Genomic DNA, 57,671 nt, shown 5'->3' with positions numbered 1-57,671 from the left:
CGTGATGCACTCCAATGGCGGCGCAGCCCTGCTGGCCCTGGCCGAGAAGATCAATGCCGCCGTGGTCACCACCATCACCGGCCAGGGTGCCGTGCCCGACGACCATCCGCTGGCGCTGGGCGTGATTGGCGACAATGGTTTCCATCCCCATGCGGCGCGTGCCGTGGAGGAGAGTGACCTGCTGGTCTACCTGGGCTGCAAGATGGGCTCCGTGGTCACCATCGGCTGGACCTTCCCCAGCAACAAGCAGACGCGCAAGCGCGTGCAGGTGGACATCGACCCGGCCGTCCTGGGCAACACCGGCCGCAATGATCTGAACATCGCCGGAGATGTGCGCTCGGTATTGCAGGACTTGCTGCCGCTGGTACTGGATCACGAACCGCGTGCCTGGAATGGTGAACTCAACAGCCTGCGCCGGCAGTTCTGGGAACAGGCCCAGGCCGATCTGCACAGCGATGCCCTGCCGCTGAAGCCCCAGCGCGTGGTGCAGGAACTGAACCGGCGGTTGCCGCCGCGTGCGGTCATGGTCTCCGACGCCGGCACGCCCACCCCGCACATGACGCGCTACCTGCGCCTGCCGGGCGACGGTTCGCGGCTGGTGATCCCGCGTGCCTTCGGCGGCCTGGGCTATGCGATTCCGGCCGTGGTCGGCGCCTGGCTGGCACGGCCGGACGTGCGACCCATCGGCCTGTTCGGTGATGGTTCTTTCTCGATGTCCTGTGGCGAACTGGAAACGCTGACGCGCCTGCAAGTGCCGGCGGTGCTGCTGCATTTCAACAATGGCTGTTTCGGCTGGATCAAGGCACTGCAAAAGCTGCACAACGATGCGCAATACCTGTCGGTCGATTTCACCCGGCTGGACGTGGCGCGCATCGCGCAAGGCTTTGGCCTGAAGGGCTTGCGCGCTGCCAATGCCGACGAGCTGGTGGCCGCACTCGATGAAGCCTTTGCCAGCGACGGACCGGTGCTCATCGATATCGTCTCCGAGTCCATCGTCGATGAATGTCCGCCGGTGTATTCCTGGATCAAGGCCATGGGCAAGGATCCGCTGGCCGTGGGCTAAGCCTGCCGCAGCAGATTGCCCGGCATTGGTTAGAATGCCGGGCATCCCATCTCACTTTTCAGAGGCTCGCATGCTTGGCATCGTCATGCTCGATACCGTTTTCCCACGTCCCCTGGGCGATATCGGGAATCCGGCGACCTTTCCGTTCCCGACCCGCCTGCGCAAGGTCAGCCGGGCGTCGCCGCAGAAGGTGATCTTCGAGCGCGCCAGCGGCATGGTGGACGATTTCGTGGAGGCCGCGCAGTCCCTGCAGCAGGAGGGCTGCCAGGCCATCGTGACCAGTTGCGGGTTCCTGGCGCTGCATCAGCAGACCATCGCGGCCACGCTCGACGTGCCCTTTGCCAGTTCCAGCCTGTGCTGGCTGCCCACGCTCTATCACGCCTTCGGTGGTGCGCGCCACGTGGGTATCCTGACCGCTTCCGCCGCCAGTCTCGGCCAGGCGCATCTGGCCGCGCTGGGGGGCAGCATGGAGTCGCCCATTCTCGGCATGCCGATGGAGTCGGAATTTGCCCGCGTGATCGTCGGTAACCAGCCGCAGGGCGACATGGAACGCATTCATGCCGAGATGGTGGCGGCCGCCGATCAACTGGTGGCTACCCAGCCACAAGTGCGCACGATCTTGCTGGAATGTACCAACATGCCGCCCGTCGCTGGCACCATCGCGCAGCGGACCGGGCGTCCGGTATTCGACCTGGTGGGACTGGCCAGGCAGATGATGGGCGTGGCCCTCTGATCTCAGGCCCCTTGAGGCGCGGTCCTTGGTTCAGGGCTTGCCCTTGGCCGGCTTCGGATACACCTTCAGCACGTCGATGGGCTGGGCATAAACCGAACTCCAGGTCTGTTCGTGCAAGGCCGCCACGCGTTGCGCCATGGCGGCGTCGTGCAGCACCACTTCCAGATTGCGCGAATTGTCCAGATAACCGCCGGCCCAGTTGCTGGTGCCGATCCAGGCCACCTGGCCATCGATGCTCATGGCCTTGGTGTGGATCACCCGCGCAAAGGGGATGAAGCCGGTAGACGCCTGCGGCAGCGTGACGATGCGGATCTCCACATTGGGCAGCAGCGCCAGGCTTTGCAGATAGCGGATCGCCGGGGCTTCGGTATTCCAGTTCGACACCATCAGCTTGATCTTCACGCCACGCGTGGCGGCCGCGCGCAGGGCATCATCGATCACGGCGTAATAGGGCCGGGTATGGTTGGGGCCGTAGGACAGCGGGGCATAGTCCAGCAACTGCACCCGCACCTCTTGCTGCGCCTGCCCGATCAGGCGCACCAGTTCGCTTTGCGAGTCGCCCACCCCGGGCGGGTTGAAGGCGTTCGGGCTGGCCACCAGGTAGTTGCCGCGCGCCACGTCGGCCGGCACCACGGCGTGATTGGACACGGCCGGCGGTTGCCCGGCGGCGATGGCGGCTTGCGCGGCCCAGTCGATCTCGAAGATGGCCTGCACCTGCGCGGCCACGGTCGGGTCGGTGATCTTCAGTCCGGTCTCGTGGATGTGCGAGAAGGAGCGCCAGTCGAAGTTCTGGCTGCCCACATAGGCGCTGCGGCCATCGACCACGAAGTACTTGGCGTGGATGATGCCGTTGCCGGTCATGCGGGAATAATCGATCTGGCGAAATTCCAGGTTGGCAATGCGCTTGAGCTTCTCGATGGTGGCCGGGACCGAAGCGAATTCCCCCTTCTTCTCCATCAGGAAGCGGATCTTCACGCCGCGCCGGCCGGCCGCTTCCAGGTGCGCCATGATGTCGTCCAGCGCCTCGCCATCCTGCCCGGCCACGTAGAACTGGCCGAACACGATCTCGCGCTGCGCCCCATCGAACATCTCCTTCCACACCAGCGCCGCATCGCGCAGGTCGGGCGTGGCCAGGGTGGTCTCGCGCGGCACCGTGTGGACCAGCTCGAAGCCGGGAATGGCGAACTCGGCATGGACCGGGCCGGCCAGCGAGAGGGCTGCCCCGAAGGCGGCAGCCAGGCGGATGAGGAGACGGCGTGGAGCGGATTTCATGGTCATGGAGAAGGGACAGAAGTCGTTCAGGCGATGTGCAGCTTGCCCTGCGGCTGCTGGCTGTTCTGCGGCTGCAGCGGATGGTTGGGCTGCTGGTTCTGGCGGCCAACGCAGGCGCGCAGCATCAGCACCTTGAGGTGATCGTTGATGCGTTCGATGCGTTCCTGGAACAGGTTGAAGAAGAACATGCCCACCACCGCAATGCCGATGCCCAGTGCCGTTGCATACAGCGCCGTACCGATGCCTTGCGACACCTGGCCCGGATCGGACACGCCCTGCACGGCCAGCGCCTTGAAGGTATCGATGATACCCAGGATGGTGCCCAACAGGCCCAGCAGGGGTGCGGCCGTGACGATGGTATCGAGGATCCACAGGCGCTGCTGCACTTCGCCGCGCTTGGCGATGTAGACCGACTCGCTGAAGTCTTCCAGATCCTTCTCGGTATGCAGATGGTGTTTCTCGGCCAGGATGTCCGACACCAGTGCCAGCGGCAGGCTGGGGCGGGTGGTCAGTTCGGCCGGCAGCTCCTGCAGGTGCTGGACCGCATGGGTCATGGCACGCTCAAGGCCGCTGGCCTGGCGCATGGTGTAGCCGAAGAACAGGCCGCGTTCGACGATGACGAAGATGGCCAGCGCAGCGCAGGCATACATCAGGTAGAAAGCCAGTTCGTGGAGTAATTGCATGTTCATGCTTGCCTCTCTTGCAGTGGTGGGGCGGCCCTTGCTGCAGGCCGCCCCGGTTCAGGCCGCGATCAGAAATCCGCGGTCACGGTAACGGTGAAGGTGCGCGGGGCACCGATGTAGAGCGAAGGAGCGGTGCCAGCGATACCGTTGACTGCCACGGCATTGGTGGTGAACTGGCTGCCGCTGCCGCCGTTGAGGTTGAGGTACTGCTTGTCGAACAGGTTGTACAGGTTCAGACGCACGGTCGGCTTTTTCAACCAGGTGCTGGACGCGAAGGTCATGCCGGCGCCGGCGTTGAACACGGTGTAGCCACCCAGCGAATCGTCGTTGACCAGCGTGGTGTAGCGGCGGCCGGTGTACTTGCCTTGGCCGAACACGTACCAGCCATCCTGTTGATACTGCAGCGACAGGCCCGACAGCCAGTTCGGCGTATCCGGGAATTCCTTGCCCGAGGTCGGCAGGTACTGCGTGGAACCGTTGCGCAGGTCCTGCTTCATCTTGCTCTTGATGTAGGACAGCGAGCCATACATCGACAGGTTGCGGGTGAAGGCATAACCGGTTTCCAGCTCCAGGCCGTGCGAGGTGGAGTCGCCGACGTTGTAGTCGGTCTTGTTGGCGGTGTCCGGGTTGTAGGCGCTGGCGATGCGGTTGTGATAATCGATGTAGAACAGCGAACCGGAGGCCATCCACTTCTCGGTGTTGTAGCGATAGCCGAGGTCGTAGTTCCAGGAGGTCTCCTTGTCCACCGGCACGTCGCGCTGGGTGGCGCCGACAAGCTGGCCATTGACGATGGTGCCGCCCGAGAGCAGGCCGAAGTAGGAGAAGTTGCCCGGTGCCTTGAAGTTCTTGGCCGCATTGAAGAACACCGACTGCTTTTCATCGAGCTGGAAGCGTACGCCCAGGCTGGGCAGGAAGTCGGCGTAGGTCTTCTTGACCTTGTAGTAGCCGGCGCTGGAATAGCTGTTGGTGCCGCTGGTGGAGCCGGTGCTCGGGTAGTTGGTGAAGTCGCGGTCGATGGAGGAATAGCGGCCGCCGACTTGCACGTTGAGCTTGTCGTTCATCATGCTGATGCTGTCTTGCAGGAAGATCGACTGGGCCGTGCTGATGGTCATGGTGTCGCGGTACTGCAGGATGGAACCATCGGCATTGCGCAGCCACAGGTCGGAATTGTCCTGCCACAGGTCGGCGATGTTGCCGTTGTTGTCCACGCGGCTGAAGGGACCGGTCTGCTGGTGGCGTGCGCGTTCGACCCAGTAGCCGGCCAGGATGCGGTGGTTGTCCAGTTGCTGGTTGAACTTGAAGGTCACGCCCGGACGGTAGGTGCGGGTGCGGCTGCCTTCATAGGCATAGACGGTATCGAGACGGTCGCCGTCGCCGTTGACGTCGGCTGCGCCGCCACCGAGCTGGCTGGCGCCCGAGACGCCGCCTTCACGAACGGTTTGCAGCTGGTTGCCGCCGGTGCCGAAGCCGTACCAGAAGTAGGGATCGACATCGATGCTGGAGGTCGGGCTCAACTGGAAGTGCGCGTTGACGGTGGCCAGCCAGTTCTCGAAGGGATTGAGGTTGTAGGCGTAGTAGGCGTTGTTGGCGATGTTGGCCGCTACATTGGGCGCATAGGTGGTGTCGTTCTGCGCGGTGCCGGCCACGGCCGGCTGGTGCTGCGGAACGACGTTGCCGTAGTCGGCGTTGCTGCCGAGCTGGGCGATCTGGGCCTTGGTCAGCGAACGATAGTTGTTGTTGAGCTGGCGGTTGTAGAGCAGATTGGCATTGATGAAGCTGCCCTGGCCGAGGTTGAAGTTGGTGCCGATGTCGACGTGATCCTTGATGGCGCCGCCCGGACCCTTGAACTTGTCGGCCGTGGTCTTGGAATACGAGATGAAGAACTTGAACTTGTCATCGAACAGCTTGCCCGAGTCGAAGCGCACATAGCGCTTCCAGAGGCTGTTGGAACCGAAGGCATTGGTCAGGCGGATGCGCTGCTCGTCTTCCGGTGCGCAGAAGGTCATGCCGATGTTGCCGCCGGTGGCGCCCACGTGCGGGGCTTCGGTGTCGGTCGAACCCTGGGTCACGAAGACGTTGCACAGGTTGTCCGGCTCGGTGTACTCCTGCGGATAGACCGCGAAGTTGCCGGAGTCGTTGACCGGCGCGCCGTTGATGGTGAAGCCCAGCTGGTCACTGTTGAAGCCGCGCACGCGGATGTTGCCACCGAACAGGCCCGTGCCGTCGTTGTCGTAGGTGTTCACGCCCGGCAGCAGGTTGATCATCTGGTAGGGCGTGCCGGTGGGCGATTGCTTCTCGATGTAGTCACGGTTGACCGAGCTGCGTGCCTTGGGCGAATCCTCGGCCTGGATCAGGCCGGTGGCCGCTGCTGTGCCGGCACTGGCGCTGCCGCCGCCTTGCACGGTCACGGTGCCTACATCGGTGGTCTGGGCGAAGACTGGTGCGCCCGCCATGAAGAGCCCGGATATCAGCAAGGACAGCCGGGTGAGTTTGCATTGCATGTCATGTTCCCCTGGGTTTGTTGGACTGCGTGTTGAAATCGTTGCGCCTGGTTGGCCGGCCTCCTGGCGAGGCCCGGGCTCAGACGGGAATGAATTCCAGATCGGCGGTAAACCGGTGCGTGCTTTCGCCCTTGTAGCTGTCTTCCGGGAAGGGCGCGAAGCTGGCGCGGTTGATGGTCTTGCGGGCGGCGTCATCGAGCAGCATGGAATTGGACGAGCTCTCGATGCCGCTGTCGACCACGCTGCCATCGCGCTTGAGGACGAACCACACGCGCACCTTGCCCTGCGGGCGCAGCGTGCTGGCCTCGCGTCCGGTCGGATAGCGCTTGATGCTGTTGAGATGCGCGCGCAACTGGCCCACGTAGGTCTGCTCGATGTTGGCGGTATTGACCGGCGGCGGTGCCGGTGGCGCGACCGGCGCAGCCTGCACCGGGGGCGCGGCCGGTGCGCTGGCCTGCGGCTTGGTGGCCGGCAGGATGGGTGCTTCCGACGACGGCGTGGCCGGTTCCACCGGGGCCGGGGCTTGCTTGGCCGGTGCCGGTTTGGCTACCGGTTTGGGCGCATCCTGCTTCTTGGGCGGCTCTACCGGCTTGGGCGTCGGCTCGATCTGCGGCTTGGGTTGCGGCGGTGGCGGAGGCGGCAATTCCATCAGCGCGATCTGTACCGGCTGCGGATCTTCCTTGCGCTTCAACTCGGTGGCCTTCTGTACCCCGGCGGCGATCAGCACCGCCAGCACCACCAGCGAGGGCAGCGTGGCCAGCGGTTCGCGGAAACGGAAAAAGAGCGGGACGTTCATCATCACGGCTTGCGGGTGGCAATCGAGATGGAATCGAAACCGCCCTTCTTGAGCGTATCCATCACGTCGACCAGGCGCTGCACTTCCACGCCACGGTCGCTGTTGATGATGAGGTTGAGTTTTTCGCCTTCCTTGCGCAGCTTGTCCAGGCGTGCGGTGAGCGCGTCCAGCGTGGTGTTCTCGCCATCGACCTGGATCACGTCATCCTTGGCGATGGTGATGATGGCCTTGGTCTGGGGTTTCAGGTCCTGGGCGGAGGACGAGCTGGGCAGCTGGGTCTTCAGACCCAGAGCCGGAATCACGTTCAGGCTGATCAGTACGAAGAAGACCAGCAAGAACATCATTACGTCGATCATCGGGATGATCTCGACGCGGGCCTTCCGTTTTTTGGGTTCGTCCCAACTGCGCATGCCACACTCCTCGAAGCTTCGTTATACGATTTGTAGCGCTATAGTTTTTATAGCGATGCGCAGCGTAGCGAGGAAATATGTCGTGCGTATTACACCATGTAGGTTTGGGTGAAGACGGGTGAAGAAATTGTTGCCTTCACTGGCCCACGGGATGGCTGTTGACGCCTGCGGGCGACAGGCACCGGCACTGCATTCAGGGACGCCGCAGGGGCATGCGCGGCAGCAGGGACAGCAGCAGCTTGCAGAGATAGACCACGATCAGGGAGCCCGACAGATCGCCGATGGACATGACGATCAGGCCGCTCCAGAAATCCGGATAGACCCCGCGCATGACGAACCAGATCAGCTGGAACAGCGGGTTGGAAAGCGCATAGAGCAGGATGCAGGCCATCAGCCGGGTGGTGTTGAGATTGTCCAGGTTGCGTCCGAGGTCCATGCCCGAGAGCGTGAGCCGGTAGGCCAGATAGGGTGCGCCGGCGGAAATCAGGCAGTAGCCGGCCACGGCGATGAGGTCATGCGGAAACAGTGCATAGGTGGCGGCGGTGGCCAGCGAGCCGATCAGCAGCCCCAGGCAGCCGGCCTCGGCAAAGAGCAGCGTGCAGATCAGGCGCACGCCGGCCGGCAGGTAGATCCAGGCGATGCCCTCGGTGAACTGGGTGCGCCGGAACAGCCATTCATTGATGGAATAAAAAAGGAAATAGCACAGCGCCGTACCGGCGATGGCAGCCAGGTTGGTGCGCAGGGAGATTCGTGAATCCGATGAGGCTTGCATGGCGAGGGGGGGCGAAGACATGCGGAACGGCGCGTATGTTACCCATTAAGCAGGGGTGCCGCACCTCAACAATTTTCATGAGTGTGGCGCGCCAGCCTCGCAAATGGGGCGCGCAAACGGCTGCGTCGGGTGTTTTGCTGCCCGTCAATGCGGTAAGGATTGCACTCTCGGGCTAGCCCGGCGTATGATTCGCTATCAATTCTGGAACGATATCTTGCGCGCCAATTACGCTGCCAGCACGTTCCCGACTTGCACGACAACAACCAACACCATCGCCATATGGGTAAAAACAAGCGGCCGGCAGACATCTACCTGCGATTTCTGCAACTGGCTGAAGCACTCCGGGGATTGCCTGCACTGCCTACGCTGGATCCGCTCGAAGACCGGATCCTGGCCTTCATCGCCCGTGCCGGCCAGGAGCAGCAACGGCTGTCGGTGCGCGACCTGATGGCGCAAAGCGAATTCGGTTCGCCGGCCATGCTGCATGCACGGCTGAAGTCCATGCGCGAGAAGGGCTGGATCGTGCTGGCCGATACCGAGGACCCGCGCCGCAAGCAGGTCGAATTGAGCCAGGCTGCCTGGCTGCATTTCGACAAGCTCTCCAAGTGCCTGGTCCAGGCCACGCGCGACAAGTAGAACGCATTTCTGCCGCGCCGCTGTCATCGTCTGGAAACACCGGGTCGTTACTCTGCACGGCCCTGCAGTTCGTTTGATCCGGATGGTTTCGATGCAACCGCTTTCCCGTTTCCCTTCCCGCTTCTCCTTCTTGCTGCCGCTGTGGCTGATGCTGGCCGGCCCGGGCTGCGCCGCCGAGAATCCGCACAAGTTGTGGGAAATCACCAGCCAGCAATGCGTGCCGGCCATGCAGTCCAGCGGCCAGCCGCAGCCTTGCGCCATGGTCGACCTGGCGCGCGGCTTCGTGGTCTTGAAGGATCTCGTCGGCCCGGCGCAGTACCTGCTCATGCCGACCCGCCGCCTGACCGGTATCGAAAGCCCCGACCTGCTGGAACCGCAATCGCCCAACTACTGGGCTTATGCCTGGCAGGAGCGCGGGCGTGTGGCGCAGGCGCTGGGCCGGCCGCTCACGGATGAGCAATTGGGGGTGGAAGTCAATTCAGCCGCCGGACGTTCGCAATTGCACCTGCATCTGCACATCGATTGCATGCGCCGCGACGTGGCCGCCAGCCTGGCTGATCACCGCGATGATCCGCTGCAGCACTGGCGGCCCTGGTACTTCGAAGGGCATCGCTACTGGGTGATGCGACTGCCCGCCGATGCGCTGGCGCAGCAGGATCCCTTCAAGCTGGCCGCCGCCCGCAGTGCCTATGCGGCGGCCAACATGGCGTCGCAGTCGCTGCTGCTGACCGGAGCACGCTTTGCCGATGGCAGTGCCGGCTTCTTCCTGGTCAACATGCCGGTCAATTTCGACCATCAGGAGCAGGGCAGCGCCGAAGTACTGATGGATCACGACTGCCGCTGGTAGGCCCTACTCCGCAAACTCACGCACCAGCGTATCGAACACCAGCCGTAGCCGCGGCGGTACCGGGCCGCGTTGCGGGCGGTAGAGATACATGTCCCAGGGATCGGGTTCATGGTCGGCCATGACCGCCACCAGGCGCCCGGCGGCGATATCGTCCTCGCAGAGGAAACCGGCCATCTGGCCGATGGCCACGCCACTCCTGACCAGCAGGTATTCCCCTTCGGAATCATCGCAGAGGAAGCGTGCATGGTCGGCCATCCACTGGTTTTCGCCCGCAAACAACCACGGCCAGGGGCGTCCGGTCCCACGGTCCAGCATCGCGGTGCAGGGCAGGGCGCGCAGGTCCTGCGCGTTGGTCGGTACACCGTGACGGCGCAGGAAACGCGGCGTGGCCACCACGTAGAAGCGGACCTTGCCCAGGCGCCTTATGACGAAGCGGTTGTCCGGCACCGTGCCCACGCGAATGCCGATGTCGATCTTCTCTCCCACCACATCAGCGCGCTGGTCGGTCAGGCGCAGGTCGAAGCGCAAGCCGGGATGGGCTTGCGCCAGCTTCTCGACAATCGGCAAGAGGCGAGTGCGGCCCAGCGCCGAAGGCGCGGCCAGCCGGACCAGTCCGCTCATCTCGTCGGCCGGGCTGGCGGCGCCCGTGTCGAACAGTCCATCGAGTTCGCGCAAGCTGGTGCGAGCGCGCTCGGCCAGGGCTTCGCCGAAGCTGGTGATACGCACCTGCCGGGTATTGCGGTGGAACAGCATCTCGCCTTGCAGGCGCTCCAGTTCCTGGATCGCGCGGGTCACCGCCTGGGGCGAGATGCCCAGCCGGATGGCCGCGTCTTTGAAGCTGCCGGTATCGGCAGCGGCGCAGAAGATGCGCAGCATCTCCAGTCGGTTGAGCATGATGATTCCTGAAAATGGAATTCTGTAATCTTATCATTTCCATTGTTTGGCATAGTGTCGCTCGCCATAATCCTTCCATCGACACGCAGTACCGGCAGGTCAACACACCATCCATGGAAAGGGATTCATCATGAGCAAGAACATCGAGAACAAAGTCGTCGTCATCACCGGCGCCAGCAGCGGCCTGGGCGAAACCACCGCACGCCATCTGGCCTCGCTGGGGGCAAGGCTGGTGCTGGGTGCACGCCGCACCGACCGGCTGGAAAAGCTGGTGGCCGAGATCACGGCCGCCGGTGGCCAGGCCATCGCGGTGACCACCGACGTCTCGCGCCGCGACGACGTGGAGGCGCTGCTGGCCCGGGGCGAACAGCACTTCGGCCAGATCGACGTGCTGGTCAACAATGCCGGCATCATGCCGCTGGCACCGCTGGCCAAGCTCAAGGTCGAGGAATGGGACCGCATGATCGACGTCAACATCAAGGGCGTGCTCTATGGCGTGGCGGCCGCACTGCCGCGCTTTGCGGCGCAGGGTTCGGGCCACATCATCAATGTGTCGTCGGTGGCGGGCATCAAGGTCTTCGCCGGCATGGGAACCGTCTACAGCGCCACCAAGTTCGCGGTGCGGGCACTCACCGAAGGCCTGCGCACGGAAGCGCCGGACGGTGTGCGCACGACCATCATCTCGCCGGGGGCGGTGGACTCCGAACTGAAGACCCATAGCAGCGATCAGGAAACCTCGGCCGCCGTGCTGGCCTGGTACGAGGCCAACCAGATCCCTGCCGATGCCGTGGCGCGTGCCATTGCCTATGCCATCGAACAGCCCGCCAATGTGGACATCAGCGAAGTGGTGCTGCGTCCGGTGGCCCAGGAATTCTAAGTTTTCCACAGCCGTTTTCCGGAGTGCGCCCAGCGATGGCGCCGACGGGCAGTGATGCCTGCCGGCGCCGTTGCGCGTTTGCTTGTCATCCTGCCATTGCCGAGCCGGCAATGATTTCAATGCGGCATGTTGTTTGCTTCAAACGCCGCCATGACGCCGTGCAGACAAGCCCGGTGCTTTTCTATATGATTGCCGGCCGAAAAAAGAAGGAGTGATCGATGGCGAACGCGTGCGGTGTGGATTTCGGCACCTCCAATTCCACGGTTGGCTGGCAGCGCCCGCAGGCCGGGGATTCCCTGCTGCTGCCGCTGGAAGACGGCCGCGCCACGCTGCCCTCGGTGGTGTTCTTCAACGCCGACGAAAACAGCTTCAGCTACGGCCGTGCGGGGCTGGGTGAATACCTGGCCGGCTACGAAGGACGGCTGATGCGCTCATTGAAGAGCTTGCTGGGTTCCGGCGCCATCGATGGCCAGACCGAAGTGGGGGGGCGCGCGCTGCCCTATCGCGGTCTGCTCTCGCAGTTCATTGGCGAACTGAAGCAGCGCGCCGAACGGACGGCCGGGACCTCGTTCTCCAAGGTGGTGCTGGGACGTCCGGTGCATTTCGTCGATGAGGATGCGGCGGCCGACCAGCTGGCCCAGGATACGCTGGAAGAGATCGCGCGCGGCGTCGGCTTCAAGGACATCGCTTTCCAGTTTGAACCGATTGCCGCCGCCTTCGATTATGAATCGCGCATCGACAAGGAAGAGCTGGTCCTCATCGTCGACATCGGCGGCGGTACCTCCGACTTCTCGCTGGTGCGCCTGTCGCCCCAGCGCGCCGCACGCAGCGAGCGGCGCGACGATATCCTGGCCAATGGCGGTGTGCACATCGGCGGCACTGACTTCGACAAGTATTTCAGCCTGAGCTGCGTGATGCCGCTCCTGGGCCTGGGGGGCCGCCTGCGCGGTAATGCCGAGATCCCGTCCAGCTATTACTTCAACCTGGCCACCTGGCACACCATCAACCAGCTCTACACCCGCAAGGCCTGGCAGCAGTTGCAGGACGTGGCGCGCGAAGTGGCCGACCGCGAGCGCTTTGCGCGCCTGCTGGATGTGGTCGAGCAGCGTTGCGGCCACTGGCTGGCGCTGCAGGTGGAGGCGGGCAAGATCGCGCTGTCCTCGGCTGACCAGACCCTGCTGGACCTGGACCGCCTGCGCCAGCCCGAGCAATTGCCCCTGCTGCGCAGCGACTTCGATGGTGCCGTGGATCACCTGGTGCAATCGGTCGAGCAGACCGTGCTGGCGCTGTTGCAGCAGGCGGGTTTGCGGGCTGATGACATCGACAGCGTGTTCTTTACCGGCGGCTCCAGCGGCGTGCGCCTGCTGCGCGAACGCATCGGTGCGCTGGCACCCCAGGCCAGGCACGTGGAGGGCGACCTGTTCGGCAGCATCGGCAGCGGCCTGGCCATCGACGCGGCGCGCAAGTTCGGCTGAGGCCCGCAGGAGGCCCGAATGACGGCGGTTTGCGGCGATATGAAACAAACTGCAGGTCGGCGTATCGGATAGTCCCGTACTGAGCGGCATCGCGGAATCAGCCCCGCACCAGCATGAAGCTTTTCGCCGAATTTCGGGGGTGCCGCGCTGCCCGGTGCAGGGCGGTCACAGCATCGCCAGTGGCTGCTTGCGCCGTGGCGGCGGGAAGGCCGCGTCCAGTTCCTTGAGGTCGCTTTCGTTCAGTTGCAGCTCCAGGCAGGCCCGATTGGCCTGCACGTGCGCCGTATCGGCCGCCTTGGGGATGGCGATCACGCCCGGCCGCCGCAAGACCCAGGCCAGCGCCACCTGGGCCGGTGTCACGCCGTGGCGTTGCGCCACCGCCTTGAGGGCCGGGTGTTTCAGGATGCGCCCCTGTTCGATGGGGGAATAGGCCATCACGGCCACGCTGCTTTCCAGCGCCTGCGGCAGCAGGTCATGTTCGATGCCCCGGCGCGAGAGGTTGTAGAGCACTTGGTTGCACAGATACTGGTCGCCGCCGGGCTCCGCCAGCAATTCACCGATGTCATCGGTATCGAGATTGCTCACGCCCCATCCCTTGATCTTGCCTTGCGCCATCAGTCTCTGCATGCCCGCGATGGTGGCCGACAGCGGATGCGAACCGCGCCAGTGCAGCAGGTAGAGGTCGAGATGATCGGTGCCCAGGCGCTTCAGGCTGGCCTCGCAGGCGGCGATGGTGCCGCGTTCGCTGGCGTTGTGCGGCAGCACCTTGCTGACCAGATAGACCTGTTCGCGCCGGCCGGCAATGGCCTGGCCGACGATGCGTTCAGATTGCCCGTCGGCGTACATCTCGGCGGTATCGATCAGGGTCATGCCCAGGTCGATGCCAGCCTGCAGGGCGCGCACCTCGGCGCTGGCGGCAGCCGCAGAGTCGCCCATGTTCCAGGTGCCCTGGCCGAGGGCCGGGACTTGCGTGCCATTGCGCAGCGTGAGCAGGGGAATCGGCTTCATGCGGGGTTCCTTCATCGGTGGTGGGGAAATCATTAGAACCCATTTTGCGCATCGGTTCACCGCATCGCCCGCGATGCCGCCAGGAAATGTTGGCGCGGCCCGCAACTACTGGCATGATCGCAGCCACTCAAAACAAAAAGGTCATCGGGGAAAAGTCCATGCTGCGTCGTTTGCGTACTGCCTTCGCCAATTATTGGGCGCGCTGGTTGCTGGCGCTGTTGCTGATCGGCCTGGCCGAAGCGGTGGTCTGCAACGTGTTGCCCAATCGCCTGGTCGAGCGCCTGGACCTGTTCTTCTACGACTTGCGCATGCGCGTGGCCAAGCCGGCGCTGGACCCGCGCATCGTCATCGTCGACATCGACGAGCGCAGCATCGCCGAACTGGGCCGCTGGCCCTGGAGCCGCGACGTGGTAGCCAAGCTGGTCCAGCAGATGACCCGGACTTATCAGGCACAGGCGGTTGGCTTCGACGTGGTATTTGCCGAGCCCGATACCAGCTCCGGTTATGGCCGCCTGGAAGACCTGGCCCGCGGTCCTCTCAAGGACGTGCCGCAGCTGGCGCAGCAATTGCGCCTGCTCAAGCCCGAGATGGATTACGACGCGCGCCTGGCCGATGCCCTGCGCGGCCAGCCGGTGGTGATGGGTTATGCCTTCTCCAGTGAGGCCGGTGCCGTGATCAAGGGCCAGCTGCCGCCCCCGGCCTTCACCGTGGCGGACCTGGGCGGACGCGATATTGAAGTGATTGGCTGGCGTGCCTATGGCGCCAACCTGCCGCAACTGCAATCGGCAGCGCGGGCAGGTGGTTTCTTCAATCCCTTGCCTGATGACGATGGGCTCATCCGCAGGGTCTCGCTGCTGGCGCGCCATGGCGACAATTTCTACGAATCACTGGCCCTGGCCACGGCCCGCGTGGCGGTCGATGGCAAGCGTATCAAGCCGGTCTTCCTGACCAGCGAGGATGGGCTCCTGGGCAAGCAGAAGGAGAACTATGACGCCCTGGCCGCCATCGCCGTGGAGGCGCGCCCGCAACCGCTGATCATTCCGGTGGAGCGCCAGCTGACCACGCTGGTCACCTACCGCGGTTCGGGCGGTCCGCAGGGCGGGGCCTATCGCTACGTACCGGCGGTGGACGTGATCCGTGGCACCTATCCGCACGACAAGCTGGATGGTCGCATCATGCTGGTGGGCACCACCGTACCGGGCTTGAACGACCTGCGGGCCACGCCCGTCAATCCGGTCTATCCGGGGGTGGAGATCCACGCCAACCTGGTCGCCTCCATCATCGACGACGACTTCAAGACGCGGCCTGACTATGCGACGGGCTATGACGGCCTGCAGGTGGCGCTGGCCGGCCTGCTGCTGGGCCTGCTGCTGCCGATGCTGGGGCCGCTGGCCTCGGTGCTGCTCTCGCTGGGCAGCGCGGCGGCGTTGGGCTGGCTCAACTTCTGGCTCTATGACAGCGCGGGCATGGTGCTGCCGCTGGCCACGGCCTTGCTGCTGGTGCTGCTGCTGTTCATCAGCAACCTGGCCTGGGGCTATCTGTTCGAATATCGCAATCGCAAAGCCATCGTCAACCTGTTCGGCGAATACGTGGCACCGGAACTGGTGGCCGAAATGGCGGCCAATCCGGCCAGCTACAACATGGAAGGCGAGATCCGCGACCTGACCGTGATGTTCTCCGACGTGCGCGGTTTCACCAGCATCTCGGAAAGCCTGCAGCCCAACGAGCTGCGCGAATACATCAATGCCTACCTGACGGCCATGTCGGAAGACATCCGGGGCAATCGCGGTACGCTCGACAAGTACATCGGCGATGCCGTGATGGCCTTCTGGGGCGCGCCGCTGGATGTGCCCGACCATGCCGCGCGGGCCGTGGCGACGGCCCTGAAGATGCAGCAGACCACGGTGCAGCTCAACGAGGAATTCGCGCGCCGCAACTGGCCGCCGCTGAAGATCGGCATTGGCCTGAACAGCGGCCAGATGCGCGTGGGCGACATGGGTTCGCGCATTCGCAAGGCGTATACGGTGATGGGGGATGCGGTCAATCTGTCCTCGCGCCTGGAATCCATCACCAAGGTCTATGGCGTGGGCGTGCTGGTGGGCCATGCCACGCGCCAGGCCGCGCCGCAGTTCGCCTATCGCGAGCTGGACCGCGTGCGCGTGAAGGGCAAGAATGAACCGGTGCCGATCTTCGAACCGCTGGCCATCGAGGCCGAACTCGATGCCGCACTGCGCGCCGAAGTCGAGCAATGGCATGCGGCGCTGGCCCTGGTGCGCGCACAGCGCTGGGATGAGGCGCAGGCTGCCATCGAGCAGCTGCAGTCCAGCCATGCGCGCGGGCTCTACGTGCTCTATCTGGAACGCATCGCGCATTATCGGCAGACACCGCCGCCAGCCGACTGGGATGGCGTGACCACTTTCGAGACCAAGTAAGCCGCAGTGCGCGAGCCTGAGTTGGCATTGGTGCGCGCTTTCTTTTCCGTCGGGCAATTGATCTTGCTGACGTTGCGCTGACAGCCTGGGGACAATGTTCGCGCGGGGTGGACCGGCCTGAAATTCTTTGCAACTTGATTGTGCAAATCATTTCCGGGCAGCAAAAAAACGCCGCACAATCATCCGCAAACACAGGCCCGTGGCGGTTTTTGGACGATACTTGTCGACTCGGACAGATGTAGTCAGTATACTTTACAGGTATCAAGTGCGGTGCCGCCTGGCAAGGCGGTGGCGCCGCCGGCAGCGATGCGATCCCTCCTTCAAGAAAGGGAATATCGGTGCCGGGCATGTCTGCTTCAGGGGTTCCTTTTCGTCGTTCGTCTTTCGTCGTACGTCTTCTTTATTTTTGTTTCCGTGGTCAGGGCGCAGCGCGTGCCGGTCATGTCTTGCGCTTGCGCCATGCTGAGGACGGCGCACGCGCGTGAGACTGGCAAGACGGGAAGGTGGCAGGGAGGGCAAGGCCAGGGCCGCGCTCCGCAACAAAAACTGGGAGGACCTGCCGGGGGGGCGGGTCACTGAGACGATGATTCGATGCTTTCAGCATTCTCTGATGGGCATGGTGCTGCTGGGCGGTGCCATGACCGCATTTGCGCAACCGGCAGCGCCTGCGTCCGCATCGGGCCATGGCGCGCAGGTCCGCAACGACGAACGTTTCGACATTGCCCGCTTTGCCGTGGAAGGCAATACCTTGCTGGCCCAATCCCAAGTGGATGAAGCGGTTGCTCCTTTCAGCGGCCGCGGCCGTGTCTATGGCGATATCCAGCAGGCGCTGGAAGCGCTGGAAAATGCCTACCGCAGTGCCGGTTACACGGCCGTGCAAGTGAGCGTGCCCGAGCAGGAGCTGACCGGCGCAGTGGTGCGCCTGCAGGTGGTGGAGACCGTGGTGGGCAAGGTGGCGGTCAACGACAACCGCCATTTCAGCGAACAGAACATCCGCGCCAGCATCCCCCATTTGGTGGAGGGCCGCGCACCCAATTTGCGCCGCATCTCCGAGTCGGTGCAACTGGCCAATGACAATCCGGCCAAGCAGGTCAACGTGACCCTGTCCGCATCGGAAACCACCAACCACATCGATGCGGTCATCGCCGTCAAGGATGAGGCGCCCCTGCGCGTGATGCTCAACGTCGACAACAGCGGCAGCGCCGACACCGGCCACTGGCGCACCGGCGTTGCCCTGCAGCATGCCAACCTGTTCAACCGCGATCACGTCGCCACCGTGGCCTACACCACCTCGCCCGACAGTCCTGCCGGTGCCAAGGTCGATCTCTATTCGCTCGGTTACCGGGTGCCGCTGTATGGGCTGGGCGACAGCCTCGATCTGATCTACGGCAAATCCAACGTCAGCTCGGGGCAGACGCTGGCGGTGAACTCCACCCTCAACATCACCGGGCGCGGCGACATCTATGCACTGCGCTGGAACCACTACTTTGCGCGCAGCGGCGAGTGGAGCAGCAAACTGGTCTTCGGTGCCGATTACAAGAAGGTCGATTCGTCCTGCAACATCAACGGTGGCCTGCTCAACGGCGCCTCGCTCAATACCTGCCTGCCGTATTCCACGCTGCCGCTGTCGGTGAGCTACAGCGCCCAGCAGCAGGGCGTGGGCCAGGTGCTGGACTACAACATCGGTATTGCCCGCAACATGGCCACTGGCGAGGCTCGGCGCAACGATACCCTGCAGGTGACGGACCGCTATTCGCTCTTCACCGGGTCGCGCCAGTCCATGGACAACTTCATCGTCATCCGCGGCGGGGCCTCCTGGTTCAAGGTCTACCAGAATGACTGGCAGGTGCGCCTGGCCAGTGCGCTGCAGGTGTCACCGCATGCCTTGCCTGCGGTGGAGCAATTCGGTCTGGCCGGCGCCAGCGCCGTGCGCGGCTTCACCGAGCGCGCAGTGGCTGCGGACAGCGGCGCGGTGCTCAACAGCGAACTCTATACGCCCGACCTGATGGCCAAACGCGAGACGCGCGGCAACCTGCGCCTGCTCGGTTTCGTCGATGCCGGCCGGGGGGCCAACAACAACGTCACTGCCGCGTCCACGCTGCCCTCGACAGTGACGCTGGCCAGCATCGGCGCGGGCCTGCGCTATACGCTTGGACGCGATTTCAGCCTGCGCATGGACGTGGCGCGGGTGCTGCTCAACGGTAATTCGGCCACCGAACAGCGGGGCGATATCAACGCCCATCTGAGCGCTATCCTGGGGTTCTGACATGACATCGACATCCACTCCCGTGCAAACGCCGGTACAGCCGGCCATCGAATTGCTGCCGCCGTCGTTCACGGTGCGCGTGGGCAAGCGCAGGCTGACGCTCTCGTGGCGCGCGCGCAAGCCGCTGCCGGGGCTGCTGTCGCGCCTGTTGCAACGGGCCTGGGCGGGTCTGCTGGCACCGGGGCTGCGTCTGTCGCTGGCGGCGGCCGCCGTGGCGGGGGCCTGGCAGGTGCCGGTGTTGGCGGCCGCCCCTGCCGCCAACACCTTGCCCGCCGGCTGGAGCGTGGTGAATGGCAATCTCAGCTTCAGCCAGAACGGCAATACCCTCAACATCAACCAGGGTTCGTCGCAGGCCATCGCCCGTTTCGCGTCCTTCAGCATCGGTGCCGATGCGGCGGTCAACGTGGCCCAGCCCAGTTCGTCGGCGGCCTTGCTGGCCAAGGTCAGCGGGGCCGACATCTCGCAGATCTACGGCAAGCTCTCGGCCAATGGCACGGTGGTGCTGTACAACCCCAATGGCGTGGTGGTCGGCCCCAGCGGGACGATTGACGCAGCCCGTTTCATCGCCACCTCGCTGGCCATCAGTGACAGCGACTTCCTGGCCGGCAAGCTCAATTTCACCAAAGACGGCACGGCCGGCCTGGTGGATAACCAGGGCAAGATCAGCTCGGCCACCGGTGGCAGCGTGTACCTGATCGGAGGAAGCGTCTCCAACAGCGGCATCATCACCAGCCCGCAAGGCGAGGTCATCCTGGCCGCAGGCCAGACCGTCACGCTGGCCGATACCGCCACGCCGGGCGTGACCGTCAACGTCACCGGCAGTGCCGGCGATGTCACCAACCTGGGCACCATCACGGCCGAGGCGGGCCGCATCGGGGTGGCTGCAGGCCTCATCACCAACAGCGGCGTCATCAATGCCTCCAGCGTGGTGCGCGAGGGCGGGCGCATCTTCCTGCGGGCCTCCGGCAACCTGACCACGACCGCCAGCTCCAATATCAGCGCCGACGGCACCACGGGCGGCAACGTCACGCTGTATGCCGAGAACAAGGCGTTCATCGATGGCAATGTCTCGGCCTTGGGAACATCCGGGCAGGGGGGCTTCGTGGACACCTCGGGCCTGCAGCAACTGGACGTGGTGAAGGTGCCCAAGGTCGGCTCCGGTGGAACCTGGCTGATCGATCCCTATGACCTGGAGGTGGTGAGCGATCCTCCCCAGCACAACGCCACGCTCGCCCCGGTCGCCTGCTCGACCGATTACGCGATCACCTCCACGGCCAATGGCTCGCAGATCCAGGCGCTGACCATTTCCAATCAGCTCAGCAACGGCACCAGCATCCAGCTGGTAACCGGTAGCAGCGGCAGCCAGGCCGGGAACATCACGGTCAGCGCCGACATCATCAAGAGCGGGGATTCGGTCAGCACGCTCACGCTCAATGCCGCCAACAACATCAGCATCAATGCCAACATCACTGCCGTGGCAGGCATGCTGAACCTGAACCTCAATACCGGCATCGGCCACGCCAATACCTCGCACTTGTCCACCATCGGCAGCGCCGCCACCATCACGTTGAACGGTGGTGACATGGTCGTGCGCAATGGCTACACAGGCGGCTTTACCAACGGCACGCTGGCGATCAATGGCACGGTCGATCTGGGCAGTTCCGGGGGCCTGTACGCTGGCCAGGTTACCGTGGGCAGCAGCGGCCAGCTGCTGGCGAGCGGTGACAGCGATATCAATCTCGGCGGCCTCACCAACAATGGTACGTTCAGCGTGAGCGGTGGCTACAGCAACGTCAGCATCGACAGCGGGGGGCTGGTCAACAATGGCAACATCAGCCTGACCGGCCCAGGGCGGCTCCGCTCCCGCGGCAATGTCGTGAACAACGCCAACGGTAGCATCCTGGTGGGCGCGGGCGAGGGGTCGTCCTTCGTCTTGTCCGGGTCGCGGCGCCTGACCAACAACGGCACCATTACGCTGGCCAATGGCAGCGTGCGCTTCCGCAATATCGACAACAACGCCAATGCCACCATCACCGGCAGTGGCGTGCTGAGGGCCCGCAGCACCTTCTACAACGCCGGTACGCTGTCCCCCGGTGGAACGGGCGCCATCGGTACCATGACCCTCAGCGGCGGCACCTTCGAGCAGGCCGACAGCGGCAGGATCCTCATCGACATCGCTTCCGACGCCCAGGACGGCTATGACCGGGTCATCTTCAATACCCGCTCAGTGACCCTGGGCGGCACCTTGCAGACGCACCTGCTCAATGCCTACGATTCGTCGGCGTCGCTGGGCGTCTTCAGTTTTGCGCACGCGCTGGCAAGCTACAACAATTTCCGTTACGTCACCGGTGACATCGTTAATGACGGCGGCACCGAAAAAATGATCAAGGCCATCTACAGCGATGGCACCGTCAGCCTGGCCCTGCGCGGACCGGATACCTTCACCCTGGCGGCCAACCAGTCCGAAACCGGCTGGGGCGATTCGCGCAACTGGGTCAGCAGCAGCAACACGGCGCTGCCGACCCAGATCGATACCGTCATCATCGGTTCCGAGCGCAGTCTGAGCCACCAGAGTGGCGACGATGCGGTTGCCAACCTGATCGTCACGGGGGGAAGCAGCCTTTACCAGAACGGCGGGAACCTGAGCGTACGCAACAGTGCCACGGTCAACGGCTCGCTGAACGTGTGGAATGGCAGCGTCAGCGTGGGCAATTCCACCAGCATCGCCGGCGAGGTCCGCGTCGATGGCGGCAACCTCAGCCTGAACGGCACCACCGGCATCGGCAGCGACGGCCAGCTCACGCTCGGCACCGGCACCGTCACGCTCAACGGCACCAACAACGTGGAGGGCAGCATCGTGGTCAGTGGGGGCGGCGCGCTGACGACCAATGGCACCACCAACATCAACGGATCGCTCAATGTTTCCTATGGCACGGTGACGATGAACGGCATCAACAACCTGGCGGGCCAGGTCGATGTCGGTGATACCCTCACTCTCAATGGCGCCAACAATGTGAGCGGCAGCGTGCTGGTCTCCTCCGGGACCATGGCTCTCAACGGCGACACCCGGGGCGCAGGCAGCATCAGCATCGGCAGCGAGGGTGGCGGCGATGGCTGCGACGGCGGATGCAATGAAGAGAGTTTCAGCCTCATGGCGCGCGTGGCCACTTCTTCGGGCAGCGTGACCATCAACAATGCGTCGCAGTCGGCGCTTTCGGTGGACCTGCTGCACGGCAGCCTGACCCTGGGCGGCAACGTGCGGCTGGGTAGCCTGGCGGTGGGCGACGGCCAGGTCACCGGCAATGTCGGCTCGCGCCTGGTGGTGGCCGGCTCCTTCAGCCAGGGCAGCGGCAACATGACCCTGGCCGATGCGGCCCTGGTGCAGGACAGCGGCACCCTGTCGGTAGGCAACATCAGCGCTGCCAACCTCTTGCTGCAGGCGCGCCAGGGCAATATCTCCCAGAACGGCGAGAGCAGCTTGCACGTGAGTTCGCAACTGATTGCCTCGGCCAGCAGCGGCATCACGCTCAACAGTTCGGCCAACCAGATCGCCGGGTTTGCCGCCAGCAACAGCGGCAGTGGCGACATTACGCTCGTCAACCGGCTCAACACCAGCGATGCAACGGTGGTGGCGGTCAATGGCGTGACGGCGGCCAACGGCAGCATCAGCATCGACAATACCGGTGGCGTAGTGACCTCGGCCATCGGCAGCAAGGCCAGTTTCCTCGGCAATCTGCCCCTGACCGACGATGGCAGTACCTTGAGCACTTCGAACCTGCTGGCGTCGCTGGGGATCGATGCCAGCGGCCAGTTGAAGAGCACCAACGGTGCGATCAGCGTCGTCACGCATAGTCCGCTGACCATCGGCAGCGGCGGCGTCAATGCCTCGGGCACCATCACGCTTACCGCCAGTGCTTCTTCGGGCAACAACGATACGCTGACCATCAACGGAGTGCTGGTGACCACCGGCGGCAACATCAATCTGTCGGCCGGTGATTCGATGACCATCAATGCCAACATCTCGACGGCGGCCCCCGGTGTGGCGCTGTTCTCGGTGGCTTCAGGGCAGTTGATCGGCTATGCCCAAGGGGTGACCATCACCGATGCCAATGGCACGCGTACCCCCGTGCTTGGTACCAGCAGCGTTGGCAACACCGTCAGTAACACGGTGAGCAGCACCGTCAGCAACACCGTCACCAGCACGGTCGTGGCCGAGCCCAGCCAGACCGCGCAGGTGGTGCAGCAACAGCAGAACCAGCAGACCAGGAACCTGCAGACCACGCTGAGCAACGCGCAGGTATCCGACAGTACGGTGCAGGTGCAGAGCACCGTCAACGTGGTGCAGCAGACCAGCACGGGCAACCAGACCGTGGGCGGCACCGCGGACCACTTCGGCGACGAAGGCGATAACCGCAAGCAGGTCAAGAAACCGCTGCCGATGTGTACCTGAACAACCGGATGACGTGAGCTCCATGAACTTCTTCAAGTACAACCTGCCGGCGCTGCGCTGGCCGCTACGGCCACATCGGACCGCGCTGGCCGTGGTACTGCTGTGGCTGATGGCGGCCGCCCCGGCCTTTGCCCAAGCGCAGGCGGTGGTGGGCCAGGTGACCCACCTGTCGGGAGTACTGAGCGTACGCCATGCCGATGGCGCGCGTATGGTGCTCTCGGTGAAATCGGCGATCCTGCAGGGCGACACGCTCATCACCGAGCGCGAAACCTATGCCCGCGTCAAGTTCATCGACAATGGCGAGATCGTGCTGCGGCCCGGTACCGAGGTAGCCGTGAGCAAATACCTCTATGACGAGAAAGAACCCAAGAACGATTCAGTGGCCATCGGCCTGGTCAAGGGCGGATTGCGGGCCGTCACCGGACTGGTGGGCAAGCGCAACCATGAGGCGGTCAACTTCGATACGCCCACGGCCACCATCGGCATTCGCGGCACCCACTTCGGTGCCCTGTACTGCCAGGACGATTGCGCCGGCGTGCCCACGCCCAGCGGCCAGCCGCCGGCCAATGGCTTGCACGTCGACGTGGTGACGGGGGCCATTCAGGTGACCAACCGCAGCGGATCGCAAGTCTACAGCGCCGGCCAGTTCGGTTTCGTGCCGTCGGCGAACCAGCCGCCGGTGATCGTGCCGGCGGCCCAGGGCGTGACGGTGACCATGCCGCCGGCCATCAGCAGCAATGGCAATACCGGCACGCAGAAGATCGGCGCGGCCAAGCTGGATGCCTGCGTGACCCAGTAAGCCGGATGGCGCCGGCGGCTCAGAATTCCAGAACGGTGCCCGTAGCCAGCATGCGCGGCTGGTGCGGGCCACGGCCTGCTCCCGCTGTGATCTCTGCGGCGATTTCGTCGAGTTGGCCGGGTTTGGCATGCGTGATCAAGACCTCGGGCCGGCCCTGCAGATGCTGCAGTTCTTCCAGCAGCAGGCTGGGGCACAGGTGCTTGGACAGCAGGGCCAGTTCGCGGTCGCGGTCGGCAAAGGCGGCTTCGATGATGAGGTAGCGCAACTGCTCGATGCGATTGACCGCTTCCCACAGCGGCGGACAGATACAGGTGTCGCCGCTGAAGGCCAGCGAGGCGCCGCTGGCGTGATTGCGCACCTGGTACCCGATTGCCGGCACCGTGTGCGCGGCGGGCAGCGGCGTGATGCTGCGCTGGCCGATCTGCACCGCCTGGCCGGGCTCGACCGTGGCATAGCGCAGGAAGGGCTGTTCAGCGTTGGGGATGACGCTGAAGTCGGGCCAGATGTGCCAGTTGAAGATGTGCTTGCGGATGATCTCCATGGTCGCTGCGCTGGCGTGCATGGTCAGCGGCGTGCTGCGCATGTCGCCCACGCTGTCGATCATCAGCGGCAGGCAGGCGATGTGATCCAGGTGCGCATGGGTGATGAAGACGTGATCGATCTGCGCCAGCCGCGCGAGCGGCAGGTCGCCTACGCCGGTGCCGGCGTCGATCAGGATATCGTCATCGATGAGCAGAGAGGTGGTGCGCATGCCATTGCCACCGATGCCCCCGCTGCAGCCCAGGATTTCTACACGCATTGTGATTGCCGCTCATAGGGTTGTGGCTTCCGTCGCCGCCCCCGCGGTGCCGGCTGAAAAGGAAGTTTGTTGCAGTCCGGAAATCCTTGTCAGGACTGGCTTTGCGGACGATGTGGCAAGTTATGCAACATACCCGGATGTTAAGGGATTCGGCGCATCCGCGCAATCGCGGGATGACCGGCCGGTGGCGGCGCACAATGCGCCGATGGGCCGCAGACAAGCGTAGAATTGACGGTCAATTGCCCCCAAGTTCGCTGCAAGACAGCGTGCGCAATCGTCCTAGAATCACGATGATGCCGAAAAAGCATCAGCAAAAAAGCATTCGTAAAAAGCGCGCCGGAGTTGCCGTGTCGCAATGACCGCGCCGTATCCATACGCCAACGCTTCAGGGAGCCGCATGTTGCAAGCAGTCCATCCAGCAGCCCATCACTGCCCGACCGCCCGGTACCTGCATCACTGCCTCGAGGGGGCGGTGGCATGAGCGTTCCGGCAAGCATGCACGATCTGGCGCCCACGACCGGTGAGCACCGCGACATCGCCTATCGGCTCGAACGCCTGACCGACCTGTGCCGCGAGCTGGGCAGCAACCGCGACATCCCGCTGTTGCTGGAACATATCCTGCTGACCGCGCGCGACATCACCCGCGCCGACGGCGGCACGCTCTACCGCAGCACCGACAACGGCCAGGCGCTCAGCTTCGACATCTCGGTCAACCAGACGCTGAAGATGCACCAGGGCGGCAGCAGCGGCCAGGCCGTCTCGATTCCCGATATCGCCCTGACCCTGCCCGATGGCCAGCCCAACCTGGCTGCGGTGGCGGCTTATGCGGCCAACACCCGGCATTCGGTCAACATCGCCGATGTGTACCAGGCCAGCGAATTCAATTTCAATGGCATGCGGCTGTTCGACGAGACCTACGGCTATCGCTCCCAGTCCATCCTGACCGTGCCCATGCACGATCACGAGGGCGAACTGGTGGGCGTGCTGCAGCTCATCAATGCCATCGACCCGGACAGCGGCAAGCCCGTGCCTTTTTCGCAGACCGATCAGCGCTTCATCGAGGCACTGGCCGCCCAGGCCGCCGTGGCGATGACCAACCAGCAGTTGATCGGGCGCCTGGAACACCTGTTCGAAAGCCTGATCAAGCTGATCAACATCGGCATCGGCGAGAAATCCCCGCACACCGGCCGCCACTGCGAGCAAGTGCCGCAACTGGCGATGATGCTGGCCGAGGCTGCGCACAATGCCACCGAAGGTCCGCTGGCCGATTTCCGCATGACCGACGCCGACCGCCGCGAACTGTGGCTGGCCGGGCTGCTGCACGATTGCGGCAAGATCGGTACGCCCAGCCATATCATTGAAAAAGCCACCAAGCTGGAAACCATCTTCGACCGCATCCACCTGGTCGATACCCGGTATGAAGTCCTCAAGCGCGATGCCGAGATCCGCGTCCTGCAGGAAAAGCTGGCCCTGGGCGCCGCCCTCACGCCGGAAAAATCGGCCGGACTGGACGCGGCCCTGCAGGCCGAGTTGCTGCAGATGGACGAGGAGCGCGCCTTCCTGCGCAAGATCAACTACGGCAACGAAGGCATGCGGGCCGAAGACCAGCAGCGCGTGCTGGACATCGCCGAGCGCAGCTGGCGCGGTCCCGATGGCCAGGTACGCAAGCTGCTGGACGAGGAAGAAGCCGCCAACCTGCGCATCCGGGCGGGCACCTTGAACGATGCCGAGCGCGCCATCATCAACAACCACATCGTCATCACCATCCGCATGCTGGAGTCGCTGCCCTGGCCCAGGCAGCTTGCGCGCGTGCCCGAATTTGCCGGCGGCCACCATGAGCGCATGGATGGCAAGGGCTATCCCAAGGGACTGACGGGGGATCAGATGTCGGTGCAGGCGCGCATCATGGCGGTGGCAGACATCTTTGAGGCCGTGACCGCGGCTGACCGTCCCTACAAGCGCGGCAACACGCTCAACGAGGCGGTGGAAATCCTGGCCGGCTTCAAGGCGCGTGATCATATCGACCCCGATCTGTTCGACCTGTTCGTGCGTGAACGCATCTATGAAAAGTATGCCGCGCAATTCATGCATCCCAGCCAGATCGACGAGGTTGACCTGTCGCGCATCCCCGGCCACGGCGGTTGAAAGCACAACGGCCGCGCCAAGCTGGGTTATGCTGATGGTTTCATAAAGTCCGTCATTGAAGAGCTGTCGCGCCGCGCGACGGCGCATCGAGGAAAAGCAACACGTGTCCCAGGCAGTAACCCGATCTTCCGCTCCCGCCCGCCGCCCCGCCAGTTTCCTGCGCCGTCATTGGCGCGGGGATTATTCACTGGGGCGTTCCTATTGGCTGCATACCGTCCTGCTGACCTCGCTGGTACCGGCGCTGGCCATCTCCGTGTTGGCCCGCCTGACCAACGACATGCCGGCCCGCTATGGCATGGCCGGGGTGCTGGGGATCGCTGCGTTCAGCTACCTGGCCTGGACCTGGGGTGTGTGCGGCTGCTGGCGCTCGGCCAGCAAACACGTGGCACGTGGTGGGCGGCGCTGGGCCGAGGTGGTGGTCAAGTTCCTCATCGTCTGCGGCGCCATCAGCATGGCCACCAGCACCTGGCGCGCGGCCCACTCGGTACGTGAACAACTGGACATCGCGCTGGGCAAGCAGCTGGGGCCTCCCGTGGTGTACCAGGTGCGGGTGGATGGCAAATCGGTGCTGCTGCAAGGCGGGATGAACGATGGTGCCGCCGATGGCCTGGATGCCGTCCTCCAGCAGAATCCCGGCGTGCGCACCGTGGTGCTGTATTCGGCCGGGGGCTGGGTGCGCGAGGGCAAGCTGGTGGGCGAGGTGATCCGCCGCCACCGCCTCAATACCTATGTGGAACAGGAGTGCTCGTCCTCCTGCACGCTGGCCTTCCTGGCCGGCCGTGACCGTGCCATGGACCCGCGCGCGCACATCGGTTTCCATACGCTCTACACGGTCGGCGGCGATGACCGCATCAACAAGAGCTTCGACCGCAAGCTGACCTTCGACACCTACGGCAAGCTGGGCCTGCCGCATGACTTCATCGAACGCATCGCCGACACGCCGGCAGCGCAAAGCTGGTATCCGGAACTGGGCCAGCTGTTGCAGGCGGGCGTACTGACCCGCCTGGCGCCGGGCGGCGAGACCGCGCAGATCGCCACCATCGCCACCTCGCGCGACGTGCTGGAAGCCGAATTCAAGAAGGGCGCGCTGTTCGACATCATGGCGCGCTATCATCCGGCCGCCTTCGCCCGCACCATCGACCTGGCCTGGGCCAAGGTGCAGGCGCATGCGTCGGACGCCGAGATCCTGGCGGTAGGCCGCGAGCAGATCGGGCTGCTGAGCCGGCGTCTGCTGCCGATTGCCTCGGACGAATCGCTGGCCGAGTTCCAGCAATTGCTGCTGGACGAAGCCGTGGCGCTGCGCGGCATCAGCGCCGCCGCCTGCACCGAACTGATCTATCCGCGCTCGCGTGCCGATGCGGCGGCCGGGCGCGAGGCCCCGCAATCGGTGCTGCCGCAGGAATTCGCCAACCGCGAACAACAGATGACGCAGCGCCTGCTGCGCGATGCCGATCCCGCCAATGCCAGCCGCTACAGCCTGGCCGAGCGCACCCGCGTCATCCGCAAGGCGCTGGCCCCGCTGACCCAGGAGCAACTGAAACTGCTGTCCTCGCCGCTGCGCCGCCAGGCCGACCCCGATGCGACCTGTGACGCCTCCATTGCCTACCTGCAGGCGGTCAACGAGTTACCCCCCGAGGACAAGCGCATGGCCCTGCGGGTGTTGTATTCGCGTCCCTAGAAACGGCTACCCCCCGGCCATCTATGCTGCATTGCGGTAAAATGTGGCCTTCACCTGATGCCAGCCGCGCAATCTGCCGCGCGTGACCTGTCGGCGTGTCCCTCCTGATATACCGCTTTTCCTGCAGCGCACCTGGGTGCGCCTGCTGACTTCCTGCCCATGACGACCATCGCCACTTCTCCTTCGCGCCTGCGCGACCTGCGCCAGAACGTACTGGCCGGCCTCACCACCTCCTTTGCGCTGGTGCCTGAATGCATCGCCTTTGCGCTGGTGGCGCAGTTGAATCCGCTCATGGGCCTGTATGGCGCTTTCTTCATCTGCACCATCACCGCGCTCTTCGGTGGCCGGCCCGGCATGATTTCCGGAGCCGCCGGATCGATGGCGGTGGTGATCGTGGCGCTGGTGGTGCAGCATGGCGCGCAATATTTCCTGGCCACGGTGGTGTTCTCGGGACTGATCATGCTGGCCTTCGGCGCGCTCCGCCTGGGCAAGCTGGTGCGCATGGTGCCGCACCCGGTGATGCTGGGCTTCGTCAATGGCCTGGCCATCGTGATCGCCTGGTCGCAGCTGGAGCATTTCCGTGTGGCTACCGCTGCCGGATCACAATGGCTGCAAGGCGCTGCGCTGTTCATCATGATCGGCCTGACCCTGGCCACCATGCTGATCGTCTGGCTGCTGCCACGCGTGACCAGGGCGATTCCTCCGGCCCTGGCGGCCATTCTCGGCGTGGGCCTGCTGACCTATGCCAGCGGCTTGCACACCCGCACGCTGGGCGACATGGCGCAGATTGCCGGCGGCCTGCCGCCGCTGCACTGGCCGGGCGTGCCGATGAACCTGGAGACGCTGCGCATCATCGGTCCCTATGCCGTCCTGATGGCCATCGTCGGCCTGCTGGAAACCCTGCTGACCTTCAACCTCACCGACGAGATCACCGCCAGCCGGGGCCAGCCCAACCGGGAATGCCTGGCGCTGGGGGCGGCCAACATCGTCTCGGGGCTGTTCGGCGGCATGGGGGGCTGCGCCATGATCGGCCAGACCATGATCAACCTGGGCTCGGGCGGCCGGTCGCGCCTCTCGGGCGTGGTGGCGGGGGCGATGATCCTGCTGTTCATCCTGTTCCTGTCACCGGCCATTGAGCGTATTCCGCTGGCGGCGCTGGCCGGTGTCATGTTCGTGGTGGCGCAGGAGACCTTCGCCTGGGGTTCCTTGCGCGTGCTGGGCAAGGTGCCGCGCAGCGATGCCCTGGTCATCGTCGCGGTGACCATCATCACGGTCCTGACCGACCTGGCCGTGGCGGTGTTGTGCGGCATCGTCATCGCCGCGCTGAACTTCGCCTGGCAGCATGCGCGCGAAGTGCGCACCGAGCGGCGTGACGAGGCTGATGGCAGCCGCACCTACGTGCCGCATGGGACGTTGTTCTTTGCGTCGACCACGCACTTCCTCGACTTGTTCGATACTGCCGGCGATCCCCAGCAGGTTACCCTGGATTGCCGCCATCTGCGCCTGGCTGACCACTCCGCCATCGCTGCCGTGCAGACCCTGGCCGAGCGCTACGTGCGCGCGGGCAAGCAGTTGCGCGTGGTGGCCTTGTCGCAGCGCTGCAGCCAGTTGCTGGAGCGGGCGGGCTTGCCGCAGGGGGCGTAAAAAAGCCCGCCAGCGCATCGGGAGATAGCGCGGGGCGGGCCAAAGTACCACGGGAAATCGTGTTTCATGACCGGCCCGCATCGCAGGATGCGGGCCGGTTTCGCATGGGGATCAGAGACCGAGGAAATCCATCTTGCCCAGTTTCACACCCTGATTGCGCAGGATGCCGTAGGCCGTGGTCACGTGGAACAGGAAGTTGGGCAGGCCAAAGCCGGTCAGGTATTGCCGGGCCGTCATGGTGCGTTCTTCGCCGCGCAGTTTCATGGTCACCGGGCGTTCTTCCTGGCCATTGATGGCATCGGCCGGGATCGCTTCCAGGAAGACAATGGTCTTGTTGATGCGGGCCTGCAAGTCGTCGAAGCTGGCTTCCTCATCCGCGAAGGCCGGTGCGGCCACGCCCGACAGGCGGCTGGCGGTGGCCTTGGCGGTGTCGCTGGCGCGCTGGATCTGGCCGGTCAGCGGGAACATGTCTTCATACAGGCGTGCCGACAGCAATTGCTGGGGATCCAGCTGGTGTTCTTCGGCATGTTGCTCGGCCTTCTCCAGCAGCGTGGACAAGGTGTTGAGGCCGTGGATCAGCATCGGGATGCTGACCTGATACAAATTGATGGGCATGGCGGTTTCTGTTGGAGTTGGAGAAACAAGAGGACGGGTCGTCAGCGCCCTGACGGCAGGTATGCAGTCAGAGCGCTGACATCTTACTTGGCCGACGATAATTGCGTGTCCGGTCCCCCCCATCCGCCGCCCAATGCGCGGATCAGGTTGACGGTGGAGCGGGCGCGTTCGCCATCGAGCGTGACCGAGGCGCGCTGGGTTTGCAGTACGGTGCGGTCGGCGTCGATGACGTTGAAGAAGCTCACCTCACCCTCGCGATACTGGGTGTGCGAGAGCTTGGCCGCGCGGGCCGAGGCGGCCACGGCTTCGTCCTGGGCGCGGTTCTGGTCGTCCAGGATGCGCAGGTTGGCCAGGTTGTCTTCCACCTCGCGGAAGGCATTCAAGACCGTGCCGCGATAGGTGGCCACCTGTTCTTCATAGCTGGCGCGCGCACGATCCACACCGGCCTCGCGGCGTCCGCCATCGAACAGCGGCATCGTCAGCGCCGTGCCTACCAGCGGCCCCAGCAGGAAGGTGCGGCTGGACCAGTTGAAGAGATCACCCAGTTGCGCCGATTCATAGCCCAGGCCGCCGGTCAGGTTCAGCGCCGGGAAGAAGGCCGACTTGGCCACGCCCACGCGCGCATTGGCCGCGGCCATGGCGCGCTCGGCTGCAGCGATGTCGGGACGGCGCTCCAGCAGCGTCGAGGGCAGTCCGGCCGGGATCGAGACCTTCAGGCGCGTCAGCGGTTGCGGCGGCAGCGAGAACTCGGCCGGCGTGCGGCCCAGCAGGATCGCCAGCGCATGTTCTGCAGTGGCGCGCTGGCGGGCGATGCCCAGCGCTTCCGATTGCGCCGAGGCCAGTTCGGCACGGGCGCGGGCCACGTCCACTTCGCTGATGTCGCCTTCATCGAAGCGGCGCTGCACCAGGCGCAGCGATTCCTGGCGCAGGTCCACGGTGCCGCGGTACAGCTCGGCGGCGGCATCCAGTTCACGTACCTGGAAGTACTGCTGCGCCACGTCGGCCTGCAGGGCCAGCAGCACCGAGTGGAACAGCGCTTCGCTGCGCTGGGCGTCCGCCGTGGCGGCATCGACCGTGGAGGCGACCCGGCCGAACAGGTCAACTTCGTAAGAAACATTCACTTGTGCGCGATACAGAGTGAACGGTTGTGTATTGGCATCGGCCGGTAACCCTTGTGAGGCGGGCGAAGTGCGCTGGCGGGTCGCGCCGACCCCTGCATCCACCTGCGGGAAGTAGCCCGAGCGCGCATCGCGGGTCAGGGCGCGCGCTTGGCCCAGGCGCGCGGCGGCGGCCTTGAGGTCCTGGTTGGCTTGCTGGGCGGTGTCTTCGAGGGCGTTCAGCTTGTCGTCACCGAAGATCTTCCACCATTGGCCGCGGGCGATGTCTTCGGCGGGCTGGGCGGTCTTCCACTGGCTGCCGTTTTCGCCGGTCTGCGCGGTCGGGGCGGCTTCCTTGAAGGCGGCCGGGGTGTCCACCGAAGGACGTTCATAGGTCGGGGCCACCGAGCAGCCGGCCAGCACCAGCAGCGCTGCCAGCAGGGCCGAGCCGATGCGTACGGGGCGCAACAGGCGGCTCATCGATAGAGATTGGGTCATCATTTTTCTTGCTCCATTCATGGGCTGATCCGCAGATCAGCGATCATCCTGTGCGCCCGGTGCAGCATGGGCGATGTGGGTGCCGGCGGTCATCGGCGCTTCGTGATGCGAGGCCGAGTGCAGTGCGCGGCGGTCGATGGTGCGCAGCAGGACATAGAACACCGGCGTCAGGAACAGGCCGAACAGGGTCACGCCCAGCATGCCGAAGAACACTGCGATACCCATCGCATGACGCATCTCCGAACCGGCACCGGTCGAGGTCACCAGGGGCACCACACCCATGATGAAGGCGATGGAGGTCATCAGGATCGGACGCAGACGCAGGCGGCTGGCTTCGATGGCGGCTTGTACGGCGCTGCGGCCCTGCATTTCCAGTTCGCGGGCGAATTCCACGATCAGGATGGCGTTCTTCGCCGAGAGTCCCACCAGCACCATCAGACCGATCTGGGTGAAGATGTTGTTGTCGCCACGGGTGAGCCACACACCGGTCAGGGCCGCCAGGATGCTCATCGGCACGATCAGGATCACGGCCAGCGGCAGGGTCAGGCTTTCATACAGCGCGGCCAGCACCAGGAACACCAGCAACACGCTGATCGGGAACACCCACACGCCGGCATTGCCTGCCAGGATCTTCTGATAGGTCAGGTCGGTCCATTCGAACTTGATGCCGCGCGGCAGGGTCGCTGCGGCCACGCGTTCAGCGGCGGCCTGGGCCTGGTCCGAGGAATAGCCGGGGGCCGGACCGCCATTGATGTCGGCAGCGGTATAGCCGTTGTAGCGCACCACCATTTCCGGGCCGAAGGTTTGCTTGACCTTCACTACCGAAGACAGCGGCACCATCTCGCCGGCATCGTTGCGGGTCTTCAGTTGCGCGATGTCCTCGGCCTTGGCGCGGAAGGGCGCGTCAGCCTGCGCACGCACCTGGTAGACGCGGCCGAAGCGGTTGAAGTCGTTCACATACAGCGAGCCGAGGTAGATCTGCATGGTGTTGAACACGTCGGTGACCGGGATGCCGAGCTGCTTGGCCTTCACACGGTCCAGTTCCACGTCCAGTTGCGGCACGTTGATCTGGTAGCTGGAGAACATCGGGCCCAGCGCCGGTTCCTTGGCGGCGGCCTTCATGAAGGCTTGTGCCGCCTTGTCCAGTTCGGCGTAGCCGAGCGCGTCGCGGTCTTCGATCTGCATCTTGAAGCCGCCCAGCGTGCCCAGGCCCATCACCGGTGGCGGCGGGAAGACGGCGGTGAAAGCCTCCTTGATGCTGCCGAATTTCTGGTTCAGCGAGGCGGCGATGGCATTGCCCGACAATTCCTTGCTCTTGCGTTCCTCGAAGGGCTTCAGGCCCACGAAGACGATACCGGCCGAGGAGCTGTTGGTGAAACCGTTGATGGACAGGCCGGGGAAGGCAATCGCACTGGCCACGCCGGGTTCCTTCAACATGATGTCGCTCATCTTGCGCATCACTTCTTCACTGCGGTCGATCGACGCGCCATTGGGCAATTGCGCGAAGGCCACCAGGTATTGCTTGTCCTGCCCTGGCACGAAACCGCCGGGGACGATGTAGGACACCCCCAGGGTCGCGGCCAGCAGCACCACATACACGCCCATGGTCGCGCCTTTGCGCTTGATCACGCCCGTCACGCCACCACCGTAGTTATCGGAGGCGCGATTGAAGAAGCGGTTGAAGCGGATGAAGAAGCCACCGAGGAAGCGGTCCATCTGGCGCGTCAGCCAGTCCGGCTTGTCGCCATGGCCCTTGAGCAGCAGGGCGGCCAGGGCCGGGGAGAGGGTCAGCGAGTTGAAGGCCGAGATGACGGTGGAGATCGCAATGGTCATCGCGAACTGCTTGTAGAACTGGCCGGTCAGGCCGGTCATGAAGGCCAGCGGCACGAACACTGCCACCAGCGTCAGGGCAATGGCGATGATGGGGCCGGAGACTTCCTGCATGGCGCGATAGGTGGCGTCGCGCGGTGAGAGGCCGGCGCCGATGTTGCGCTCGACGTTTTCCACCACCACGATGGCATCATCGACCACGATACCGATGGCCAGCACCATGCCGAACAGCGACAGCGCATTGATGGTGTAGCCAAAGCCCAGCATCAGCGAGAAGGTACCGATGATGGAGACCGGCACGGCCAGCAGCGGAATGATGGAAGCGCGCCAGGTCTGCAGGAAGATGATCACCACGATCACCACCAGCGCAATGGCTTCCAGCAGGGTATGCACCACCGCTTCGATGGAAGCGCGCACGAACTGGGTCGGGTCATAGACGATGCTGTAGCTGACCGAGCTGGGGAAGTCGGCCGACAATTCCTTCATCGCCGCCCGCACCTGGGTCGACACATCCAGCGCATTGGCACCGGGTGCCTGGAAGATGGGGATGGCCACGGCCGGCTTGTTGTCCAGCAGCGAGCGCAGGCCGTATTCGGAAGCGGCCAGTTCCACGCGGGCCACGTCGCCCAGGCGCGTGGTGGCGCCGTCCGGCGACGCCTTCAGGATGATGTCGCGGAATTCGGCTTCGGTCTTCAGGCGGCCTTGCGCGTTCACCGACAGTTGCAGCGGCGTGTCCGGCGAGCTGGGCGAGGCGCCGATCACACCGGCAGCCACCTGCACGTTCTGCTCGCGGATGGCGCGTACCACGTCGGAAGCGGTCAGGCCGCGCTGCGCTACCTTGTTGGGATCGAGCCAGACGCGCATGGCGTAGTTGCCCGAGCCGAACAGGCCCACTTCACCGACACCCTGGATACGCGCCAGGCGGTCCTTGACGTTCAGGACCGCATAGTTGCGCAGGTAGGTGGTGTCGTAGCGGTTGTCGGGCGAGGTCAGGTGCACCACCATGGTCAGCGTGGGGGAGGACTTGAGCGTGGTCACGCCCAGTCGCTGCACGTCTTCCGGCAGGCGCGGCAGGGCTTGCGAGACGCGGTTCTGCACCAGTTGCTGGGCCTTGTCGGGATCGACTCCCAGGCGGAAGTTGACGGTGATGGTGAGGTTGCCGTCGCTGTTGGCCTGCGACTGCATGTAGAGCATGTTTTCCACGCCGTTGATCTGCTCTTCCAGCGGCGAGGCCACGGTCTCTGCGATCACCTTGGGGTTGGCGCCGGGATACTGCGCGCGCACCACCACCGAGGGCGGCACCACTTCCGGATATTCGGAGATGGGCAATTGCAGCATGGCCAGCACGCCGCCCAGCAAGAGCAGTACCGACAGCACACCCGCGAAGATCGGGCGGTCGATGAAGAATTTTGAGATATTCATGTAGGTTCCTTGTCAGTCGTCAGGATGCAAACGCCCGGGCAGCGGGCGTTTTGCGCCCCTGCGACTTGTTCTTCCTTGAATGCGAGAGAGCTCTTTGCCGGATCAGGCCTTGCCGGCAGCAGGCGCCGGTGCCGCCGTTGCGGTCTGTACCTGCATCGGCACCACGGTCGGGGTGATGGCGTCACCCGGACGGATGCGCTGCAGGCCATTGACCACGATGCGTTCACCCGGCTGCAGACCCTTTTCGATCACTACCAGGCCGTCATGCCCGGCGCCGACCACCACCTGGCGGTAGTTGGCGTGGTTGTCCTTGTCGGCCACCATCACGAAGCGCTTGTCCTGGTCGGTACCGATGGCCTTTTCATCGATCAGCACGGCCTGGTGCGGCTCGCCGCCACCCAGGCGCACGCGGGCATACAGCCCCGGGACCAGCTGGCCGTCCGCATTGTCGAAGATGGCGCGCACGCGGATGGTGCCGGAGGCGGTGTCGAGGCGGTTGTCCACCGAACCGACCCGGCCCTTGCGGGAGTAGCCGTCTTCATTGGCCAGGCCCAGTTCCACCGGCACCGTGGTGCCCGCGGCGCGCGCCGGGTTGACGTATTTCAGGAAGCTTTGTTCATCCACGTCGAAGGAGGCATAGACCTTGGCCACGGACACCAGCGTGGTCAGCGGCGCATTGGCTGCACCGGGGTTCACTACGTTGCCTACCGTGACTTCGGCGCGCGAAATACGTCCGGAGACCGGTGCGGTGATGCGGGTGTATTCCAGGTTCAGGCGGGCCGCACGCAGGGCGGCGCGGGCGGCGGCGACGTTGGCCGAGGCTTCGCGCGAGGCGTTCTGCTTCTCTTCGAAATCGCGCTTGGCAATGGCGTTGTCGCCCAGCAGGCGCTGGCCGCGCGCCAGGTCGGAGGCGGTGTAGCCGGCGCGGGCTTCGGCTCCGGCCAGTTGCGCTTCGGCGCGGGCGACTTCGGCCTCATACGGGCGCGGGTCGATGGTGAAGAGCACGTCGCCCTTCTTGACCAGTGCGCCATCCTTGAAGTGGACGGCGGTCAGGGTGCCGCCGACCAGCGGGCGCACCTCGACACGATCGACCGCTTCGATGCGGCCGGAATAGGATTGCCAGTCGATGATCTGGCGCTGGACCACTTCGGCCACATCCACCGGGGCGCCGGCTGCCGCGGCAGTCGGAGCGGTGGTGGCATTGGCCGAGAGGCCGACCACGGAAATGGCGCCACCGACCGAGAGGGCGATGACGGCCAGGACCGTGGCGGTGAGAGCGAAGCGTTTGCGTAGTGGAGCGGGAGTATTCATTTTTCTTTTCCTCAGAGTGAAGTGGAGGGGTGAAGCGGATACGGCAGGAATTCAGGGGCTGTTGCATCGCGCCGCAGACTGGCAAAGCGGCAGCGCAGGAAATTGACGATCTCGGTCAGCAAGGGCAGATGCGTGCGCAGCGCGCCATGCGTGATGCCGACAAAGCGCGAGACCTGCGTGGGCACGCCGGCACGGATCAGGCTGGAGGCGTATTTCTCGGCCTCCGGGCAGAGCACGTCGCGTTCGGCGGTGGCGATGAAGGCCGGCGGCAGGCCCGCCAGCCGGCTCACTTCCAGCGGTGCGGCATAGGGATGCAGGCGCTGCATGGTCTGCGGCAGGTACTGGCGGTAGCTGGCCGCGCAAGTCTCTGCGGTGACGTCCGATTGCAGGCGGGCGGCATCACCCAAGAGGCGCATGCTCGGGTCCAGCATCGGGCTGATCAGCACTTGGGCGGCCAGCGGCTTGCCACAGCGGTCGCGGGTCATCAGCGTGAGACTGGCAGCCAGGCTGCCACCGGCGTCGTCACCTGCCACCACCATGCGGTCCAGATCCACCTTCAGGTCGGCCGCGTTCTTGCAGGCCCAGGTGGCGGCCGCGAAAGCATCTTCGGGTGCAGCCGGGAAGGGCCTGGCAGGGGCCAGTGCGTAGCCGACCGACAGCACCACCGCCTGGTTGTGTTGCGCCAGGAAGCTGGCCGGTGCATCGGCATCGTCCAGCGAGCCGCCAGTGAAGCCGCCTCCATGGAAATACAGCACCAGCGGGCGTTTCTGGCCCTTGGGCAGCGCCTCGGCGGGCTGGTACAGGCGCACCGGAATGCGTCCCAGCGGGCCGGGAACGAAGAAATTGCGGATGTCCAGCGTAGGTGAGCCGTGCATGATGAGCGCCTGGGCCGAAGCCACTTGTCCAAGAATGGAGCGGATTGTGCGCCACAGCAGGGTCTCGAATAAACACCTATAATCCAACAACACTGTTCGGTAAGTCTGAACAATCAGGACGATCAATTCGTTCACTTTTCTGATCCTTTATGTGATTTGAAAAGCTAATTCCAGCCGTCGGAGACGGACGCATCGTCGATGTGAAATCGGCGCGGTTGCCGCCTGTTGTGCAAACTTGGCTGGATTTTGTCGTTATTTGGTTTAAATTGGGATGAGGCTGGCCCTGCAGTCCGGAACCATCCCATCATGGCAAGACGGCGCGCCGGGGGCGGCGCCTGCCTTGCCTGGATCGTCTTGGCCCCCGTTTGCCGCACCGGAATCCTCCCCCGATGCAGCCTCAAGGAGAGAGCGATGGACCGTTTCCAGGCCATGCAAGTCTTTACCGCTGTGGTGGATGCCAACAGCTTCACGCGCGCTGCCGACAACCTGAACCTGCCGCGCACCACCGTCACCACCCTGATCCAGGGGCTGGAGAGCATGCTGCAGGTGCGCCTCTTGAACCGCACCACGCGCCGCATCAGTCTCACACCCGATGGCGCGGCGTATTACGAGCGCTGCGTGCGCATCCTGGCCGACATCGACGAGACCGAACAATCCTTCCGCAACGTCACCCGCGGCCCGCAAGGGCGGTTGCGCATCGACGTGCCCGGTTCCATCGGCCGCCTCATGCTGTTGCCCAACCTGTGCGACTTCTACAGCAAGTACCCGGACATCGAACTGGTCATGGGCATGGGCGACCGTCCGGTGGACCTGGTGCAGGAAGCGGTGGATTGCGTCATCCGCGTGGGCGCGCTGCAGGATTCCTCGATGGTGGCGCGTCGCATCGGCACCTTCCAGACCGTGACCTGCGCGGCGCCTTCCTATCTGGAGCGCCATGGCGTGCCCCATACCATCGAGGATCTGCAGCAGCACCAGTCGGTGCATTACTTCTCCAGCCGCACCGGCCGCACCATCGACTGGGATTTCGTGGTCGATGGCGTCAGCCGCGAGGTCAAGATGAACGGCCGCCTCTCCGTCAACGATGCCGACGCCTACGTGGAATGCGCATTACAAGGCTTTGGCATGGTGCAGGCGCCGCTCTACATGGTCACCCGCCACATGGAAGAGGGCCGCCTGGTCGAGGTGCTGTCGCAATGGAAGCCGGCGCCGCTGCCCATTTCGGTGGTGTATCTGCACAATCGCCATCTCTCGCCCAAGGTGCGCGCCTTCGTGGATTGGGTGGCCGAGCTGTTTGCCACCTGCCCGCTGAACAAGGCCTGCACCATGGGCATGGAAGAGAGCGAGTGCCACTTCGTCAACAAGCCAGAGTCCACTACCGTGCGCAACGTCGTGGAGCAGTACAACATCGCCGAAAGCGTGTTCTGAGGATGTCCGTGCAGTTCTGGGGTTCGGCGAGGATTATGCAGGGTGGACGCGCTTTTCCGCGTGCCGAAAGCTGCTGATTTTTTGCCCGATTCTCTGCGTCTGTCAGTTGGAGTTTCAGGTGGAATCGCGCGGATAGTGATATTGCTGCTTGATGAGGTGATCATCGCCGCGCTTGATCGTGCCAGGGCATACCTGATCCTGCAAACTTCTTGCCTGATTCTCCGTGCGTGAATCGCGGAGGATCAGGCAATTGCCGGTCCGCGCTAAAGTCGCGTCTGTCTTTCAAAGAGAGGAGCTTATGGAGCTCGATCTGCATTCCATCCAGGAGGCGGCTCCGCTGCTGTCCGATGCCGCTGGAAGCGAACCCGCCCGGGAGGGCGATGATCCGCGCTTCCAGGCCATGCAGCAGGAGCTGCTGCAACTGCTGGAGCGCTATACCGCCGGTGTCGAGGGCATACTGGAAACGGCCATCCCCAATCTGGAAATCTATCGGATTACCTGTCCGACAGGTCCCAAACACGCGGTGCAAAAACCGGTCTTTGCCGCGATCGCCCAAGGGTCCAAGCGCATCTTCGTGGGCGACGAAATCTACGAATACGATCCCATGCATTACCTGGTCGCCTCGGTGGATCTGCCGGTGGTCGGCAAAGTCACGGTGACCAGTCCCGATGAACCCTACCTGGGTTTGCGGCTGGAGCTCGATACCCAGGAAATCGGTGAACTGATCGGCGACGAGAATCTGCCGGCTGCCGCCCATCCGGGCGAAGGCGCTGCGCGTGGCCTGTACGTGAACCGGCTCGACGCGGCGCTGCTCGATGCGGTGCTGCGCCTGTTGCGCTTGCATGAGACGCCGCGCGACGTGGCTATCATGGCACCGATGATCCGACGCGAGATCCTGTACCGGCTGCTGATGAACGGGCAGGGCGCGCTGTTGCGCCAGACCGTGCTGCAGGACAGCCAGATGAACCGCGTGGCCAAGGCGATCCGGCTCATCAAGGAGGGTTATGACCAGGCTCTGCGCATTGAGGATATTGCGCGCGACGTACACATGAGCGTGTCCTCGCTGCATCACCATTTCAAGCTGGTGACAGCCATGAGCCCCTTGCAATACCAGAAGAACCTGCGGTTGCAGGAAGCGCGCAGACTGATGCTCACCGCCGACGCCAGCGTGGCCACTGCGGCGCATCGCGTGGGATATGAAAGTTCATCCCAGTTCAGCCGTGAATACAGCCGCTTGTTCGGCGCACCGCCGCTGCGCGACAAGCGGCGCTGGCAGGAAGAGGAAGCGCCGATGTTGTGAACATCGGCGACGCGCAAACACAGCAGCAGTTGATTTACCCACACCCTTTTTTCGATTTGGAGAGAGCATGCACTATCGTCGCCTCGGCAAGAGCAATCTGAAAGTATCGGCCCTGTGTCTGGGTTCCATGATGTTCGGCGACCAGACCGATGTGCAGGAATCCGGCCGCATCGTAGCCTCGGCCCGCGAGCATGGCATCAATTTCATTGATACTGCGGACGTCTACACCAAGGGCAAGTCCGAGGAAATCGTCGGCAAGCTGCTGGCCGGGCAGCGCCATGAGTGGGTACTGGCGAGCAAGCTGGGCAATGCCATGAGCGGCAAGCCCAATGAATCGCATTATTCGCGCAGCTGGATCGTGCGCGAGACCGAGAACATCCTCAAGCGTCTCGATACCGATTATCTGGACATCCTCTACATGCACCGCGACTACCAGGACGAGAACCTGGAAGAAGCCGTGCAGGCCCTGGGCGACCTGATCCGTGCGGGCAAGATACGCGGCTTTGGCGTTTCCAATTTCCGTGGCTGGCGCATTGCCGAGATCGTGCGCCTGTGCGAGAAGAACAACGTGCCGTTGCCGCTGGTGTGCCAGCCTTATTACAACCTGCTGAACCGTCAGCCTGAAGTGGAAATCCTGCCGGCTTGCGCGCATTACGGTTTGGGCGTGGTGCCTTACAGCCCGATTGCACGTGGCGTGCTGACCGGCAAGTATCAGCCTGGCCAGAAGCCGGCCGAAGATACGCGCGCCGGCCGTGGCGACAAGCGCATGATGGAAACCGAATTCCGTGAAGAATCCCTGTTGATCGCGCAGCGCTTGCAACAGCATTGCCAAGCGCGTGGCATCAAGCTGGGCCAGTTCGCCACCGCCTGGGTGCTGGCCAATTCGGCCACCAGCAGCGTGATTGCGGGGCCGCGCACGCTGGCGCAGATGGAGGATTATTACGACGCGGTTGAGTTGAAGATCAGTGCTGAGGAAGAGGCGCTGGTGGATGAATTGGTGACGCCGGGGCATGCTTCCACGCATGGGTATAACGATCCGAATTATCCGTTCTTTGGGCGGGTGGTGCGGGGTTGAAACAACGGAGCGATTCGTGGCCGCGAAAACGGGTCAGCGCAAATGAGCCGACCCGTTTTCGTCGGAACGCTTCCTGCCGCCAGCGCCTCAGCGTAATGCGTCAACCCGCCGCATTCCTTCCGCCCTGATCTGCTGAATATCCGTCCCCGGCACCACCAGATCCATGCCGATGGCCTTCATGCGCTGGGCCATGTCCATGGTGCCGGCAAAGATGCCCACGTACTTGCCCAGCTTGCGCGCCAGCGCCAGCAGATGGTCGATGGCTCCATTGAGGCGCGCATCATCGTAGGCATCCGGCGCCAGGCCCAGTTCGATGGCGAGGTCGCTGGGGCCGATGAAGATGCCGTCCAGGTCCGATGTCTTCAGGATGGCCTCGGCATTGGCGTAGCCTTCGCGCGTCTCGATCATGGCCAGCGTCAGGATGGTGGCGTTGGCGTGGGCGAAGTAATCCGCGCCACCATACAGGAAGCCGCGCGCGGGACCATAGCTGCGCCCGCCGCGCGGTGAATAATGGCAGGCCCGTACGAAGCGCTCGGCGTCGGCGGCCGTGTTGATGAGCGGGCAGATCACGCCATAGGCACCGGCGTCGAGCAGCTTGTTGATTTCACCCAGGCTGTTTTCGGAGCACCGCACCAGCGGCATGGCCGGGGTGCTGGAGATGGCCTGCAGCATGGACAGCGCCGATTCAATCGAGAAGGGACCATGCTGCAGGTCCACCGTCACGGCGTCGTAACCGCTGTGGCCCAACACTTCGGCCAGCAGCGAGTTGCCCATCGATACCCAGCCCGAGAGGGCCAGTTGCTGTTGCGCGAAGAGGGTGCGCAGCCGGTTTTCCCGCATCGTTCGTCTCCCATGGGTCAGGCCAGCGGAGGTGCTGGCGATGTGCCATGTTAAGTCCGAATGCGCGGGCCTGACATGAAACTTCTTCAGGCGCGGTACTGGAAGGGCGCGTCATCGATGGCGCGCTTGCGGCCGGCGATCTGGTCGGCCACCAGCGCCGCGCTGCCGCAGGCCAGCGTCCAGCCCAGCGCACCCTGGCCGATGTTGAGATGCAGATTCTCCACAGGCGACGCGCCGACGATGGGCACGCCGCTCGGGGTGGCCGGTCGGAATCCCATCCACGGCGACAGCGTGGCATCCTCGCCCAGCCTGCAGCCGGGGAAGAGTTCGCGCAGGCCGTTCTTCAGTTCCTCGATGGCGCACGGGGCAATGCTGCGGTCCTGGCCCACCAGTTCGATGCGGCCCGCCACACGCAGGCGTTGGCCCAGGCGCGCATAGACGATCTTCCTGGCAATGTCGGTAATGGAGACCTGGGGTGCGGCCGTCCGGCTGGCCTCATCCTCCAGCGGTACGGTGATGCTGTAGCCCTTGAGCGGATAGAGCGGCAGGCGCAAGTCCAGCAGGTGGGCGAACGCCACGCTGTCGGCGCCTAGCGCCAGTACGAAACGGTCGGCCGCCAGCCATTCGCCGCCGGCCTGTACCGCATGCAGTGCCCGGCCCTCGCGGCGCACCGCAGAGACCTGCCGGCCGCCCAGGAAGCGGAAGTTCGGATTGCCTTGCATGGCCTCCACCAGTGCGCGGCAGAACTGCGGGCAATCGCCTGCCTCTTCGCTGGGCGTGTAGACGCCTCCGACCCAATCGCGTTGCGAATGAGCCAGTGCCGGTTCGATACGCAGGCAATCGGCCGCACCCAGCACTTGCTGCTGGCAACCATATTGCGACTGGAATTGCACCTGGCGGGCGGCCGCCTCCAGGCCCGGCGCATCGGTGAACATGACCAGCTTGCCGGAGCGCTGATGGTCGAAGTACAGCTGCAGCCCGGCATCCCATTGCGTGAGCTGGTCGCGGCTGTAGAAGGCCAGCTGCAGCAGGTCGATGGTGGTCTGGCGCACGCGCGGGGCACGGCAGCAGCGCAGGAATTCCAGCAGCCAGCGGTATTGCGCCGCATCGGCCGTGGGCTTGATGGTCAGCGGCGAATCCTTGCTGAACAGGTAGTACGCCCACTTGGTCCAGACCGAGGGATCGGCCAGCGGCGCCACATAGGAATAGCTGAGCTGCGCGCCATTGCCCTGGCTGGTGCCTTCACCGGGCTGTTGGCGCGCATCGATCAGGCTGACCTGGTGGCCATCCTGCAGGAGACGGTAGGCAGTGGTCACGCCGATCACGCCGGCGCCCATTACGCAGATATGCATGGTGTTTCGTTGGAGTCAGTCAAGAGCCGCGCGGCACGTGGCCTGCAGCGGATCAGCACCAGACTACCGAAGAGCCGCGCAGGTGTCACATGCCGAATTGGCATGAAGATTTGCGTGCATGCACAAGCGTTTTGCGCCTTCTGTTGGTCGGGGAAGCGCCATGCTGCGCTACAATAGCGCCCGATGCAGGCCAGACAGCCGCTGGCCGCCTTCGCGAGGAGGCGGCGGGAGGAAGGTCCGGACTCCACAGAGCAGGGTGACGGTTAACGGCCGTCCGCTGAAAGCCGGCGCAAGCCGGTATAAGGCGAGGAACAGGGCCACAGAGACGAGCGTATTAAGTTACGGTGAAACGCGGTAACCTCCACCCGGAGCAATTTCAAATAGGCACGCGTTGATGTGGCTCGCGGAGCGTGCGGGTAGAAAGCTTGAGCGGCGGAGCGATCCGTCGCCTAGAGGAATGGCTGTCATAGCGGGTTTCCCGCCGTAACAGAATCCGGCCTACCGGCCTGCTTCATTGAATTCATCCATCACAAGACTGCGGCCCGCGGGCACTGCGGGATCGCGCAAGAGACGATACCCCAGGAGACCCATGAACCAAATCGCCGCACCCGTGCTCTTCGAAGAACTGACGGCCGCCAATGGCCGTCGCATCGGCATCGCCACCCTCGCTTCCGAAAAGACCTTGCATGCCATCTCGCTGGAGATGGTCAAGCTGTTGACGCCGCAACTGCAGCGCTGGCAGGCCGATCCGGAGGTGGCCATGGTCATCTTGCAGGCCCAGGGCGAGAAGGCCTTCTGCGCCGGGGGCGACCTGCAGCAGCTCTATCGGTCCATGCGCGAGCATCACGCCTCGCCGGCGCGCGGCGACATTCGCGCCAATGCCTATGCGGCCGAGTTCTTCGAGCAGGAATATCGTCTGGATTATCTCGTCCACAGCTTCTCCAAGCCCATCCTGTGCTGGGGGCATGGCATCGTCATGGGGGGCGGCATCGGCCTGATGGCCGGTTGCAGCCATCGCGTGGTGACCGAGAAATCGCGCCTGGCCATGCCGGAAATCAGCATCGGCCTGTATCCGGATGTGGGCGGCAGCTGGTTTTTGTCGCGCATGCCGGGCAAGACCGGTATCTTCCTGGCGCTGACCGGCGCCAACCTCAATGCCAACGACGCGCTCTTCGCCGGCCTGGCCGACTACCGCGTGGCGCACGCCGGCAAGCAGGCGGTGATCGATGCCCTGCTCCGGCAGCCGTGGGGGGAGGGCAAGGATGCGGAGCTGCTGGATCGGGTCCTCGGTGCGGCGCAGGCGTCCTCGCTGCAGGAGGGGACGGCCGCGTTCGCCGCCTCCAACCTGCGCACGCATTTCGAGCAGATCGATGCCCTGTGCCGCCGGCCGACGCTGCCCGAAATCGTCGAGGGCATCCTGGCATTGCAGACCGAGGAGGCCTGGTTGAGCAAGGCCCAGGCCACTCTGCGCGCCGGCTCGCCGGGTTCGGCCTGGCTCGGGTATGCCTTGCAGAAGCGGGTGCGTCCGCTGTCGCTGGCGGAGGTGTTCCGGTTGGAATTCGTGGTCTCGCTGCATTGCGCGGCACGCGCGGATTTCGTCGAGGGCATCCGGGCGCTGATCATCGAGAAGGACCAGAAGCCGCAATGGAGCCCGGCCTCGCTGGCCGGTGCCACGCCGCAATGGGTGGAGGGCTTTTTCGCCGATCCGTGGTCACGCGCGGCCCATCCGCTGGCCGACCTGGGCGCCTGAAGCCCTACAGCGTGTCCAGCTCGGCCCAGCGGCCCGGTCTTACAGGCCCAGCTCGGACAGGCCGGGATGGTCGGCCGGACGCGGGCGCGAACGGTCCCAGTGGAACTTGCGGTCGGCTTGCTTGATGGGCAGGTCATTGATGGAGGCATGGCGCAGGCGCATCAGGCCATGTTCGTCGAACTCCCAGTTTTCGTTGCCATAAGAGCGGAACCAGCTCCCCGAATCGTCATGCCATTCATAGGCGAAGCGCACGGCGATGCGGTTGCCTTCGTGCGCCCAGACTTCCTTGATGAGACGGTAATCCAGTTCACGTGCCCATTTACGGGTGAGGAAGGCGACGATCTCCGCGCGACCGTGGATGAAATCGGCACGGTTGCGCCAGCGGCTGTCTTCGGTATAGGCCAGCGAGACGCGCTGCGGGTCGCAGGAATTCCAGGCGTCCTCGGCAGCACGCGCCTTCATGGCGGCAGTCTCGCGGGTGAACGGGGGCAGCGGCGGACGCTGGGCGGGGCTATTCATCGACGGTCTCCTTGGATGCGCCGGACGGGCCGGCAGGTCTGGTGGTCAGCGGGACGGCAAGCGGGACTGCGACTACGGGCAGATGTTAATCCGAAAAAATTCCAGGCGCAGCGCGCGGCATTGGCGAACGAAGACGGCCCTGCAGGGACATGGCGCTGCTGTGCGTGGCAGGCTGGCGGGGAACTGTGCTGTATCGGCCGGGCCTCAAGCCTGGCGAACGGGATCAGGTATTGCTGGGGAGGACGGGGAAGTACTAGGGGGAGACGGCCGACCACCAGGATCGGCCTCGATTTGAATGCCATGAACCTGGTTCATGGCATTCAAATGCGCGAAGCGTGAAATTATTTCTTCTTCTTGTTCACGGCTTCCTTGAAAGCCTTGCCAGCCGAGAATTTCACGGTGGTAGCAGCGGCGATCTTGATTTCTTCGCCGGTTTGCGGGTTGCGGCCGGTGCGGGCAGCGCGCTTGCCGGTCGAGAAGGAACCGAAGCCAACCAATTGCACGGTATCGCCCTTGGTCACGGCCTTGATGATGTTCTCGATGACGGAGTCCAGCGCGCGCTGGGCTGCTGCCTTGGAGATCTCGGTGTCGGCGGCGATAACGTCAACCAATTCAGATTTGTTCACTTTAAAATTCCTTTCACTGTTAAGGTGCCCAGATTTTAGCACTGGAATGAGGCGGATCCGCAAGCCCTATCTGCGTTTTCAGCCGATCTGGCCTGGCCGGAACCGGCCTTTGATTGAAAAAAACCGAGGTGCTTTTCAACACCCGCCAACGGCGCTTTGCTGCTCCATTTTTGCGGTTCGATCTTCCCAAAGACACGGATAGTAAAAGCTGCGCGCAGAGGAAGTCAAAACAAAAACGCTTGGCACCATTCATTTGATGAAGAAATTGATGAAGTTTCGGGTCTGAGACGGATTCCTCCGCTACCCCGTGGACTGCGGCCGAGGTTTTTTTCCGCTTTTCAGCGGCTTTCGCTGAACTTAAGTTGCACTGCAAAATCCATGTCCCTTGGTCTGCTGCACTCGCAAATCGGCCGATCTTGGTGTCTCTCATTTTCCCTCTTCCCGCTGCCCCGAAAACGGGCATGCCGGCTCTTCCATGCGGCGCAAATCCGCGCCGTTGCGCAATTCTGGCGCGAAACACATGTGTATAGCTCAGGTTGCACCTTCAATGTAAATGCTAAGTCCTTCATTTTCTTCACAAATGTTATGAAACGGGTGTTTTAAAGAAGTGCGCTAAGTCTTTGACTTTATTAGCAAAATCGCTGTTTTTCACAGCGTATACCGCTTGACCTGCAATAGTGCATCCACTAAAGTGGGCGGCAGTGTGAAAAAGTGTTTTTTTGTGGGGCATTTGCGGCGTCATTTGCATTTGCCTGGCACGACAAGGCAACCGATCAGCAAACTCACTCGCCGCAGGCGAAGGAAAAACACAGTGTTCCAGGGCGCGTCAGCACTCAATCTCGATGCCAAAGGACGGATGACCATTCCGGCCAAGCATCGTGACGCCCTGATTGTGCAGTGCGAAGGACGCGCCACCGTGACGCGCCATCCGCATGGCTGCCTGCTGTTCTTTCCGCGCCCGACCTGGGAGACACACCGTGAGCAAATTGCCAACTGGCCCATGTCGGCCCGTGCCTGGCAGCGCATCTTCCTGGGCAATGCCCAGGACGTGGAGCTCGACAGCGCCGGCCGCATCCTGATTGCGCCCGAGTTGCGCGCGGCCGTGGGTTTGCAGCGCGATGTGATGTTGCTGGGCATGGGTAGCCATTTCGAAATCTGGGATGCCGTCAAGCTGGCCGAAAGTGAAGCCGAGGCTGTGGCGGGTGGTATGCCGGATGTGTTGAGTAATTTTTCCTTCTGACGGCCGGACAAGATGAATCTGCAACCGGTGCCCGAGCTGCAGCACCGCACCGTGCTGTTGGAAGAAGCCGTGGACGCGCTGGCCATTGAGGGCGAGCGCGCCAATGGCATTTACCTGGACGGAACCTTCGGCCGTGGCGGTCATAGCCGCGCCATCCTGTCCAGGCTGGGCCCGCAAGGGCGCCTGATCGCATTTGACAAGGATCCGTTGGCCATCGCCACGGCGCAAAAGATCACCGATGCTCGCTTCGAGATCGTGCATGACAGCTTTGCGACCATGGATGAAGCGCTTGCCGCACGCGGCATCGCGCAGGTCGACGGGGTATTGATGGATTTGGGCATCTCGTCGCCGCAGGTGGATGACGCCGCGCGCGGCTTCAGTTTTCGCCTCGATGGCCCGCTGGACATGCGCATGGATACCACCCGTGGCGTGTCGGCAGCGGAATGGCTGGCAACGGCAGATGAACAGCAGATTGCAAAGGTGATACGTGATTATGGGGAAGAACGGTTTGCTCTTCAGATTGCAAAGAAGATTGTTGCTGGCCGGGCAATCGAGCCAATTTCAAGCACACGACAGCTTGCCGCGCTCGTGGCACAAGCCGTCAAAACCCGCGAGAAAGGCAAAGACCCGGCCACTCGCACCTTTCAGGCTGTACGGATTTTCGTCAATCAAGAGCTTGAAGAACTCGAAGTAGGACTGGACAAGGCATTTGCCCAGATGGCGCAGCACGGGAGATTGGTCGTGATCAGCTTTCACTCGCTGGAAGATCGCATCGTCAAGCAGTTCATGGCCTCCAAAGCCCATGCGCCGCAGCCTGACCGCCGCCTGCCGATCCGTGCGGTGGACCTGCCGCAAGCCCCGGCGCGCCTGCTGCCGCGGGTCATGCCCAGCGCTTCTGAAGTGGAATCCAACCCGCGCGCCCGCTCGGCGGTCATGCGCGGCCTGGAGCGCATCACTGCCGTGGCCGCACCGCTCACCCAAGGGGCCCCTGCATGACCGGGCGTCTGTGCATCCTGCTGACCATGATGCTGGTGGGCTGCGCGCTCTCGGTCGTGAGCGCCCAGTACAAGGCCCGCAGCCTCTTCATCGAGCTGGAGCGCGCCCAGAGCGCGGCCCGCCAGCTCGACGTCGATTGGGCGCAGCTGCAGCTGGACCAGTCCACGCTGGGCAAGAACGCCCGGATCGAAGAGCTGGCGCGGCGTGACCTGGGCATGGTGCCGGTCACGGCCGCCCGCACTCAATACCTGACCGTGGGGGCGCAATGACCAAGATGCCTCCGCGTACCAACCTCGCCGGTGGCCGCGTGGCCGCTTCCAAGGGCGTGGCGTTCTCTTCCAATCCCATCCTGCAGGTCAAGCTGCCGGCCTGGCGCTCGCGCTTCGTGCTGTTCGTGCTGTTTGCCGCCTTCGTGGCACTGGTGCTGCGGGCACTGTGGCTGCAGGGCGTGTCCACCGATTTCCTGCAGAAGCAGGGCGCTTCGCGTTACGCCCGTACCCTGGAAATGCCCGCCACGCGCGGCAAGATCACCGACCGCAATGGCCAGGTGCTGGCCTCTTCCGTGCCGGTCAAGGCGATCTGGGCCATTCCGGATGACGTCCAATCCGCCCCCAAGGACAAGCTCGCGCAACTGGCCAAGCTGCTGGAAATGAGCGATGCCGAGTTGCGCAAGAAACTCGATTCGGATCGCAGCTTCGTCTACCTGAAGCGCCAGGTCGAGCAGGACACCGCCGACAAGATCGTCAAGCTGGGCATCCCCGGCATCGAGACCCGCAAGGAATACAAGCGCTTCTATCCTGAAGGCGAGGTGATGGCGCACGTGGTCGGCTTCACCAACATCGAGGATGCCGGCCAGGACGGCATGGAACTGGCCGCGCAGAAGACCCTGGCCGGCGTGACCGGCAGCCGCCGCGTCATCAAGGACCGCCTGGGCCGCGTGGTGGAAGACATCGAATCCATCCGCGAACCGCACGATGGTCGCGACCTGACGCTTTCCATCGACAGCAAGATCCAGTACATCGCCTTCACGCAACTGAAGGAAGCGGTGGAAAAATACAAGGCCAAGGCTGGCGGCATCATCGTGGTCGACGCCAAGACCGGCGAAGTGTTGGCCCTGGCCAACATGCCGACCTACAACCCCAACGACCGTTCGGTGCTGACCGGCGCGCAGCTGCGCAACCGCGTGGTGACCGATACCTTCGAACTCGGCTCGACCCTGAAACCCTTCACCGTGGCCCTGGCGCTGGATACCCATCGCGTCACGCCCTCCACCGTGTTCCAGACTGCACCCGGCAAGATGACCATCGGCACCGCCACCATCGGCGATTCGCATGCGCATGGTGCCCTGACGGTGGCGCAGATCATCGAGAAGTCCTCCAACATCGGTACAGCCAAGATCGCGCTGGGCATGCCGCCGGAAGAGATGTGGGAAATGTTCACCACGGTCGGTTTCGGCCAGCAGCCCAAGTTCGGCTTCCCCGGTGCGGTGGCCGGACGCGTGCGTCCCTACAAGTCATGGCGTCCGATCGAGCAGGCTACCATGAGCTACGGTCACGGCATCTCGGTGTCGCTGATCCAGCTGGCGCATGCCTACCTGATCTTTGCCCGCAACGGCGACATCATTCCGCTGTCCTTCACCAAGGTCACCGATTCGCCCATCGGCCAGCGCGTCATTTCGCCCGATACCGCCCTGCAGATGCGGCGCATGCTGGAAACCGTGGTCGCCCCCGGCGGTACCGCGCCCCAGGCCCAGGTGCCTGGTTATCGCGTGGGCGGCAAGACCGGCACCGCCTACAAGATCGAAAATGGCAAGTACGTGCGCAAGTACGTGGCCTCCTTCTCGGGCATCGCCCCGATGTCGGATCCGCGCCTGATCATCTCGGTGATGATCGACGAGCCGCAAGGTCAGCACTTTGGCGGCCCAGTGGCCGGTCCGGTGTTTGCCAACGTGGCCGCCAATGCCTTGCGCGCATTGAACGTACCGCCGGATTCCAGCGTGACCAACATCATCATTCCCAAAGAACCGCTTGAGGAGAGCATGTAATGTCCGAGCGCGTTCTGAGCCTTCATGACATCCTCGCCTGGCTGCGCCAGGCGGCGCCGTCTGCGCAGCTGACCTCGGATTCCCGCCGCGTGGCGCCGGGCGACGCGTTCTTCGCCTACGTGGGCGACGCCGATGGCCGCTCCTATATTGCCGATGCCGTCGAACGGGGCGCTGCGGCCGTGCTCTACGAAGCCGAGGGCTACACCTGGCCCGAACAGATCGAAGAGCCGCACCTGGCCGTGCCCGATCTCAAGGCCCGTGCCGGCGAGATCGCCGCCGCCTGGTACGGCCAGCCTGACCAGGGCATGCTGACGGTGGCCGTCACCGGCACCAATGGCAAGACCTCCTGCGCCTACTGGCTGGGCACTGCACTCTCGCGCCTGCCCGGTGCCAGCGCCGCTGGCGTGATCGGTACCCTGGGCGTGGGCACCTTCATCAACGGCAAGCCGCAAGGTTTCGACGTCACCGGCTATACCACGCCGGACGCCGTGCTGCTGCAGCGCAGCCTGTTCAAGCTGTCGCAGGCCCGCGTGGGCGCGCTGGCCATTGAGGCCTCCTCGATCGGACTGGTCCAGGGGCGCATGAATGGCATGCACGTCGATGTCGCCTTGCTGACCAATTTCACCCGCGATCACCTGGATTTCCACGGTGACATGCAGACCTATGAAGAGGCCAAGCGCAAGCTCTTCCAGTGGCCCGGCCTCAAGCACGCCGTGGTCAACCTGGACGATGGCATGGGCCAGCGTCTGCTGCCGCTGTTGGCCGAGCGCAAGCTGCCGGTGATCGGCTACGCCATTGCCGACGGGCAGGGTGGCGACACGCAAGGCGTGCCCACCCTGCGCGCGAGCCAGTTGCGCAGCAGCCATACCGGCACCGCCTTCCATGTGGATTCGCCTTTCGGCAGCGGCCAGGTCAAGACCCAGCTGGTCGGCCGCTTCAACGTCAGCAACGTGCTGGGCATCATGGGTGTGCTGCTCACCCAGGGCGTGGCCTGGGATGCCGTGGTTGCCGCCGCTGCCGCGCTGACCCCGGCCCCCGGCCGCATGCAGCAATTCGGCGGCCCCGACGTGCCACTGATCGTGATCGATTACGCCCATACGCCCGACGCGCTCGACAAGACGCTCTCCACCCTGCGCCAGGTCGCTACCCAGCGCGGTGGCCAGCTGTGGTGCGTGTTTGGTTGCGGCGGCGACCGCGATCCGGGCAAGCGCCCTCAGATGGGCCAGATCGCCGAGCAGGCCGATCAGGTCGTGCTGACCAGCGACAATCCGCGCACCGAAGATCCGCAAGCCATCATCGACCAGATCCGCGCCGGCATGAGCCGTGTCGAACCGGTAGTGTTGCCCGACCGTGCCGGTGCGATCCTGTGGGCGATCCGCCATGCCACCAAGTCCGACGTGGTGCTGCTGGCCGGCAAGGGCCATGAGCCTTATCAGGAAATCGCCGGCAAGAAATTGCCCTTCCTCGATGCCGATCATGTCGCGCTGGCCCTGGCCGCGCGTTCGACCATGATGGGAGGCGCATGATGCGATTCGATTTCCGCCAGTTGCTGGAATGGATCCGTACCGCCGAGCAAGCCGCCTCCGCGCACACCGTGCCGGGCGTGGTCAATGCCCCGCAAGGCGTGCTCGAACTCAATGATGTGGTCACTGACAGCCGTGCGGTCAAGCCCAGCAATGTCTTCGTCGCGCTGCGCGGCGAACGCTTCGATGCGCATGACTTCCTTGATGCAGTGGCCGCCCAGGGCGCTGCTGCCGTGGTGGTCGAGCGCGTGCCGCCGGGGCTGTCCGTGCCCGCCATCGTGGTGCCCGACACCCGCGCGGCCTTGGGCCAGATCGCCCATGGCTGGCGTGTCCAGCGCCAGATCCCGGTGATCGGCGTGACCGGCAGCAACGGCAAGACCACCGTCAAGGAAATGATCGCCGCCATCCTCGCGGCTGCCTTCGGTGAAGACGGCTACCTGGGCACGCGCGGCAATTTCAACAACGAGATCGGCGTGCCGCTGACCTTGTTCCGCCTGCGCGCGCAGCACCAGGCCGCCGTCATCGAGATGGGCATGAACCATCCGGGCGAGATCGCCGTGCTCTCGCGCATCGCTGCACCGACGCTGGGGCTGGTCAACAATGCCCAGCGCGAGCACCAGGAATTCATGGCCAGCGTGGAAGCGGTGGCCCGCGAAAACGGCGCCGTGATCCGCCACCTGCCGGCCGATGGCGTGGCCGTGTTCCCGGCCGATGATGATTTCACCCCGCTCTGGCGCGAAGAGGCCGGCACGCGCCGCGTGCTGACCTTTGGCCTCAGTGCGCAAGCCGATGTGAGCGCCAGCTATCAGGCCGCCACCTTCGGCAGCACCCTGCAGGTCACCGTCAAGGGCCTGGCCGTGCCACCGGCGCAGTTCAAGGTCGAGCTGGCTGCCGTGGGCGAGCACAACGTGCGCAATGCCCTGGCCGCCACCGCCTGCGCATTGGGCGCCGGTATCGCGGTGGATGCCGTGGTGCGCGGCCTGCAGAGCTTCGCGCCGGTCAATGGCCGGCTGCAGCGCAAGCAGGCCAGGAGTGGTGCGCTGGTGATCGACGACACCTACAACGCCAACCCCGATTCGGTGCGCGCCGCCATCGATGTACTGGCCGCCATTGCCGGCCCGCGCGTGCTGGTGCTGGGTGACATGGGCGAAGTCGGCGACCAGGGTCCGCAGTTCCATGCCGAGATCGGCGCGTATGCGCGCAGCCGTGGCATTCCGCTTTTCTTTGGATTGGGCGAATTGACGAAATACGCCGTCACTTCGTATGGTCCGGCGCTACAAGGTGCAGCGCAGGCAATGCATTTCGACGACATCGGCGCACTCAATGCGGCGGTGGAGCAGGCCGCGCCGCAGGGCGCGACCATTTTGGTAAAAGGTTCACGCTTCATGAAGATGGAGCGAGTTGTACAGCATCTGGTCAACGTTGAATCACTCACGCAACATCAACAGGAGACCCATTAGCATGCTGGTCTGGCTCGCACAGAATTTTCAACAGGACTTCGGCTTTCTGCGCCTGTTCAACTTCATCACCTTCCGCGCGGTGTTCGCCACGCTGACGGCGTTGTTGATCGGCATGATCGCTGGCCCCGCCGTGATCCGCATGCTCACCCGCATGAAGGTCGGCCAGGCCGTGCGCACCGATGGTCCCCAGACCCACCTGATCAAGTCCGGCACCCCGACCATGGGCGGCGTGCTGATCCTGATCGGCATCGGCATTTCCACCCTGCTGTGGGCGGACCTGTCCAACCGTTTCGTCTGGATCGTGCTGATCGTCACGCTCGGTTTCGGCGCCATCGGCTGGGTCGATGACTACCGCAAGGTGGTCTACCGCGATCCGGAAGGCATGCGCTCGCGCGAGAAATATTTCTGGCAGTCCCTGATCGGCCTGGTGGCGGCGTTCTACCTGGCCTTCTCGGTTTCCGAAGTGAGCAACATGAAGGTCTTCGATCTCTTCGTGGCCTGGGTGCGTTCCGGCTTCAGCCTGGACCTGCCGCCCAAGGCCGACCTGATCGTGCCCTTCTTCAAGACCATCACCTATCCGCTGGGCGTGTGGGGTTTCATCGCGCTGACCTATTTCGTCATCGTCGGCACCAGCAATGCGGTCAACCTGACCGACGGCCTGGACGGCCTGGCCATCATGCCGACCGTGCTGGTGGGGGCTGCCCTGGGCCTGTTCGCCTACCTGACCGGCAACGCCAGCTATGCCAAGTACCTGTTCATCCCGCACATCCCCGGAGCCGGCGAATTGCTGATCTTCTGCGGTGCCATGGGCGGCGCAGGCCTGGCCTTCCTCTGGTACAACGCCTATCCGGCGCAGGTGTTCATGGGCGACGTCGGCGCGCTGGCGCTGGGCGGTGCGCTGGGCACCATCGCGGTGATCGTGCGCCAGGAAATCGTGCTCTTCATCATGGGCGGCATCTTCGTGGTGGAAACACTCTCGGTGATGATCCAGGTGGCCTATTTCAAGTATACCAAGAAGCGCTTCGGCACCGGCCGGCGCGTGCTGTTGATGGCGCCGCTGCACCATCACTACGAGCAGAAGGGCTGGAAAGAAACCCAGGTGGTGGTGCGGTTCTGGATCATCACCATGATGCTGGTGCTGGTCGGCCTGTCGACGCTGAAGCTGCGGTAAACAGGCGATATGAAGAAAAACGGCGCCCCTTGTGACGAAATGCAAGCGGCGCCTTTGTGGTTGGCAGGGCTGGGCCCTGCATGGCAAGACCTTAATGAAGAAGTGAGTCGGAAAACAAGATGAATTACTCGGGCAAACACGTTCTGGTGCTCGGACTCGGCGAGTCCGGCCTGGCAATGGCGCGGTGGCTGGTCTACTGCGGCGCCGGCGTGCGCGTGGCCGATACCCGCGGCGAAGCGGCGCTGGCCGAGCGTCTGGCTGCCTTGCGCGCCGAGGCGCCGGCAGCCGAGGCCGTGCTGGGCCAGGCACTGGCGCCCGCGTTGCTGGATGGAATCGATTTCGTTGCCGTCAGTCCGGGCCTGGCGCCCGAAGGCGAGCTGGCCCCGCTGATGCCGGCCATCGCCGAGCGCGGCCTGCCGCTGTGGGGCGAGATCGAACTGTTCGCCCAGGCGCTTGCTGCCCTGCGCGAAGAGACCCTGTATCAACCCAAGGTGCTGGCCATCACCGGCACCAACGGCAAGACCACCGTAACCCGGCTGACGGGCCTGCTGTGCCAGCGCGCCGGCCTGTCGGTGCAGGTGGCCGGCAATATCAGCCCGGCCGCACTGGACGTGCTGCGCGAAGCCGTCATCAAGGACAAGGTTTTCCTGGCCGAACTGGCAGAGCAGGATGCCATCGCCGCTGCCCAGGCCGCTGCCGAAGCCGAGGCGCAGGCGGCGCAACAGGCCGTGCTGGACGCCCAGCAGGCCGCCGAGATCGAGAAGCACCGCCGCGCCGCCGCCCGTATCGAGGAAGCGGCCGCGATTGCGGTGCCGGTGTTGCAGGAGCAGCCCTCGGAACCCGACGCACCTTCCGAACCCGAACCAGCCCCGCAACTGGAGCTGCTGGTCGCTGCTGAATCTACGCAGGTGCCAGAGCAGCCCGCCACCGAGGCCTCTTCCGACGATGCCGAGGCAGCCAGTGCTAGCGATGCAGGCGTTGTCGAACCGGCCCCTGAAGATGGCACGCCGCAAGACACACCCGACTCCGCCCTCGAAGCTACTTTGGACGTGGCCTCCGACGTGGTGCCGCAAGCCGATATCGAGGCGCCCGCGACCACTGGCGAAGCGATGAACCTGGGCGACTTCATGGAAGTCTCGCGCAAGGCTGAAGAAGATGCGCTGGTCGAAGTCCCGCCCCCGCCGCCGCCCGAGCCGACCTATCGCGGCTCCATGCCGCAGGCCTGGGTGCTGGAGCTGTCCAGCTTCCAGCTGCATACCACGCACAGCCTGCAGCCGCACGCCGCCACCGTCCTGAACCTGACCCAGGATCACCTCGACTGGCATGGCAGCATGGAAAACTACGCCGCCGACAAGGCCCGCATCTTTGGCCAGGACACCGTGCGCGTGCTCAACCGCGACGACGCGCTGGTGATGGAGATGGCCTCAGCTGCTGCGCCGCTGTCCAGCTTCGGCCTGGACGAACCGTCCACGCCCAACAGCTTTGGCCTGGTCAACGACAATGGCATGCAGTGGCTGGCCAATGCCTTCGTGCATGAAGATGACGAAGTGCCGGAAGGCAAGCGCCGCCGCAAGCAGAAGGACATGCTGCCGCCGCCCGTGACGATCAAGCGCCTCATGCCCGCCGATGCCCTGAAGATCCGCGGCGCCCACAACGCCATGAATGCCCTGGCCGCGCTGGCCCTGTGCCGCGCCATCGATTTGCCGATGGCGCCGCTGCTGCACGGCCTGCGCGACTACACCGGCGAGCCCCATCGCGTGGAACTGGTCGGCGTGATCCAGGAAGTGGAGTACTACGACGACAGCAAGGGCACCAACGTCGGTGCCACCGTGGCGGCGCTCAACGGCCTGGGGCTGGGTGGCCGTCCCAACCGCATCGTGCTGATCGCCGGTGGCGATGGCAAGGGCCAGGACTTTTCGCCGCTGGACCTGCCGGTGCAGAAATATGCACGCGCGGTGCTGCTGATCGGCCGCGACGCCCCCGCCGTGCGGGCCGCGCTGGCCGACAGCGGTGTCGAACTGATCGATTGCGCCAGCCTGGAGCAGGCGGTGGAGCAGGCCGGGCAGATCGCCCAGGCGGGTGACATCGTGCTGCTCTCGCCGGCTTGCGCCAGCCTGGACATGTTCCGCAACTACGCCCATCGCGCCGAAGTCTTCGTGGACGCGGTGCGCGAACTGGCGCTCTCGCGCGGCGAGGTGCTGTCATGAAACTGGGCCTGTCCTCGATGCGTAGCTGGCTGGGTGGCCGCAAGGAGGTCGCACCCGTGGCCGCCGGGCGTGCGCGCAGCGGCCGTGGCAGCGCCTCTGGCAGCATCGGTTTCGAGCAGCGCTCGCGCATGATGGAATACGACCAGCCGCTGATCTGGGTGGTGCTGCTGCTCATGCTCTTCGGCATGGTGATGGTGTATTCGGCCTCGGTGGCACTGCCGGATTCGCCCAAGTACGCCTCCTATTCGAACTATCACTTCCTGATCCGCCAGGCGATCTTCATCGTGCTCTCCATCATCGCGGGCGCCGTAGTGT

The 57,671-nt window shown here is 64.2% G+C and carries 46 protein-coding genes and 1 other RNA gene (2 of these 47 only partly in view); 28 read left to right on the top strand and 19 right to left on the bottom strand.

The genetic code is table 11. From position 1 onward, the window contains the following. Together ACVC5H_RS24305 and ACVC5H_RS24300 are read left to right on the top strand one after the other, a co-directional pair. Positions 1–1,063, top strand: the 3' portion of a protein-coding gene (locus ACVC5H_RS24305) for a thiamine pyrophosphate-binding protein (protein ID WP_489620267.1). 644 nt of this gene lie to the left of the window's left edge; 1,063 of the gene's 1,707 nt are visible here — the last part of the coding sequence; its start codon lies beyond the left edge, outside the window; it ends in the stop codon at positions 1,061–1,063. A gap of 70 nt (positions 1,064–1,133) precedes the next feature. Next, complete coding sequence (locus ACVC5H_RS24300) at positions 1,134–1,796, top strand: aspartate/glutamate racemase family protein (RefSeq protein ID WP_489620266.1); 663 nt, start codon at positions 1,134–1,136, stop codon at positions 1,794–1,796. A 30-nt stretch (positions 1,797–1,826) separates the two neighbouring features. Here the strand turns inward: ACVC5H_RS24300 and ACVC5H_RS24295 are convergent, their stop codons facing one another. From ACVC5H_RS24295 to ACVC5H_RS24270, 6 genes are all read right to left on the bottom strand, one after another. Continuing rightward, the gene (locus ACVC5H_RS24295; RefSeq protein ID WP_489620265.1) at positions 1,827–3,068 is read right to left on the bottom strand and encodes a phospholipase D-like domain-containing protein; all 1,242 of its coding nucleotides are present in this window, start codon (positions 3,066–3,068) and stop codon (positions 1,827–1,829) included. Between the two features lie 26 nt (positions 3,069–3,094). Further along, a complete protein-coding gene (locus ACVC5H_RS24290) occupies positions 3,095–3,757 on the bottom strand; it encodes a MotA/TolQ/ExbB proton channel family protein (protein WP_489620264.1) in 663 nt (220 codons plus the stop codon). Positions 3,758–3,819: 62 nt separating this feature from the next. Beyond that, complete coding sequence (locus ACVC5H_RS24285) at positions 3,820–6,252, bottom strand: TonB-dependent receptor (protein ID WP_489620263.1); 2,433 nt, start codon at positions 6,250–6,252, stop codon at positions 3,820–3,822. Between the two features lie 79 nt (positions 6,253–6,331). After that, complete coding sequence (locus tag ACVC5H_RS24280; RefSeq protein WP_489620262.1) at positions 6,332–7,051, bottom strand: energy transducer TonB; 720 nt, start codon at positions 7,049–7,051, stop codon at positions 6,332–6,334. Beyond that, positions 7,051–7,458, bottom strand: coding sequence for an ExbD/TolR family protein (locus tag ACVC5H_RS24275; RefSeq protein WP_489620261.1), 408 nt, complete (start codon positions 7,456–7,458; stop codon positions 7,051–7,053). Before ACVC5H_RS24275 ends, ACVC5H_RS24280 begins: the two co-directional genes overlap by 1 nt. Before the next feature lie 193 nt (positions 7,459–7,651). Next, the gene (locus ACVC5H_RS24270) at positions 7,652–8,251 is read right to left on the bottom strand and encodes a hypothetical protein (RefSeq protein ID WP_489620260.1); all 600 of its coding nucleotides are present in this window, start codon (positions 8,249–8,251) and stop codon (positions 7,652–7,654) included. Positions 8,252–8,509: 258 nt separating this feature from the next. Between ACVC5H_RS24270 and ACVC5H_RS24265 the strand changes: the two genes are divergently transcribed. Together ACVC5H_RS24265 and ACVC5H_RS24260 are read left to right on the top strand one after the other, a co-directional pair. Then, the gene (locus tag ACVC5H_RS24265) at positions 8,510–8,866 is read left to right on the top strand and encodes a MarR family transcriptional regulator (RefSeq protein WP_489620259.1); all 357 of its coding nucleotides are present in this window, start codon (positions 8,510–8,512) and stop codon (positions 8,864–8,866) included. A 91-nt stretch (positions 8,867–8,957) separates the two neighbouring features. Next, positions 8,958–9,713, top strand: coding sequence for a CDP-diacylglycerol diphosphatase (locus ACVC5H_RS24260; protein WP_489620258.1), 756 nt, complete (start codon positions 8,958–8,960; stop codon positions 9,711–9,713). A 3-nt stretch (positions 9,714–9,716) separates the two neighbouring features. On the opposite strand, the gene ACVC5H_RS24255 is transcribed toward ACVC5H_RS24260, so the two are convergent. Continuing rightward, positions 9,717–10,607 carry a LysR family transcriptional regulator gene (locus ACVC5H_RS24255; RefSeq protein WP_489620257.1) on the bottom strand — a complete coding sequence of 297 codons (891 nt, stop codon included), beginning with the start codon at positions 10,605–10,607 and terminating at the stop codon, positions 9,717–9,719. A 130-nt stretch (positions 10,608–10,737) separates the two neighbouring features. On the opposite strand from ACVC5H_RS24255, the gene ACVC5H_RS24250 reads away from it, so the two are divergent. Both ACVC5H_RS24250 and ACVC5H_RS24245 read left to right on the top strand, forming a co-directional pair. Continuing rightward, a complete protein-coding gene (locus ACVC5H_RS24250) occupies positions 10,738–11,484 on the top strand; it encodes an SDR family oxidoreductase (RefSeq protein ID WP_489620256.1) in 747 nt (248 codons plus the stop codon). A 218-nt stretch (positions 11,485–11,702) separates the two neighbouring features. Then, positions 11,703–12,959: an Hsp70 family protein gene (locus ACVC5H_RS24245; RefSeq protein WP_489620255.1), complete on the top strand. Its 1,257-nt coding sequence runs from the start codon at positions 11,703–11,705 to the stop codon at positions 12,957–12,959. Positions 12,960–13,124: 165 nt separating this feature from the next. Here the strand turns inward: ACVC5H_RS24245 and ACVC5H_RS24240 are convergent, their stop codons facing one another. Continuing rightward, positions 13,125–13,967 (bottom strand): aldo/keto reductase, encoded by an 843-nt coding sequence (locus ACVC5H_RS24240; protein WP_489620254.1) that lies wholly within the window; start codon positions 13,965–13,967, stop codon positions 13,125–13,127. Positions 13,968–14,125: 158 nt separating this feature from the next. Here ACVC5H_RS24240 and ACVC5H_RS24235 point away from each other — a divergent pair, with 158 nt between their 5' ends. From ACVC5H_RS24235 to ACVC5H_RS24220, 4 genes are all read left to right on the top strand, one after another. Beyond that, positions 14,126–16,399: a CHASE2 domain-containing protein gene (locus ACVC5H_RS24235; protein ID WP_489620253.1), complete on the top strand. Its 2,274-nt coding sequence runs from the start codon at positions 14,126–14,128 to the stop codon at positions 16,397–16,399. 610 nt (positions 16,400–17,009) lie between these two features. Next, entirely contained in the window at positions 17,010–18,665 is a 1,656-nt protein-coding gene (locus tag ACVC5H_RS24230) for a ShlB/FhaC/HecB family hemolysin secretion/activation protein (RefSeq protein WP_489620252.1), read from the top strand. 1 nt (position 18,666) lies between these two features. Continuing rightward, positions 18,667–23,115: a beta strand repeat-containing protein gene (locus ACVC5H_RS24225; protein WP_489620251.1), complete on the top strand. Its 4,449-nt coding sequence runs from the start codon at positions 18,667–18,669 to the stop codon at positions 23,113–23,115. Positions 23,116–23,137: 22 nt separating this feature from the next. Continuing rightward, entirely contained in the window at positions 23,138–23,914 is a 777-nt protein-coding gene (locus ACVC5H_RS24220; RefSeq protein ID WP_489620250.1) for a FecR family protein, read from the top strand. A 19-nt stretch (positions 23,915–23,933) separates the two neighbouring features. On the opposite strand, the gene ACVC5H_RS24215 is transcribed toward ACVC5H_RS24220, so the two are convergent. Beyond that, positions 23,934–24,713 (bottom strand): MBL fold metallo-hydrolase, encoded by a 780-nt coding sequence (locus tag ACVC5H_RS24215; protein WP_489620249.1) that lies wholly within the window; start codon positions 24,711–24,713, stop codon positions 23,934–23,936. Positions 24,714–25,190: 477 nt separating this feature from the next. On the opposite strand from ACVC5H_RS24215, the gene ACVC5H_RS24210 reads away from it, so the two are divergent. From ACVC5H_RS24210 to ACVC5H_RS24200, 3 genes are all read left to right on the top strand, one after another. Next, positions 25,191–26,858 (top strand): HD domain-containing phosphohydrolase, encoded by a 1,668-nt coding sequence (locus ACVC5H_RS24210; protein ID WP_489620248.1) that lies wholly within the window; start codon positions 25,191–25,193, stop codon positions 26,856–26,858. Between the two features lie 103 nt (positions 26,859–26,961). Then, a complete protein-coding gene (locus ACVC5H_RS24205; RefSeq protein WP_489620247.1) occupies positions 26,962–28,536 on the top strand; it encodes a COG3904 family protein in 1,575 nt (524 codons plus the stop codon). 159 nt (positions 28,537–28,695) lie between these two features. Beyond that, a complete protein-coding gene (locus ACVC5H_RS24200; protein WP_489620246.1) occupies positions 28,696–30,180 on the top strand; it encodes a SulP family inorganic anion transporter in 1,485 nt (494 codons plus the stop codon). Positions 30,181–30,291: 111 nt separating this feature from the next. Here ACVC5H_RS24200 and ACVC5H_RS24195 read toward each other — a convergent pair whose 3' ends face one another. The 5 genes from ACVC5H_RS24195 to ACVC5H_RS24175 form a co-directional block, all read right to left on the bottom strand. Then, a complete protein-coding gene (locus ACVC5H_RS24195; protein WP_489620245.1) occupies positions 30,292–30,795 on the bottom strand; it encodes a DUF1993 domain-containing protein in 504 nt (167 codons plus the stop codon). 83 nt (positions 30,796–30,878) lie between these two features. Continuing rightward, a complete protein-coding gene (locus ACVC5H_RS24190; RefSeq protein WP_489620244.1) occupies positions 30,879–32,393 on the bottom strand; it encodes an efflux transporter outer membrane subunit in 1,515 nt (504 codons plus the stop codon). Between the two features lie 33 nt (positions 32,394–32,426). Next, a complete protein-coding gene (locus ACVC5H_RS24185; RefSeq protein ID WP_489620243.1) occupies positions 32,427–35,642 on the bottom strand; it encodes an efflux RND transporter permease subunit in 3,216 nt (1,071 codons plus the stop codon). A gap of 102 nt (positions 35,643–35,744) precedes the next feature. Next, a complete protein-coding gene (locus ACVC5H_RS24180) occupies positions 35,745–36,953 on the bottom strand; it encodes an efflux RND transporter periplasmic adaptor subunit (RefSeq protein ID WP_489620242.1) in 1,209 nt (402 codons plus the stop codon). Between the two features lie 11 nt (positions 36,954–36,964). Next, positions 36,965–37,828 carry an alpha/beta hydrolase fold domain-containing protein gene (locus tag ACVC5H_RS24175; protein ID WP_489620241.1) on the bottom strand — a complete coding sequence of 288 codons (864 nt, stop codon included), beginning with the start codon at positions 37,826–37,828 and terminating at the stop codon, positions 36,965–36,967. Positions 37,829–38,239: 411 nt separating this feature from the next. On the opposite strand from ACVC5H_RS24175, the gene ACVC5H_RS24170 reads away from it, so the two are divergent. From ACVC5H_RS24170 to ACVC5H_RS24155, 4 genes are all read left to right on the top strand, one after another. Then, positions 38,240–39,253: a LysR family transcriptional regulator gene (locus ACVC5H_RS24170; RefSeq protein ID WP_489620240.1), complete on the top strand. Its 1,014-nt coding sequence runs from the start codon at positions 38,240–38,242 to the stop codon at positions 39,251–39,253. Positions 39,254–39,295: 42 nt separating this feature from the next. Next, positions 39,296–39,484 (top strand): hypothetical protein, encoded by a 189-nt coding sequence (locus tag ACVC5H_RS24165; protein ID WP_489620239.1) that lies wholly within the window; start codon positions 39,296–39,298, stop codon positions 39,482–39,484. Positions 39,485–39,551: 67 nt separating this feature from the next. Further along, complete coding sequence (locus tag ACVC5H_RS24160) at positions 39,552–40,553, top strand: AraC family transcriptional regulator (RefSeq protein WP_489620238.1); 1,002 nt, start codon at positions 39,552–39,554, stop codon at positions 40,551–40,553. A 67-nt stretch (positions 40,554–40,620) separates the two neighbouring features. Beyond that, positions 40,621–41,628, top strand: coding sequence for an aldo/keto reductase (locus ACVC5H_RS24155; protein ID WP_489620237.1), 1,008 nt, complete (start codon positions 40,621–40,623; stop codon positions 41,626–41,628). Positions 41,629–41,715: 87 nt separating this feature from the next. Here the strand turns inward: ACVC5H_RS24155 and ACVC5H_RS24150 are convergent, their stop codons facing one another. Together ACVC5H_RS24150 and ACVC5H_RS24145 are read right to left on the bottom strand one after the other, a co-directional pair. Next, positions 41,716–42,468 (bottom strand): HpcH/HpaI aldolase family protein, encoded by a 753-nt coding sequence (locus tag ACVC5H_RS24150; RefSeq protein ID WP_489620236.1) that lies wholly within the window; start codon positions 42,466–42,468, stop codon positions 41,716–41,718. Positions 42,469–42,554: 86 nt separating this feature from the next. Further along, positions 42,555–43,820: a D-amino acid dehydrogenase gene (locus ACVC5H_RS24145; RefSeq protein ID WP_489620235.1), complete on the bottom strand. Its 1,266-nt coding sequence runs from the start codon at positions 43,818–43,820 to the stop codon at positions 42,555–42,557. A gap of 182 nt (positions 43,821–44,002) precedes the next feature. Here ACVC5H_RS24145 and rnpB point away from each other — a divergent pair. Then, positions 44,003–44,337: RNase P RNA component class A (gene rnpB, locus ACVC5H_RS24140), an RNA gene on the top strand. Positions 44,338–44,409: 72 nt separating this feature from the next. Next, a complete protein-coding gene (locus tag ACVC5H_RS24135) occupies positions 44,410–45,570 on the top strand; it encodes an enoyl-CoA hydratase/isomerase family protein (protein ID WP_489620234.1) in 1,161 nt (386 codons plus the stop codon). A gap of 39 nt (positions 45,571–45,609) precedes the next feature. Here ACVC5H_RS24135 and ACVC5H_RS24130 read toward each other — a convergent pair whose 3' ends face one another. The 3 genes from ACVC5H_RS24130 to ACVC5H_RS24120 all read right to left on the bottom strand — a co-directional run bounded on the left by ACVC5H_RS24130 (position 45,610) and on the right by ACVC5H_RS24120 (position 47,145). Beyond that, positions 45,610–46,089: a nuclear transport factor 2 family protein gene (locus ACVC5H_RS24130; RefSeq protein ID WP_489620233.1), complete on the bottom strand. Its 480-nt coding sequence runs from the start codon at positions 46,087–46,089 to the stop codon at positions 45,610–45,612. A gap of 341 nt (positions 46,090–46,430) precedes the next feature. Further along, entirely contained in the window at positions 46,431–46,715 is a 285-nt protein-coding gene (locus tag ACVC5H_RS24125; RefSeq protein ID WP_006465510.1) for an HU family DNA-binding protein, read from the bottom strand. Between the two features lie 19 nt (positions 46,716–46,734). After that, entirely contained in the window at positions 46,735–47,145 is a 411-nt protein-coding gene (locus tag ACVC5H_RS24120; RefSeq protein ID WP_489620232.1) for a hypothetical protein, read from the bottom strand. Between the two features lie 381 nt (positions 47,146–47,526). On the opposite strand from ACVC5H_RS24120, the gene mraZ reads away from it, so the two are divergent. The 9 genes from mraZ to ftsW form a co-directional block, all read left to right on the top strand. Beyond that, complete coding sequence (gene mraZ / locus ACVC5H_RS24115; RefSeq protein WP_006465511.1) at positions 47,527–47,955, top strand: division/cell wall cluster transcriptional repressor MraZ; 429 nt, start codon at positions 47,527–47,529, stop codon at positions 47,953–47,955. Between the two features lie 12 nt (positions 47,956–47,967). After that, complete coding sequence (gene rsmH / locus ACVC5H_RS24110; RefSeq protein WP_489620231.1) at positions 47,968–48,951, top strand: 16S rRNA (cytosine(1402)-N(4))-methyltransferase RsmH; 984 nt, start codon at positions 47,968–47,970, stop codon at positions 48,949–48,951. Beyond that, positions 48,948–49,220, top strand: coding sequence for a cell division protein FtsL (gene ftsL / locus ACVC5H_RS24105; protein ID WP_489620230.1), 273 nt, complete (start codon positions 48,948–48,950; stop codon positions 49,218–49,220). Before rsmH ends, ftsL begins: the two co-directional genes overlap by 4 nt. After that, the gene (locus tag ACVC5H_RS24100; RefSeq protein WP_489620229.1) at positions 49,217–50,995 is read left to right on the top strand and encodes a peptidoglycan D,D-transpeptidase FtsI family protein; all 1,779 of its coding nucleotides are present in this window, start codon (positions 49,217–49,219) and stop codon (positions 50,993–50,995) included. Before ftsL ends, ACVC5H_RS24100 begins: the two co-directional genes overlap by 4 nt. Beyond that, positions 50,995–52,521, top strand: coding sequence for a UDP-N-acetylmuramoyl-L-alanyl-D-glutamate--2,6-diaminopimelate ligase (locus tag ACVC5H_RS24095; protein WP_489620228.1), 1,527 nt, complete (start codon positions 50,995–50,997; stop codon positions 52,519–52,521). Before ACVC5H_RS24100 ends, ACVC5H_RS24095 begins: the two co-directional genes overlap by 1 nt. Next, positions 52,518–53,978 (top strand): UDP-N-acetylmuramoyl-tripeptide--D-alanyl-D-alanine ligase, encoded by a 1,461-nt coding sequence (locus ACVC5H_RS24090; protein WP_489620227.1) that lies wholly within the window; start codon positions 52,518–52,520, stop codon positions 53,976–53,978. Before ACVC5H_RS24095 ends, ACVC5H_RS24090 begins: the two co-directional genes overlap by 4 nt. Position 53,979: 1 nt before the next feature. Continuing rightward, positions 53,980–55,149: a phospho-N-acetylmuramoyl-pentapeptide-transferase gene (gene mraY, locus ACVC5H_RS24085; RefSeq protein ID WP_338717638.1), complete on the top strand. Its 1,170-nt coding sequence runs from the start codon at positions 53,980–53,982 to the stop codon at positions 55,147–55,149. A gap of 119 nt (positions 55,150–55,268) precedes the next feature. Continuing rightward, positions 55,269–57,356: a UDP-N-acetylmuramoyl-L-alanine--D-glutamate ligase gene (gene murD, locus ACVC5H_RS24080; protein ID WP_489620226.1), complete on the top strand. Its 2,088-nt coding sequence runs from the start codon at positions 55,269–55,271 to the stop codon at positions 57,354–57,356. Further along, a protein-coding gene (gene ftsW, locus ACVC5H_RS24075) for a putative lipid II flippase FtsW (protein ID WP_489620225.1) crosses the window boundary here: on the top strand, positions 57,353–57,671 show its beginning. 947 nt of this gene lie beyond the right edge of the window; only the first 319 of its 1,266 coding nucleotides appear in the window; the start codon lies at positions 57,353–57,355; its stop codon lies beyond the right edge, outside the window. Before murD ends, ftsW begins: the two co-directional genes overlap by 4 nt.

It is taken from the genome of Herbaspirillum sp. Her3 (assembly GCF_057961275.1).
This window is presented reverse-complemented; position numbering and strand designations above follow the sequence as displayed.

What these genes read in the sequence shown, in the direction of transcription:
- ACVC5H_RS24300 (WP_489620266.1), top strand. Translation starts at nt 1,134, where the DNA reads ATGCTTGGCATCGTCATGCTCGATACCGTTTTCCCACGTCCCCTGGGC.
- ACVC5H_RS24295 (WP_489620265.1), bottom strand. Translation starts at nt 3,068, where the DNA reads ATGAAATCCGCTCCACGCCGTCTCCTCATCCGCCTGGCTGCCGCCTTC.
- ACVC5H_RS24290 (WP_489620264.1), bottom strand. Translation starts at nt 3,757, where the DNA reads ATGAACATGCAATTACTCCACGAACTGGCTTTCTACCTGATGTATGCC.
- ACVC5H_RS24285 (WP_489620263.1), bottom strand. Translation starts at nt 6,252, where the DNA reads ATGCAATGCAAACTCACCCGGCTGTCCTTGCTGATATCCGGGCTCTTC.
- ACVC5H_RS24280 (WP_489620262.1), bottom strand. Translation starts at nt 7,051, where the DNA reads ATGATGAACGTCCCGCTCTTTTTCCGTTTCCGCGAACCGCTGGCCACG.
- ACVC5H_RS24275 (WP_489620261.1), bottom strand. Translation starts at nt 7,458, where the DNA reads ATGCGCAGTTGGGACGAACCCAAAAAACGGAAGGCCCGCGTCGAGATC.
- ACVC5H_RS24270 (WP_489620260.1), bottom strand. Translation starts at nt 8,251, where the DNA reads ATGTCTTCGCCCCCCCTCGCCATGCAAGCCTCATCGGATTCACGAATC.
- ACVC5H_RS24265 (WP_489620259.1), top strand. Translation starts at nt 8,510, where the DNA reads ATGGGTAAAAACAAGCGGCCGGCAGACATCTACCTGCGATTTCTGCAA.
- ACVC5H_RS24260 (WP_489620258.1), top strand. Translation starts at nt 8,958, where the DNA reads ATGCAACCGCTTTCCCGTTTCCCTTCCCGCTTCTCCTTCTTGCTGCCG.
- ACVC5H_RS24255 (WP_489620257.1), bottom strand. Translation starts at nt 10,607, where the DNA reads ATGCTCAACCGACTGGAGATGCTGCGCATCTTCTGCGCCGCTGCCGAT.
- ACVC5H_RS24250 (WP_489620256.1), top strand. Translation starts at nt 10,738, where the DNA reads ATGAGCAAGAACATCGAGAACAAAGTCGTCGTCATCACCGGCGCCAGC.
- ACVC5H_RS24245 (WP_489620255.1), top strand. Translation starts at nt 11,703, where the DNA reads ATGGCGAACGCGTGCGGTGTGGATTTCGGCACCTCCAATTCCACGGTT.
- ACVC5H_RS24240 (WP_489620254.1), bottom strand. Translation starts at nt 13,967, where the DNA reads ATGAAGCCGATTCCCCTGCTCACGCTGCGCAATGGCACGCAAGTCCCG.
- ACVC5H_RS24235 (WP_489620253.1), top strand. Translation starts at nt 14,126, where the DNA reads ATGCTGCGTCGTTTGCGTACTGCCTTCGCCAATTATTGGGCGCGCTGG.
- ACVC5H_RS24230 (WP_489620252.1), top strand. Translation starts at nt 17,010, where the DNA reads ATGGGCATGGTGCTGCTGGGCGGTGCCATGACCGCATTTGCGCAACCG.
- ACVC5H_RS24225 (WP_489620251.1), top strand. Translation starts at nt 18,667, where the DNA reads ATGACATCGACATCCACTCCCGTGCAAACGCCGGTACAGCCGGCCATC.
- ACVC5H_RS24220 (WP_489620250.1), top strand. Translation starts at nt 23,138, where the DNA reads ATGAACTTCTTCAAGTACAACCTGCCGGCGCTGCGCTGGCCGCTACGG.
- ACVC5H_RS24215 (WP_489620249.1), bottom strand. Translation starts at nt 24,713, where the DNA reads ATGCGTGTAGAAATCCTGGGCTGCAGCGGGGGCATCGGTGGCAATGGC.
- ACVC5H_RS24210 (WP_489620248.1), top strand. Translation starts at nt 25,191, where the DNA reads ATGAGCGTTCCGGCAAGCATGCACGATCTGGCGCCCACGACCGGTGAG.
- ACVC5H_RS24200 (WP_489620246.1), top strand. Translation starts at nt 28,696, where the DNA reads ATGACGACCATCGCCACTTCTCCTTCGCGCCTGCGCGACCTGCGCCAG.
- ACVC5H_RS24195 (WP_489620245.1), bottom strand. Translation starts at nt 30,795, where the DNA reads ATGCCCATCAATTTGTATCAGGTCAGCATCCCGATGCTGATCCACGGC.
- ACVC5H_RS24190 (WP_489620244.1), bottom strand. Translation starts at nt 32,393, where the DNA reads ATGATGACCCAATCTCTATCGATGAGCCGCCTGTTGCGCCCCGTACGC.
- ACVC5H_RS24185 (WP_489620243.1), bottom strand. Translation starts at nt 35,642, where the DNA reads ATGAATATCTCAAAATTCTTCATCGACCGCCCGATCTTCGCGGGTGTG.
- ACVC5H_RS24180 (WP_489620242.1), bottom strand. Translation starts at nt 36,953, where the DNA reads ATGAATACTCCCGCTCCACTACGCAAACGCTTCGCTCTCACCGCCACG.
- ACVC5H_RS24175 (WP_489620241.1), bottom strand. Translation starts at nt 37,828, where the DNA reads ATGCACGGCTCACCTACGCTGGACATCCGCAATTTCTTCGTTCCCGGC.
- ACVC5H_RS24170 (WP_489620240.1), top strand. Translation starts at nt 38,240, where the DNA reads ATGGACCGTTTCCAGGCCATGCAAGTCTTTACCGCTGTGGTGGATGCC.
- ACVC5H_RS24160 (WP_489620238.1), top strand. Translation starts at nt 39,552, where the DNA reads ATGGAGCTCGATCTGCATTCCATCCAGGAGGCGGCTCCGCTGCTGTCC.
- ACVC5H_RS24155 (WP_489620237.1), top strand. Translation starts at nt 40,621, where the DNA reads ATGCACTATCGTCGCCTCGGCAAGAGCAATCTGAAAGTATCGGCCCTG.
- ACVC5H_RS24150 (WP_489620236.1), bottom strand. Translation starts at nt 42,468, where the DNA reads ATGCGGGAAAACCGGCTGCGCACCCTCTTCGCGCAACAGCAACTGGCC.
- ACVC5H_RS24145 (WP_489620235.1), bottom strand. Translation starts at nt 43,820, where the DNA reads ATGCATATCTGCGTAATGGGCGCCGGCGTGATCGGCGTGACCACTGCC.
- ACVC5H_RS24135 (WP_489620234.1), top strand. Translation starts at nt 44,410, where the DNA reads ATGAACCAAATCGCCGCACCCGTGCTCTTCGAAGAACTGACGGCCGCC.
- ACVC5H_RS24130 (WP_489620233.1), bottom strand. Translation starts at nt 46,089, where the DNA reads ATGAATAGCCCCGCCCAGCGTCCGCCGCTGCCCCCGTTCACCCGCGAG.
- ACVC5H_RS24120 (WP_489620232.1), bottom strand. Translation starts at nt 47,145, where the DNA reads ATGAGAGACACCAAGATCGGCCGATTTGCGAGTGCAGCAGACCAAGGG.
- rsmH (WP_489620231.1), top strand. Translation starts at nt 47,968, where the DNA reads ATGAATCTGCAACCGGTGCCCGAGCTGCAGCACCGCACCGTGCTGTTG.
- ftsL (WP_489620230.1), top strand. Translation starts at nt 48,948, where the DNA reads ATGACCGGGCGTCTGTGCATCCTGCTGACCATGATGCTGGTGGGCTGC.
- ACVC5H_RS24100 (WP_489620229.1), top strand. Translation starts at nt 49,217, where the DNA reads ATGACCAAGATGCCTCCGCGTACCAACCTCGCCGGTGGCCGCGTGGCC.
- ACVC5H_RS24095 (WP_489620228.1), top strand. Translation starts at nt 50,995, where the DNA reads ATGTCCGAGCGCGTTCTGAGCCTTCATGACATCCTCGCCTGGCTGCGC.
- ACVC5H_RS24090 (WP_489620227.1), top strand. Translation starts at nt 52,518, where the DNA reads ATGATGCGATTCGATTTCCGCCAGTTGCTGGAATGGATCCGTACCGCC.
- mraY (WP_338717638.1), top strand. Translation starts at nt 53,980, where the DNA reads ATGCTGGTCTGGCTCGCACAGAATTTTCAACAGGACTTCGGCTTTCTG.
- murD (WP_489620226.1), top strand. Translation starts at nt 55,269, where the DNA reads ATGAATTACTCGGGCAAACACGTTCTGGTGCTCGGACTCGGCGAGTCC.